57 protein-coding genes are annotated in these 57,671 nt (G+C 43.5%); 28 read left to right on the forward strand and 29 right to left on the reverse strand.

Going from position 1 to position 57,671, the window contains the following annotated elements:
* The first annotated feature begins 462 nt into the window (after window positions 1-462).
* Window positions 463-873, forward strand: coding sequence for a hypothetical protein (locus tag IE164_RS17650; protein ID WP_189631603.1), 411 nt, complete (start codon window positions 463-465; stop codon window positions 871-873).
* 79 nt (window positions 874-952) lie between these two features.
* On the opposite strand, the gene IE164_RS17655 is transcribed toward IE164_RS17650, so the two are convergent.
* The 7 genes from IE164_RS17655 to queA all read right to left on the reverse strand — a co-directional run bounded on the left by IE164_RS17655 (window position 953) and on the right by queA (window position 7,831).
* Complete coding sequence (locus tag IE164_RS17655) at window positions 953-1,717, reverse strand: 3-keto-disaccharide hydrolase (RefSeq protein ID WP_189631604.1); 765 nt, start codon at window positions 1,715-1,717, stop codon at window positions 953-955.
* A gap of 1 nt (window position 1,718) precedes the next feature.
* A complete protein-coding gene (locus IE164_RS17660) occupies window positions 1,719-2,768 on the reverse strand; it encodes a sugar phosphate isomerase/epimerase family protein (protein WP_189631605.1) in 1,050 nt (349 codons plus the stop codon).
* A gap of 4 nt (window positions 2,769-2,772) precedes the next feature.
* The gene (locus tag IE164_RS17665) at window positions 2,773-3,918 is read right to left on the reverse strand and encodes a Gfo/Idh/MocA family protein (protein ID WP_189631606.1); all 1,146 of its coding nucleotides are present in this window, start codon (window positions 3,916-3,918) and stop codon (window positions 2,773-2,775) included.
* 19 nt (window positions 3,919-3,937) lie between these two features.
* Window positions 3,938-5,173, reverse strand: coding sequence for a nucleoside permease (locus IE164_RS17670; protein WP_189631607.1), 1,236 nt, complete (start codon window positions 5,171-5,173; stop codon window positions 3,938-3,940).
* Between the two features lie 33 nt (window positions 5,174-5,206).
* Window positions 5,207-5,992 (reverse strand): 3-keto-disaccharide hydrolase, encoded by a 786-nt coding sequence (locus IE164_RS17675; RefSeq protein ID WP_189631608.1) that lies wholly within the window; start codon window positions 5,990-5,992, stop codon window positions 5,207-5,209.
* A gap of 53 nt (window positions 5,993-6,045) precedes the next feature.
* Entirely contained in the window at window positions 6,046-6,708 is a 663-nt protein-coding gene (locus IE164_RS17680; RefSeq protein ID WP_189631609.1) for a 2-C-methyl-D-erythritol 4-phosphate cytidylyltransferase, read from the reverse strand.
* 76 nt (window positions 6,709-6,784) lie between these two features.
* Window positions 6,785-7,831: a tRNA preQ1(34) S-adenosylmethionine ribosyltransferase-isomerase QueA gene (gene queA / locus IE164_RS17685; RefSeq protein ID WP_189631610.1), complete on the reverse strand. Its 1,047-nt coding sequence runs from the start codon at window positions 7,829-7,831 to the stop codon at window positions 6,785-6,787.
* A 253-nt stretch (window positions 7,832-8,084) separates the two neighbouring features.
* Here queA and IE164_RS17690 point away from each other — a divergent pair, with 253 nt between their 5' ends.
* Window positions 8,085-9,341, forward strand: a complete 1,257-nt coding sequence (locus IE164_RS17690) for an ABC transporter permease (RefSeq protein ID WP_189631611.1) — start codon at window positions 8,085-8,087, stop codon at window positions 9,339-9,341.
* Between the two features lie 120 nt (window positions 9,342-9,461).
* On the opposite strand, the gene recA is transcribed toward IE164_RS17690, so the two are convergent.
* Entirely contained in the window at window positions 9,462-10,478 is a 1,017-nt protein-coding gene (recA, locus tag IE164_RS17695; protein WP_189631612.1) for a recombinase RecA, read from the reverse strand.
* A 96-nt stretch (window positions 10,479-10,574) separates the two neighbouring features.
* On the opposite strand from recA, the gene IE164_RS17700 reads away from it, so the two are divergent.
* From IE164_RS17700 to tsf, 9 genes are all read left to right on the forward strand, one after another.
* Window positions 10,575-11,615 (forward strand): aminopeptidase, encoded by a 1,041-nt coding sequence (locus IE164_RS17700; protein WP_189631613.1) that lies wholly within the window; start codon window positions 10,575-10,577, stop codon window positions 11,613-11,615.
* 45 nt (window positions 11,616-11,660) lie between these two features.
* Window positions 11,661-12,467 (forward strand): DUF3108 domain-containing protein, encoded by an 807-nt coding sequence (locus IE164_RS17705; RefSeq protein ID WP_189631614.1) that lies wholly within the window; start codon window positions 11,661-11,663, stop codon window positions 12,465-12,467.
* Window positions 12,468-12,533: 66 nt separating this feature from the next.
* Window positions 12,534-13,220: a response regulator transcription factor gene (locus tag IE164_RS17710; protein ID WP_189631615.1), complete on the forward strand. Its 687-nt coding sequence runs from the start codon at window positions 12,534-12,536 to the stop codon at window positions 13,218-13,220.
* 3 nt (window positions 13,221-13,223) lie between these two features.
* Entirely contained in the window at window positions 13,224-14,324 is a 1,101-nt protein-coding gene (locus IE164_RS17715) for a sensor histidine kinase (RefSeq protein WP_189631616.1), read from the forward strand.
* Window positions 14,324-15,034: an RluA family pseudouridine synthase gene (locus IE164_RS17720; protein WP_189631617.1), complete on the forward strand. Its 711-nt coding sequence runs from the start codon at window positions 14,324-14,326 to the stop codon at window positions 15,032-15,034. The genes IE164_RS17715 and IE164_RS17720 overlap by 1 nt, the downstream gene beginning before the upstream one ends.
* A 160-nt stretch (window positions 15,035-15,194) precedes the next feature.
* Window positions 15,195-15,638 carry a 50S ribosomal protein L13 gene (rplM, locus tag IE164_RS17725; protein WP_189631618.1) on the forward strand — a complete coding sequence of 148 codons (444 nt, stop codon included), beginning with the start codon at window positions 15,195-15,197 and terminating at the stop codon, window positions 15,636-15,638.
* A gap of 10 nt (window positions 15,639-15,648) precedes the next feature.
* Window positions 15,649-16,035 carry a 30S ribosomal protein S9 gene (gene rpsI / locus IE164_RS17730; protein WP_189631619.1) on the forward strand — a complete coding sequence of 129 codons (387 nt, stop codon included), beginning with the start codon at window positions 15,649-15,651 and terminating at the stop codon, window positions 16,033-16,035.
* Between the two features lie 24 nt (window positions 16,036-16,059).
* Window positions 16,060-16,818 (forward strand): 30S ribosomal protein S2, encoded by a 759-nt coding sequence (gene rpsB, locus IE164_RS17735; RefSeq protein WP_189631620.1) that lies wholly within the window; start codon window positions 16,060-16,062, stop codon window positions 16,816-16,818.
* Window positions 16,819-16,916: 98 nt separating this feature from the next.
* Window positions 16,917-17,747 (forward strand): translation elongation factor Ts, encoded by an 831-nt coding sequence (gene tsf, locus IE164_RS17740; protein WP_189631621.1) that lies wholly within the window; start codon window positions 16,917-16,919, stop codon window positions 17,745-17,747.
* 274 nt (window positions 17,748-18,021) lie between these two features.
* Here the strand turns inward: tsf and IE164_RS17745 are convergent, their stop codons facing one another.
* Entirely contained in the window at window positions 18,022-19,002 is a 981-nt protein-coding gene (locus IE164_RS17745) for an MBL fold metallo-hydrolase (RefSeq protein WP_189631622.1), read from the reverse strand.
* A gap of 1 nt (window position 19,003) precedes the next feature.
* On the reverse strand, window positions 19,004-19,177 hold the full coding sequence (locus IE164_RS17750) for a hypothetical protein (protein WP_189631623.1): 174 nt from the start codon (window positions 19,175-19,177) through the stop codon (window positions 19,004-19,006).
* Between the two features lie 558 nt (window positions 19,178-19,735).
* Here IE164_RS17750 and IE164_RS17755 point away from each other — a divergent pair.
* The 7 genes from IE164_RS17755 (at window position 19,736) to IE164_RS17785 (ending at window position 25,772) form a co-directional block, all read left to right on the forward strand.
* Entirely contained in the window at window positions 19,736-20,275 is a 540-nt protein-coding gene (locus IE164_RS17755; RefSeq protein WP_189631624.1) for an RNA polymerase sigma factor, read from the forward strand.
* A 6-nt stretch (window positions 20,276-20,281) separates the two neighbouring features.
* Window positions 20,282-21,151, forward strand: coding sequence for a DUF4097 family beta strand repeat-containing protein (locus IE164_RS17760; protein WP_189631625.1), 870 nt, complete (start codon window positions 20,282-20,284; stop codon window positions 21,149-21,151).
* A gap of 5 nt (window positions 21,152-21,156) precedes the next feature.
* On the forward strand, window positions 21,157-21,954 hold the full coding sequence (locus IE164_RS17765) for a HEAT repeat domain-containing protein (RefSeq protein ID WP_189631626.1): 798 nt from the start codon (window positions 21,157-21,159) through the stop codon (window positions 21,952-21,954).
* 23 nt (window positions 21,955-21,977) lie between these two features.
* Window positions 21,978-22,943, forward strand: a complete 966-nt coding sequence (locus IE164_RS17770; protein WP_189631627.1) for a DUF4097 family beta strand repeat-containing protein — start codon at window positions 21,978-21,980, stop codon at window positions 22,941-22,943.
* 141 nt (window positions 22,944-23,084) lie between these two features.
* The gene (locus IE164_RS17775; protein WP_189631628.1) at window positions 23,085-23,696 is read left to right on the forward strand and encodes a LolA family protein; all 612 of its coding nucleotides are present in this window, start codon (window positions 23,085-23,087) and stop codon (window positions 23,694-23,696) included.
* A 200-nt stretch (window positions 23,697-23,896) separates the two neighbouring features.
* Entirely contained in the window at window positions 23,897-24,739 is an 843-nt protein-coding gene (locus IE164_RS17780; protein ID WP_189631629.1) for a LytR/AlgR family response regulator transcription factor, read from the forward strand.
* 85 nt (window positions 24,740-24,824) lie between these two features.
* The gene (locus IE164_RS17785; protein WP_189631630.1) at window positions 24,825-25,772 is read left to right on the forward strand and encodes a cupin domain-containing protein; all 948 of its coding nucleotides are present in this window, start codon (window positions 24,825-24,827) and stop codon (window positions 25,770-25,772) included.
* Window positions 25,773-25,815: 43 nt separating this feature from the next.
* On the opposite strand, the gene IE164_RS17790 is transcribed toward IE164_RS17785, so the two are convergent.
* The 15 genes from IE164_RS17790 to IE164_RS17860 all read right to left on the reverse strand — a co-directional run bounded on the left by IE164_RS17790 (window position 25,816) and on the right by IE164_RS17860 (window position 43,994).
* The gene (locus IE164_RS17790) at window positions 25,816-26,751 is read right to left on the reverse strand and encodes a carbon-nitrogen hydrolase family protein (protein WP_189631631.1); all 936 of its coding nucleotides are present in this window, start codon (window positions 26,749-26,751) and stop codon (window positions 25,816-25,818) included.
* 5 nt (window positions 26,752-26,756) lie between these two features.
* Window positions 26,757-27,515, reverse strand: coding sequence for a DUF6503 family protein (locus IE164_RS17795; protein ID WP_189631632.1), 759 nt, complete (start codon window positions 27,513-27,515; stop codon window positions 26,757-26,759).
* Between the two features lie 325 nt (window positions 27,516-27,840).
* Window positions 27,841-29,838 carry a copper-translocating P-type ATPase gene (locus IE164_RS17800; protein ID WP_189631633.1) on the reverse strand — a complete coding sequence of 666 codons (1,998 nt, stop codon included), beginning with the start codon at window positions 29,836-29,838 and terminating at the stop codon, window positions 27,841-27,843.
* A gap of 21 nt (window positions 29,839-29,859) precedes the next feature.
* Complete coding sequence (locus IE164_RS17805; protein ID WP_189631634.1) at window positions 29,860-30,594, reverse strand: heavy-metal-associated domain-containing protein; 735 nt, start codon at window positions 30,592-30,594, stop codon at window positions 29,860-29,862.
* Window positions 30,595-30,684: 90 nt separating this feature from the next.
* Complete coding sequence (locus tag IE164_RS17810; RefSeq protein ID WP_189631635.1) at window positions 30,685-31,248, reverse strand: helix-turn-helix domain-containing protein; 564 nt, start codon at window positions 31,246-31,248, stop codon at window positions 30,685-30,687.
* Window positions 31,249-31,333: 85 nt separating this feature from the next.
* A complete protein-coding gene (locus tag IE164_RS17815) occupies window positions 31,334-31,807 on the reverse strand; it encodes a DUF3347 domain-containing protein (RefSeq protein ID WP_189631636.1) in 474 nt (157 codons plus the stop codon).
* Between the two features lie 18 nt (window positions 31,808-31,825).
* Window positions 31,826-33,592 carry an efflux RND transporter periplasmic adaptor subunit gene (locus tag IE164_RS17820; RefSeq protein ID WP_189631637.1) on the reverse strand — a complete coding sequence of 589 codons (1,767 nt, stop codon included), beginning with the start codon at window positions 33,590-33,592 and terminating at the stop codon, window positions 31,826-31,828.
* Window positions 33,592-34,809: an exo-alpha-sialidase gene (locus IE164_RS17825; RefSeq protein WP_189631638.1), complete on the reverse strand. Its 1,218-nt coding sequence runs from the start codon at window positions 34,807-34,809 to the stop codon at window positions 33,592-33,594. Before IE164_RS17825 ends, IE164_RS17820 begins: the two co-directional genes overlap by 1 nt.
* Window positions 34,810-34,811: 2 nt before the next feature.
* A complete protein-coding gene (locus tag IE164_RS17830; RefSeq protein ID WP_189631639.1) occupies window positions 34,812-35,402 on the reverse strand; it encodes a DUF2911 domain-containing protein in 591 nt (196 codons plus the stop codon).
* Window positions 35,399-36,631 (reverse strand): TolC family protein, encoded by a 1,233-nt coding sequence (locus IE164_RS17835; RefSeq protein WP_189631640.1) that lies wholly within the window; start codon window positions 36,629-36,631, stop codon window positions 35,399-35,401. Before IE164_RS17835 ends, IE164_RS17830 begins: the two co-directional genes overlap by 4 nt.
* Window positions 36,628-37,338, reverse strand: a complete 711-nt coding sequence (locus IE164_RS17840) for an acetolactate decarboxylase (RefSeq protein WP_189631641.1) — start codon at window positions 37,336-37,338, stop codon at window positions 36,628-36,630. Before IE164_RS17840 ends, IE164_RS17835 begins: the two co-directional genes overlap by 4 nt.
* Window positions 37,335-41,084, reverse strand: a complete 3,750-nt coding sequence (locus IE164_RS17845) for an efflux RND transporter permease subunit (RefSeq protein ID WP_189631642.1) — start codon at window positions 41,082-41,084, stop codon at window positions 37,335-37,337. Before IE164_RS17845 ends, IE164_RS17840 begins: the two co-directional genes overlap by 4 nt.
* A 175-nt stretch (window positions 41,085-41,259) precedes the next feature.
* The gene (locus IE164_RS17850; RefSeq protein WP_189631643.1) at window positions 41,260-41,670 is read right to left on the reverse strand and encodes an HYC_CC_PP family protein; all 411 of its coding nucleotides are present in this window, start codon (window positions 41,668-41,670) and stop codon (window positions 41,260-41,262) included.
* A 142-nt stretch (window positions 41,671-41,812) separates the two neighbouring features.
* The gene (locus IE164_RS17855) at window positions 41,813-42,304 is read right to left on the reverse strand and encodes a nuclear transport factor 2 family protein (RefSeq protein WP_189631644.1); all 492 of its coding nucleotides are present in this window, start codon (window positions 42,302-42,304) and stop codon (window positions 41,813-41,815) included.
* A 40-nt stretch (window positions 42,305-42,344) separates the two neighbouring features.
* The gene (locus IE164_RS17860) at window positions 42,345-43,994 is read right to left on the reverse strand and encodes a S41 family peptidase (protein WP_189631645.1); all 1,650 of its coding nucleotides are present in this window, start codon (window positions 43,992-43,994) and stop codon (window positions 42,345-42,347) included.
* 164 nt (window positions 43,995-44,158) lie between these two features.
* On the opposite strand from IE164_RS17860, the gene IE164_RS17865 reads away from it, so the two are divergent.
* The 5 genes from IE164_RS17865 to IE164_RS17885 all read left to right on the forward strand — a co-directional run bounded on the left by IE164_RS17865 (window position 44,159) and on the right by IE164_RS17885 (window position 48,180).
* Window positions 44,159-44,911 (forward strand): hemerythrin domain-containing protein, encoded by a 753-nt coding sequence (locus IE164_RS17865; protein ID WP_189631646.1) that lies wholly within the window; start codon window positions 44,159-44,161, stop codon window positions 44,909-44,911.
* Window positions 44,911-45,327, forward strand: coding sequence for a Holliday junction resolvase RuvX (ruvX, locus tag IE164_RS17870; RefSeq protein ID WP_189631647.1), 417 nt, complete (start codon window positions 44,911-44,913; stop codon window positions 45,325-45,327). The genes IE164_RS17865 and ruvX overlap by 1 nt, the downstream gene beginning before the upstream one ends.
* Window positions 45,324-45,881, forward strand: a complete 558-nt coding sequence (gene def, locus IE164_RS17875) for a peptide deformylase (protein ID WP_189631648.1) — start codon at window positions 45,324-45,326, stop codon at window positions 45,879-45,881. The genes ruvX and def overlap by 4 nt, the downstream gene beginning before the upstream one ends.
* Window positions 45,882-45,917: 36 nt before the next feature.
* Entirely contained in the window at window positions 45,918-46,313 is a 396-nt protein-coding gene (locus tag IE164_RS17880; protein WP_189631649.1) for a Dabb family protein, read from the forward strand.
* Window positions 46,314-46,473: 160 nt separating this feature from the next.
* Entirely contained in the window at window positions 46,474-48,180 is a 1,707-nt protein-coding gene (locus tag IE164_RS17885) for an alanine/glycine:cation symporter family protein (protein ID WP_189631650.1), read from the forward strand.
* 99 nt (window positions 48,181-48,279) lie between these two features.
* Here IE164_RS17885 and IE164_RS17890 read toward each other — a convergent pair whose 3' ends face one another.
* The 4 genes from IE164_RS17890 to IE164_RS17905 form a co-directional block, all read right to left on the reverse strand.
* Window positions 48,280-48,561 carry a DUF427 domain-containing protein gene (locus IE164_RS17890; RefSeq protein ID WP_189631651.1) on the reverse strand — a complete coding sequence of 94 codons (282 nt, stop codon included), beginning with the start codon at window positions 48,559-48,561 and terminating at the stop codon, window positions 48,280-48,282.
* Between the two features lie 52 nt (window positions 48,562-48,613).
* The gene (locus tag IE164_RS17895; protein WP_189631652.1) at window positions 48,614-49,843 is read right to left on the reverse strand and encodes an NAD(P)-dependent malic enzyme; all 1,230 of its coding nucleotides are present in this window, start codon (window positions 49,841-49,843) and stop codon (window positions 48,614-48,616) included.
* 75 nt (window positions 49,844-49,918) lie between these two features.
* Complete coding sequence (locus IE164_RS17900) at window positions 49,919-50,620, reverse strand: ceramidase domain-containing protein (RefSeq protein WP_189631653.1); 702 nt, start codon at window positions 50,618-50,620, stop codon at window positions 49,919-49,921.
* Between the two features lie 455 nt (window positions 50,621-51,075).
* Window positions 51,076-52,215 (reverse strand): methionine aminotransferase, encoded by a 1,140-nt coding sequence (locus IE164_RS17905; RefSeq protein ID WP_189631654.1) that lies wholly within the window; start codon window positions 52,213-52,215, stop codon window positions 51,076-51,078.
* Window positions 52,216-52,301: 86 nt separating this feature from the next.
* Between IE164_RS17905 and IE164_RS17910 the strand changes: the two genes are divergently transcribed.
* From IE164_RS17910 to IE164_RS17930, 5 genes are all read left to right on the forward strand, one after another.
* Window positions 52,302-53,021, forward strand: a complete 720-nt coding sequence (locus IE164_RS17910; protein ID WP_189631655.1) for a hypothetical protein — start codon at window positions 52,302-52,304, stop codon at window positions 53,019-53,021.
* 41 nt (window positions 53,022-53,062) lie between these two features.
* Entirely contained in the window at window positions 53,063-54,532 is a 1,470-nt protein-coding gene (locus tag IE164_RS17915) for a cryptochrome/deoxyribodipyrimidine photo-lyase family protein (protein WP_189631656.1), read from the forward strand.
* Window positions 54,533-54,652: 120 nt separating this feature from the next.
* Window positions 54,653-54,817 (forward strand): DUF2256 domain-containing protein, encoded by a 165-nt coding sequence (locus IE164_RS17920; protein WP_189631657.1) that lies wholly within the window; start codon window positions 54,653-54,655, stop codon window positions 54,815-54,817.
* A 47-nt stretch (window positions 54,818-54,864) separates the two neighbouring features.
* Window positions 54,865-56,394, forward strand: a complete 1,530-nt coding sequence (locus IE164_RS17925; RefSeq protein ID WP_189631658.1) for a cryptochrome/photolyase family protein — start codon at window positions 54,865-54,867, stop codon at window positions 56,392-56,394.
* Window positions 56,391-57,662, forward strand: a complete 1,272-nt coding sequence (locus IE164_RS17930; RefSeq protein WP_189631659.1) for a DASH family cryptochrome — start codon at window positions 56,391-56,393, stop codon at window positions 57,660-57,662. The genes IE164_RS17925 and IE164_RS17930 overlap by 4 nt, the downstream gene beginning before the upstream one ends.
* Window positions 57,663-57,671 lie beyond the last annotated feature (9 nt).

The following is a 57,671-nucleotide window of genomic DNA, read 5'->3' on the forward strand; positions in this document are numbered from 1 at the left end:
ACGATGGCAAGCAAGTCACCATTCAAAGCCTGACCACCACCAAGTTTGTGTTTGGCTTTACCAAAGCCACCGGCCCCACCCGCGCAGGACTGGCCGGTGAATACATCATTACTGTAGAGAAATAGACAATTGACTCAACTGGTTAAAACCCCTTCGATAATCCATGGTTAGAGAAGGGGTTTTCTGCTTATAGCTGGTTCAATGATACCTTTTTATCTCATGCTCTGCACTATGAGATTGTGGTAAGATGAGTTTTTAGTTGAGCTAATGGTAGGGGAATGACTTGTAACCTTCTGTTTTTTAGTGGATTAGATCTTTTGCGTATAAAAGACAGTGGTTTGCGCTATTGGAAGGTTAATTCGCGCACATTCTCAAAATCACCTTTATAATATGGACTACATTGATTAAAAATAGGGGATGCCGAAAACCTTATCGAGTAGGCAATATTAAACACATACGATTATGTCATTATCATCAGGATTACCCAGAATTATTTACAAAAGGGTGTCATTCAAATGTTTTGTAGGCTTTGTGAAGGGAACCATTGAGTTTTCAGTATACGACAATGGGAGTACTACCTTTCCTGCTCTTGCTACCATAGAAACCAATCTGGGTAGCGGAAGTGTTAGTCTGGATCTTTCCGGAAACCAAACTATTAAGAAATCGGCTGCGGGTGTCGATGTTACCGTGGAGATTTCGAAGTGGACTGTTTCTAACGAATCGCTCAGTTTTCATGTGAAAGCTTCCGGTAAGAAGGGGATTTTCAGCTGTACGGTATTCGATGAAACCTTGAAGGGAGACCGTCACAGTGCATCGGAACAAGAAGCCCAAATGAATGAGGTATTTGCCAAAATGGAAGCGGCCAAAGCCTAGTTTCAGCCCAAAAAAAATACCCCCAAACATTGCAGCGTTTGGGGGTAAATGTATAATCCGGGTTTAAGAATTCATCGGTCTACAGTTCCCTCACCCAAATGTTTCTAAACCTCACAGGATTACCATGATCTTGCAGAATGATAGACCCATTGCCGTGGGCAGGGTTTTTAGGTAGGCCTATGTATTCGGTAGTTCCTCTTAAGGCCACATTGTTCTGTACCACAATACCATTATGAATTACTGTAATTGTGCCATCGGCTACTTTAATACCATCTTCATTGAACCGTGGAGCTTTATATATGATGTCATATACGTTCCATTCGCCCGGGGCAACTGTGGCATTCACTAAAGGAATAGACTGCTTGTAAATAGAGGCGGCCTGTCCGTTGGAATATGTTCTGGACTCGTAGCTATCAAGAATTTGAATTTCGTACCTTTCTTGAAGGAAAACTCCCGAATTTCCTCTTCCCTGGCCTTCTCCCACAATTTCTGTGGGCGCACTCCACTCAATATGCAGCTGTATGTCTCCAAACTTTTTGTGAGTCATAATATCACCGGTGCCACGAACTACTTCCATATATCCGTTGGTCACCTTCCAGGCTGCTGCCGAACCATCTTTGCGGCTTTTCCACTCATTTAAGTTGGTGCCGTCAAAAAGCACCACGGCATCAGACGGAGCAGCTCCGTTTTTACCCGGGGTTACTTTTCGGGGTACAGGCTCCCACACCTCTGTGGCTTTTGGGTCGGTAATTTGTGCCGAAAGGCTGACTCCCGTTAAAAGGAGCGTAGCAGCCAACAAACCGGCCTTTTGAAAAATGGTATATCCTGCTTTTGTGTTTTTCATATCAATCAATTCCTAAAAGTTTTCTGAATTCCTCATCGCTAATTCCCGCATCGGCAAAGTCATCGAAGTTCTTTTGCGTAGCTTCAATAATAAATTGGCTAATGTACTCGGCTCCCTCACGGGCTCCTTGCTCAGGAGATTTTATGCAGCACTCCCATTCCAGAACAGCCCAACCATCGTATCCATATTGAGTCATTTTGGAGAAAATGGCTTGAAAATCGACCTGTCCATCACCAATAGAACGGAATCGGCCCGGTCGCTCTCTCCAGTCCTGATAGCCTCCATACACACCAGATTTTCCGGTAGGGTTGTACTCGGCATCTTTAACATGGAACATACCAAAGAACTCGTGGTAGTGGTCTATATAGGCCAGGTAATCGAGTTGTTGTAGAATAAAGTGTGATGGGTCATAGAGAAGCTTTACTCGTTTGTGTTTTCCGGTAGCTTCGTAGAACATTTCGAAAGAGGTTCCATCGTGTAGGTCTTCTCCTGCATGCACTTCATAGCAAAGATCTACTCCATGCTCATCGAAGTGGTTGAGAATGGGTAACCACCGGTTAGCGAGTTCTTTAAACCCTTTTTCGATCAGTCCGGCCGGTCGCTGAGGCCAGTTGTAGAAATAAGGCCAAACCAATGCACCGGAGAAGGTAGCATGTACGTTGAGGCCCAGGTTTTGGCTCGCTTGCGCAGCTTTTTTTACTTGGTCTATGGCCCAGATGTTTCTTTGTTTGGCGTTCATTCCTTTAGGAGCGAACCCTTTAAAAAGCTCCTCATAGGCCGGATGAACGGCCACCAGTTGCCCTTGAAGGTGGGTAGAAAGCTCGCTGACCTCCAAGCCATGTTCGGCCAGGGTGCCTTTGAGTTCGTCACAGTAGGTTTTGCTTTCTGCAGCCTTGTCTAAGTCTATAAGGCGGGTATCCCAAGTGGGTATTTGCACAGCCTTGTACCCTAACTCAGCAGCCCACTGGGCAATGTTCGAGAGGTTGTTGAAGGGGGGCTTGTCGTCTGCAAATTGCGCCAAAAAAATGGCTGGTCCTTTAATCGTTTTCATCATCTCAATCTACAATTTCAGTCCAAACATTGCCATTTCCGGCCGAGGCCAGAACGGCTTCAATAAACTTCATTCCTCTTACTCCATCTCTAATGGTTGGGAAGGCGCCTTCCAGATATGCTTCGCCCCGTATGGCGCGAGCTGTACCGAGGTAGATGTTGGCCATGGAATCGAATATGCCTTCCGGGTGACCGGGAGCCATTTTGGTGCTTATTTTGGCCAGATCTCCGTTGTATTCGTGACCGGGTTTAAGCACCTGTAGGGGTTGCCCTTCTTGTAGAAAATAGAGATAGTTGGGGTTTTCCTGCTCCCATTTTAGCGAGGCTTTGGTGCCATAAACGGCTATGCGTAAATTGTTTTCTTCGGCAGTGGCAATTTGGCTGGCCCGTACCAGACCTTTTGCTCCATTGTCGAATTTACACATGGCCGTTCCATCAATGTCTAGCGGATTATCTTCATAAAGAGTGTCTACATCGGCAAGAACCTTCAGGGTTTTTAGACCTGTGGTATACTCAATCATATTGAAAGCGTGTACTCCAATGTCGCCCATACAACAGCTTTGCCCTGCTTTAGCAGGATCTAGTCTCCACACGGTGGCTCGTTTGTCCTTGTCGTGTATAACAGGGTTAATCCATCCCTGATAGTACTGGGCATCTACCTTCTGAATTTTTCCCAGCGCTCCTTGGGCTATCATGGTTTTCATTTGTCGCACCATAGGGTAGCCGGTGTAGGTGTGAGTCAGGGTAAACACAACTTTGTGTTTGTGAACCAGTTCTTCTAACTCAATGGCTTCTGCCGCAGTGTTGGTAACAGGTTTTTCACAAATTACGTGAAAGCCTGCTTGAATGAGTTGCTTGGCCATGGGATAGTGCAGGAAGTTTGGGGTAACCACTACCACGGCTTCAATGCGTTCGTTTTCCGGCAAGGCCAGCTCTTTTTCTATAAAAGTATCGATGTTGGGATAGGTACGTGCAGGGTCTAGCTCCAGCTTATTGGCAAATTCGAGAGCACTCTCATAATTGGAGTCAAATGCTCCACCAATGAGTGTGTACTCTTCGCCCATGTAGGCAGCTATTCTGTGCACAATACCGATGAAGGAGTTAAGTCCTCCACCAATCATACCCAATCTTATTTTTCTGTGTTTTGACATGTATTAATCGCGTTTCAGTTTATGCTTTTTTATACTCTATAGTTTCGTTTTTAAATACCAGGGCGAATAAAATGAATACCAGGGCAGAGAAGGCTGCCGGAAGAATCCAGATGCTTTCCCAGGTATGGTCGCCTGTTGCCGTGGTGTAATACTCGGAAATTTGACCGGCTGCCCAAAAACCAATGAGCATACCTACACCGTAGGTAGCCAGTGTAATAAGACCCTGGGCAGAACTCTTATACTTGTTGCCAGCCTTGGAATCGGTATAGATTTGACCCGACACAAAGAAAAAGTCATAACATATACCATGAAGGGCTATTCCCAACAGGAGCATCCATACGCCACTGTCGGCATTGCCATAGGCAAAAAGTACGTAGCGTAGAGCCCAGGCCAGCATACCGAACAACAGAGTTTTCTTAATGCCATACCGGGTAAGAAATACCGGTAGAAGTAACATAAATACTACTTCAGAGATTTGTCCGAGAGTCATTTTTCCGGTGGCATTGGCAACTCCTATCTCAGTAAGGAAGGGGTTGGCATTTTGATAGTAGAAAGCCAGCGGAATGCAAATTAGAATTGATGAAAAGAAGAAAACCGCAAAATTTCTATTGTTAATGAGCTTTAGGGCGTCTAGTCCGAGTATTTCACAAATAGAGGCCTTTTTAGATTTATCTACTACTGGAGGTGTTTTAGGAAGAGTGAAACTGAATAGCCCAAGTGCTCCAGAGGCTATGGCTGTCATATAAAAGGTGTTCTTTAATAACCCTTCTGAGATTGAGGCTTCAGAATCCCATGAGAATACATAACTAATTACCAAGCCGGCTACAATCCATCCAATAGTGCCGAATACTCTGATTTTCGAAAACTGTTTAGAGGGGTCTTGCATAGTTCTGAATGCCACAGAATTTACAAGAGCCAGAGTGGGCATATATAAAATCATGTAGCCCAATACATAGGGATAGAATGTGGTAAAGTCATTGGTTTCAGCCATCTGATACATCAGGAATGCCCCAATGAGGTGTAAAACTCCAAGAATCCGCTCAGCATTGAAATATCGATCGGCAATAAGACCAATAATAAATGGAGCGATAATAGCTCCCCAAGATTGAGTTGAGAAGGCTTGAGCGATTTGGCCATCAGTGGCATTAATGTTATTGCCTAAAAAAGTCCCTAGGGTTACAAACCACCCTCCCCAAATAAAAAATTGGAGGAACATCATGACGCTCAGTCGTATAGTGATTCCTGTCTGATTCATAGTTGTAGGTTTAGCGTATTGTTTTTAGTCGGATTAATTTTCAAGTTCTTTAATCATCACCTTTCTGAATTGAATGGGGTGACTTTCGCTTTGTAGAGCTATGTAACCACTTTTAAGCGGTTGTCCATCCGGTTTTGCTTCCGGTAAAAAATTGGCTACCATACTGCCCCCAATGGTTGGGTTTTGGTAGCGTATAATGGTGTCTCCATTTATAATATGGGCAATTTCTTTGTCTTCCCTCACCAAAATATCCATGGTTACCCATTGGTCGCCATCGAAGGTTGGAGCATTGGCGTTTATGCAATGATTTTCAATTAATTGTCCGTCCATTTCTACATGTGTTCCCGGAGTACACAGGTTTCCTGTAGGCCTTGGCCCCTCACCTAATCCGCCCAAAAACTGGGCTTCTAGTGAGATGGGAAAATCTTGCTGTTCTTGCATGGTGTAAGGGTCTTGTGAGTGAAGCATCACTCCACTATTACGCAATGCCCATGCGGCTCCACCTTCCACTTGTTCACCAACAAAGCGATACTCTACCCTGAGCAGGTAGTTAGAAAAAGGTTTTTCATAAAAGAGATGACCAAAACGATTATCGAAGCGGTAGTAGTTTTCATATGAAACGGTCAGTAGGCCATCTTCTACCCGAAAGGTTTCTCCGTAGTTTTCACCGGTCGGGTAGCCGGTAATTTTAGGTATCCACCCTTCCAAGTCCTTGCCATTGAATAGGTTAACCCATTCATTCTCTTTTGTTGAGGTACAGTTTAGGGTGATAAAGGTTAGGGCCACCCAGAGTATTGAGGTAGATTTAGCGCGTTTCATGTCCAATTTGAAGGCAATAAGTTAGCTAAAATCTGCTTCTTATCAAGCCAACTTTATACGTTGAGGAACGATTGAGCTATAAGTAAATCTTCCGGAGTGGTGATTTTAATGTTTTTGTAGTTCCCCTCTATTAAATGAACGGCATGGCCTGCTGCTTCCAATACGGAAGCATCGTCTGTAAATGATGTGTTGTATGGCTGCTCAAATGCTTTTTTGATTAGCCGTAGCTGAAAGGTTTGCGGAGTTTGAATAAGCCTGAATTGGTTTCGATCTTCTTGTTGGTTGCCGGAATGATCAACACTTCGAATGGAGTCTTTCAGCGGTATAGAGGCTACAGCAGAGCCTTTGGCATAAGCAATTTCATAGCTTTTCCTTATAATGTTCCGGTCAACTAAAGGCCTCACACCGTCATGGATGGCCACAAGACCGTCACTTTCTGCAATGGTGTTTAACCCATTTTGTACAGAGTGGAATCTTTCTTTACCACCTTTTACCAGTTGATGAGGAACGTCAAACCTGTGGGTGGCAACCAGCTGATTCCAATGGTCTGTCTGATGGTCGGGGAGAACTAACAGTATTTTAATATCATCGAAATGAAAAGCTTTAAGGGTGTGCATGAGTATGGGTAGCCCCTGAAGTGCTATAAATTGTTTGGGGAGTTCTGCCCCCATCCTTTTTCCACTACCGCCTGCGACTATTACTGCAAACTTTTGCATAGAGCAATTATAAAGAAAAAAGCCTTCTCCTCCGGCTATTGGGAAGAGAAGGCTTAGAATTATAAGGTCTTGATGATTAAATAATCAGCATAGCATCGCCATAGCTAAAGAACCTGTATTTTTCTTTAATAGCCACCTGATAGGCGTTCATGATATTTTCGTAGCCACCAAAAGCTGCTGCTTGCATAAGCAGGGTAGATTCGGGCAGGTGGAAGTTCGTTACCAGTGCATTACAAATCTTAAACTCGTAAGGAGGGAAGATGAATTTATCTGTCCAGGCCGAGTTAGGCTTAAGTCTTCCTCCGGCTGAAACGGACGATTCCAATGCTCTCATGGAAGTGGTTCCAATGGAGCAAACCCTTTTCTTTTCGTCCAGAGCTCTGTTCACCAAATTGGCTGTTTTTTCTCCTATGGTGTAATTCTCAGAGTCCATTTTATGCTTTGTGAGGTCTTCCACATCAACGGGACGGAAAGTTCCTAAACCAATGTGCAGCGTAATAGGGGTTACGTCAATTCCTTTAATTTCCAGTCTTTTTAATACCTGCATGGTAAAGTGCAAGCCGGCTACAGGAGCTGCCACAGCACCCACATGCTTAGCATAAATGGTCTGAAAGCGTTCTCTGTCTTCCGGTTCTGTTTCTCTGGGAATAACGCGGGGCAACGGAGTTTCACCCAAGGTGTCTATGGTTTTGTAGAACTCCTCATCACTACCGTCAAACAGGAAACGGATAGTTCTTCCTCGGGAGGTGGTATTGTCTATAACTTCTGCCACTAGTTCTCCTTCACCAAAATAGAGCTTGTTGCCTACTCTGATTTTTCTGGCTGGGTCAACCAATACATCCCAAAGGTGCATTTCCTGATTGAGCTCCCTCAAGAGGAAAACTTCAATTTGAGCACCGGTTTTCTCTTTTTGGCCATAAAGCCTAGCAGGGAAAACCTTGGTGTCATTGTTCACCATAACGTCACCTTCATCGAAATACTCCACAATGTCTTTAAAAACCTTGTGTTCAATTTCTCCTGTGTCGCGGTGCAACACCATTAACCTGGATTCGTCTCTGTTTTCTGCTGGGTATTTGGCAATTCGGTCTTGAGGTAACTCAAACTTGAATGCCGATAATTTCATTTTCTCGATACTCAATTCTCCTGTCTTTTGAAATAGCTGGCAAAGATAAAAATAAATGATTGAGCTTCATAAGGTAAGCCCTGTTAATGCGAATATATGGCATAGAAATTAATTTTCATGCGCCTCCCACTTAACCGTGATAACTTCCATTCGCTGGCTCTTTTCCTTTTTTTAACCATTAATGGTTTGAGCGTGTTTACTTTTTCAAATTCTTTACGTTGCATAAGTAACCACAAAAACCAATTTCAGGCCAATGCGCATCGGTATATTTTTGAAGTTAATGGGTGAAAGTATTCGCTTTGCCCTTCAGGTCTTAACCACCAATCTGCTTAGAACAACACTTTCGCTATTGGGAGTAACTATTGGGATAATGCTCATTATCTCTGTGTTTACTATGGTGGACTCCCTGGAAAAGAACATTAAGGATAGCTTCAATTTTCTTGGCTCTAATGTGGTTACCGTTAATAAATTTTCATTTGTAAATGCTGATCCTAACATCCCATGGTATGTTTATTTCAGAAGGCCAAACAATACTTATGCAGAGTATGAATACCTTAACTCTAACCTGAGAAATGCATCTCACGTAACCGTTTTTGCCAATAGATCTACAACAGTTAAGTTCAGGAGTAGTAGCATGTCTCAGATAGATATAATGGGTGTTGGAGAGGCTTATGAGAATGTTTACGCGCTGAATATTGAGCTCGGAAGATATTTTAGTCTCAGGGAGATAGAATCGGGAAGAAACGTGGCTCTGATAGGGCACGAAGTAGCTCAAACTCTATTTCAAAACATAGATCCTATTGGAAAGGAGATTAAAGTAATGGGGCAGAAGTTGGTTGTGGTAGGAGTTCTGGAAAAAGAGGGTAAGAGTTTGTTGGGGACACCGAGTAGTGATGAAAGAGTATATATTCCCTTCAAGATGTTTACCAAAATGTATTATGTAGGAAGGCAAGGAACCAACCCTACCATAGCAGTTAAAGGTACCGAGGACGACATAGGTTTGGTGAATTTACAGAATGAAATGGAGGGAATGCTACGTAAGATTCGGGGGCTGAAGCCCAAAGACGAGGCCAACTTTGAACTGAATCGGCCTGAAGCTATCGCTGATGCAATTAGTGGCGTTTTTGATATTGTTGGTTATGCAGGATGGATTATTGGGGGCTTTTCCATATTAGTAGGGGGCTTCGGTATTATGAACATTATGTTCGTATCTGTGCAAGAGCGCACTAAGATTATAGGTATTCAAAAATCATTGGGGGCCAAAAACTACTTTATACTATTTCAGTTTTTGTTCGAGTCTATTTTCCTCTGTTTAATTGGAGGGGCCATAGGTGTGTTTATTGTTTATTTACTCACATTTATTCCTTTTGGAGCACTAGAAGTTCAGTTAACATTAAAGAACATTCTTCTGGGTGTGGTTGTCTCATCTATTATAGGTGTAGCTTCGGGAATAATTCCTTCGGCCAAGGCTGCCAGACTCGATCCGGTAGATGCCATGAGGGCTGCTTAAACCAAAATTGGTTTAAAACAGTAGAGGTTGCTTTAAAGTCTTTCATTTGTGCCTGTAGATTTTACGGTACAGAAAGCTCTAAGGCAACCTCTAATTCTTTTAGTAAAAACTTGGAGGTGGTTACTCCTTTTCTACAGCCACTTCGCCATTAATGTGGGCCTTTATTTTACCTTCTAACTCTTCGGCTAGTTCCGGGTTGTCTTCAATCAGCGATTTCACAGAGTCGCGTCCCTGACCCAGCTTTTCATTCTCATAAGAGAACCAACTTCCCGATTTTTTTATAATGCCCAGTTCTACACCAATGTCCAGGATTTCTCCCGATTTGGAAATGCCCTGACCATACATAATATCGAACTCAACCACTTTAAAAGGAGGTGCAACTTTGTTTTTTACCACTTTTACCCGGGTTCGGTTGCCCATTACATTGTCAGCACTTTCTTTAATCTGGCCTATTCTTCGAATATCTAGTCTTACTGAAGAATAAAACTTGAGTGCGTTACCTCCGGTAGTGGTTTCAGGGTTACCAAACATTACCCCAATTTTCTCTCTTAATTGGTTAATGAAAATACAGGCGCACCCTGTTTTGTTAATTGTTCCAGTAAGCTTTCTCAGGGCTTGAGACATCAGACGTGCCTGGAGCCCCATTTTGCTGTCGCCCATTTCTCCTTCCAGCTCACCTTTAGGTACCAGAGCAGCCACTGAGTCAATAACAATAATGTCTATGGCTCCGGAGCGAATCAGGTGCTCGGCAATTTCTAAGGCCTGTTCGCCATTGTCGGGCTGGGCTATCAGTAGGTTTTCGGTATCAATGCCCAGTTTTTCAGCATAGGTTTTGTCAAAAGCATGCTCAGCATCGATAAAGGCAGCCAAACCACCTTTCTTCTGTGCTTCGGCAATACAGTGCATGGTGAGTGTCGTTTTTCCGGAAGATTCGGGGCCGTAAATCTCAATAATCCGGCCTCTTGGAATACCTCCAATGCCCAAGGCAATATCGAGCCCTAAAGAGCCTGTTGGTATAGAAGGTAGGTCCACTACTTTATCATCACTTAATTTCATTACTGCTCCCTTGCCATAGGTCTTTTCTAGTTTGTCTATGGTGAGCTGCAGTGCTTTTAGTTTTTCCGATTTATCACTCATGTTAATTACTGGGGTATGTCTTTTAGGAATAGTCTGTGAAGATAGCAGTAAAGCCCGCAATACACAACCATATAATCTTTGTAATTTCGCAAGCCCATGAAGGTCAAAAAAATATTGAAGTGGATAGGCCTGAGTCTTATAGCGGCTCTGGTGGTTTTAGCCATATTATACTGGCAGCTGATTGGCTATGGATGGCTTCAATTAAAAGGTCAGTTGCGTGTCATTCAACAGGCCATACCGTTGGAAGAGTTTATGGCTTTGCCAACCACTACCGATGCTGAGCGGGAAAAGGTGCAAATAATTTTGGAGGCCAAAGCTTTTGCCTTTGAGCAACTGGGTATCAATTATTCAGAGAATTACTCCACTATATACGATCAGCAGGGAAAGCCATCTATGTATGTAGTAACCGCCTGCGATCCGTACTTTTTTAAGCCGCGGATGTGGCATTTCCCGGTGGTGGGTAGTGTGCCGTACAAAGGGTTTTTCGATTTGGAAAAAGCTAGGGCCGAAGCCACAAAGATCAAAGAAAATGAAAACCTGGAAGTCGATATTCGAACAGCCGGAGGCTGGTCTACTTTAGGCTGGTTCAAAGACCCCGTGTTATCCAATATGCTCAGGCGCTCCGAAGGAGACCTGGCCAGTCTTATAATTCATGAGCTTACCCATGGCACCTTGTTCGTTAAAGATTCCGTTACCTTCAACGAAAACCTGGCTTCTTTCATAGGAGATAAAGGAGCTATACTTTTTCTGGAACAGAAGTATGGCAAAAATGCCCGGCAGGTAGAAGAGTTCAAACAAAGTTTGAATGATGAACTGATTTTTAAAGACTACATGCTTCGTGCTGCCCAACACCTGGACTCGGTTTACAGGGCTATAAAAAATGAACCTATCGAGACTAAAGAACAGCTCAAAAGAGAGGCTTTAACCAAAATCAGGGGTAATTATGACACGCTCACTTTCCAATCAGATCGTTATGCGGGTTACTTCAATGACTTTGTGCCGAAAAACACATTTTTTATGTCTATGTTGAGATACAATAGCCAGCAAGAGCTTTTAGAACAGCAATTGCAACAAGAATTTAACGGAGATTTACTGGCCTATTTGACTTATCTGAAAAAACGCTTTCCTTCGTTGTAGCAAAAAATGGTATGGCATTTGACAAGTAGAGGGTAAAATTCAGTAATGAAGAAGACTTACATAATTGGTTGCTTGTTTTTTCTATTGACCTCTGCTTATGGTCAGGGATACCAGCTTTCTAAAGAGACGCCATTTCAACCCGGAGAAAAAATAGAGCTCAAAGCCTCTGTTGGGTTTATTAGAGCTGCTGAAGCTACTTTCTCGGTTAGTGATGTTATTTATACCATAAATAATAAGCCCACCTGGAAAATCGATATCAATGCTAAAACGGTAGGCGTTTTTGATTTCTTCTCTTCGGTGAGAGATAATTGGGGAACATATTACGATACCACTCAGCTTGTGCCTCAACAGTTCTACCGGTACATAAAAGAAGGGCGATTCAGAAAAAATGAGATCCTTTATTTCGACCATAAAAATGATAAAGTAACAGTTGCCAAACTGCACAAAGAAACCCGAAGGTTGGAAAAAACCTTTGAGCACAACATTCCCCATAATGTGCAGGATATGGTGAGTGGGTATTACTATCTCAGGGCTATAGATTTTTCCAAGATTAAGGAAGGAGAAGTGATCACCATTAATACTTTCTTTGACGACAAGGAGAAACCATTTAAAGTGAAGTTTGTAGGCAGAGAAGTAATCGACACCAAGTATGGTAATATTAAAGCAATTGTGTTGGTGCCAATGATGAAAAAAGATAGCCTTTTCGTAGAAGATAATACGCTTAAGGTGTGGCTTTCAGATGATTTGAATAAGATTCCTTTAAAGTTTCAGGCCAAAATTTATGTGGGCTACTTGAGTGTGGAGCTTCTTAATATTGAAAACCTCAAACACCCTCTGGCCATTGTCGAGTAAACAATCAGATTCAACTTGATTAAAAGCTTGTAAATAGTATATCTTTGAACAATCAAAAAACAACCCATGGCAAACAAGCAAAGCCCCAAAGTTTTGGTGGTAGATGACGACCCGGATATTCTGGAGCTTCTCAAATACAACCTCAAAAAAGAAGGCTACGATGTTGAAACTGCCGAAGACGGTATAAAAGGGGTTTCACTAGCCAAAAGATTTTCTCCTGAACTTATTTTGTTAGACATAATGATGCCTCAGCAAGATGGCGTTGAAACCTGTCGGCAAATCAGGGAAATTCCGGAAATGTCCGATACGCACATCATTTTCCTCACGGCCAGAGCAGAGGAGTATTCTGAGGTGGCAGCGTTTGAGGCCGGGGCCGATGATTACATTACCAAGCCCATAAAGCCGCGGGCACTGATGAGCCGCATTAGCGCATTGTTTAGAAAGGACAGTAAGAACAAGTCAAAGCCTCAGGTTGTGGCCGGAAAATTAACTATCGATCGGTCTAGCTACACCGTTACAGCCGATGGCAACCAGTTTACCCTGCCTAAAAAAGAGTTTGAACTGCTTTATTTTCTTGCGCAAAACCCCAACAAGGTGTATAGCAGAGACGAACTGCTACAGAACATTTGGGGAACAGATGTGTATGTATTGGCCAGAACGGTAGATGTACACATTAGAAAAGTGCGCGAAAAGATTGGAGATGGCTACATCTCAACCGTCAAAGGAGTTGGCTATAAGTTCGAAGTCAATTAAGCCATGTATTTCAAGTCAAGGGTAGTGGCGTTGGTGCTGGCCATTATGGTGGCCATAGTCACTGTAGCCTTCTTATCCTTGTTGCCGGAAATTAACGAAACCATTATGCTGGTAGCAGGGCTGCTGTCTTTTGCTTCCACGTACCTGCTGGTTTATGTAACATTCGAATTTCTGGTAATACGCGAGATAAGCGAAATATACAATGTGCTCAATAGAATGCGCAAAAAAGACTTCTCCTTTATAGAAGACTTTGAAAGCACCAATTCCAACCACCCTCTAAAGCGTATTAACAGAGAGATTTACAAATACGGGGTAAACAAGCACAAAGAAATAGAAGACCTGAAAAGACTAGAGGCCTTCAGGCGGGAGTTTCTGGCCGATGTGAGTCACGAACTCAAAACCCCAGTGTTTGCGGCACAGGGTTTTGTGCATACGCTGCTCGATGGCGCCATTGACGATAAAAAAGTAAGACGCAAATTTCTCAAGAGAGCCGCCAAAAGTCTCGATAACCTCGATAAACTCATCCAGGATCTTTTAACTCTCTCGCAGATAGAGACCGGAGAAATTAAAATGCACTTTGAGCACTTTAATATTGTGCCATTAGCTTCAGAGGTCATCGATCAGCTAGAAAATAAAGCAGAGCGAAAGGATCTCACCATTCGCTTCGACCAGCCCTACAATAGTCCGATTTTTGTCCATGCCGATGCAGACCGCATTTACCGGGTAATCACCAATCTGGTGTCTAATGCGATTAAGTACACAGAGTCGGGCGAGATTTTGGTGGGCTTTGAGGTAGAAGGACAAAAAGTACAGGTGTACGTTAAGGATACCGGAGTAGGGATACCTCCGGAGCATTTAAGTCGGATTTTCGAACGCTTCTTTAGAGTAGAAAAGTCCAGGTCTAAGGAAATGGGAGGTACGGGCTTAGGTTTAGCTATTGTTAAGCATATTCTTGAAGCACACAATACCAAAGTGAGTGTGATAAGTACCGTTGGCAAAGGCTCTACATTTAGCTTTAAACTACCCATAGGCCAGGGAGCAGATGGGCTGGAAGACGGCACTGTAGACACCGAAGAGTTTGAGGAATTGGAGGAGGAGAATTAATGAAAGTCAATTTTAAATCGCTAATCTTATTCGAAAACGATGACTTTTTGGTGGCCAATAAGCCTCCATTTATGGCTTCGCTAGACGATCGAAACAGTGAGTTAAACCTTCAGGCTCTGGCTAAGGGTTACGATGAGTCGCTTTCGGCTTGTCATCGATTAGATAAAGAAACCTCCGGCTGTCTTTTACTAGCCAAAACCAAAGAAGCCTACCGGCACGCTAGTATTCAATTCGAGAAAAGAACGGTGGGTAAGGTGTATCATGCTTTTGTAAATGGTATACATGAATTTAACCATGAGAAAGTACAACTGCCCATACTTTCGCTCAATAAAGGGAGTGTGGTAATAGACTTTAAAGGCAAGCCTGCCACCACCGTTTTCAATACCTTAGATATATATAAGAAGCATAGCCTCATTGAGTGCCTTCCGGAAACAGGAAGAATGCACCAGATAAGAATCCATCTAAGTAAAAAAGACGCGCCACTTATTGGTGATGAACTCTATGGAGGAAGCCCCCTATACCTGTCGCAAATAAAACGAAAGTACAAGCTGAGCCGAGACGAGGAGGAGCAACCCCTCATTAAGCGCTTTGCCCTGCACGCGCATTCACTAACGTTTAAAGGAATGGATGGAAACAAAATAGCTGTAGAGGCACCCTACCCTAAAGATTTGAAGGTACTACTAAAGCAACTAGTCGCCAACAGGCTTTAGTGCTGTCAGTTACCTTGAGGTTGTATTGGGGGAGCTTACTCACTAAGAGTCAATTAATTTGTGGGGCTATGTTGGATTTGAAAAACCAAACTTCTATCTTTGTGTCCCTTTTTACGGGAAGGTCTGAATAAAGTATTTAAAGTCAATAAATTATACTGAAGTGGATACACTAAGTTATAAGACGGTTTCGGCAAATAAAGCGACAGTAGACAAGCAGTGGGTGTTGGTCGATGCCGAGTCTAAAACATTGGGAAGATTGGCCAGCGAAGTAGCCAAGATAATTAGAGGTAAGAACAAGCCCAGCTACTCTCCACATGTAGATTGTGGTGACAATGTCATTGTTATTAATGCCGATAAAGTAAGACTAACAGGTAAAAAGTGGACAGACAGAGTATATCTGACTTACACTGGTTATCCTGGAGGTCAGAAAAAAACTACTCCAAGAGAATTGAAGGCTAAGTCTTCAACACTTCTTGTAGAAAGAGCCGTAAGAGGTATGTTGCCAAAGAACAGATTGGGAAGAAGCATTTTCCATAATCTGCATGTATATGAAGGCGCTGAGCATCCGCATGAGGCACAAAAACCAAAAGTTGTAGAATTATAAGAAGCTTTCAATGGAAGTAATCAATACTATAGGAAGAAGAAAAACATCAGTTGCCAGACTTTACATGGAGCCGGGCAAAGGTGAAATTACCATCAATGGCAGACCGCTCGACAACTATTTTCAGTCTGATGTAATGCAGATTGTAGTGAAGCAGCCTTTGGTGAAAGTAAAACAAGATACCAACTTCGACATCAAAGTAAACGTTGATGGTGGAGGACTGAAGGGTCAGGCGGAAGCCATCCGATTGGCCATTTCTAGAGCTTTGTGCGAAGCCGATGCTGAATTCAGACCTGCTTTGAAAACCGAAGGATTCTTGACCAGAGATCCTAGAATGGTTGAGCGTAAGAAGTACGGTAAGAGAAAGGCGAGAAGATCGTTCCAGTTCTCGAAACGTTAATCTGAACAAACTTTAAAGTATATAATGTCTAATCTAACTCACAAAGACTTACTTGATGCTGGTGTTCATTTCGGACACTTAACGAGAAAGTGGGATCCGAGAATGGCTCCGTACATCTTCATGGAGAAGAACGGAATCCATATCATCGATCTAAACCAAACCCTTGACAGCCTCGAAGAAGCATCAAATGCTGTTAAGAACATCGTAAGATCAGGAAGAAAAGTAATGTTCGTGGCTACTAAGAAACAAGCCAGAGCTTTGGTTTCTGAGGAAGCCAAGAGATTGAACATGCCTTACGTTACTGAGAGATGGTTGGGTGGTATGCTTACCAACTTTGCCACCATCAGAAAATCTTTGAAAAAACTTGCCGGTATAGACAAGTTGATGAAAGACGAAGCCTACAAAGCCCTGGCTAAGAAAGAGCGTCTCATGAAAACTCGTGAGAAAGCTAAGCTGGAGAAGTTGTTAGGTGGTATTACCGATCTTACCCGATTGCCTGCTGCATTGTTCGTAATCGATGTAAAGAGAGAGCATATTGCTGTTTCTGAAGCCAAGAAGTTGGGTATACCTGTATTCGCGCTTTGCGATACAAACTCTAACCCTAACTCGGTAGATTTCCCGATTCCTGGTAACGATGATGCCTTTAAGTCTATAGAAATTATTACCAAAGCATTTGGTAAGGCTATCGAAGAAGGTTTGTCGGCTCGCAAGCAAGACAAAGAGGAGAGAGAAAGAGAAAAGGCAGAGCAGGAGAAGATCGAAACAGATTCTCAAGAAGCTTAATTCATTAGTGATAAAATCTTGATACAAATTGAACATTGAATTCGCTTCGATGTTCAATTTTTGTTTTAACCGAAATAAGAATCATAAAAATTCATAAAATGGCTATTACAGCAACAGATGTTAACAAACTAAGACAAATGACCGGTGCCGGAATGATGGACTGCAAAAAGGCATTGGTAGAAGCAGATGGCGATTTTGACAAAGCCATTGAAATCCTTCGTAAAAAAGGTCAGAAGCTTTCTGAGAAGAGAGCCGACAGAGAAACCAAAGAAGGTAGCGTATTTGTAAGAGTAAGCGAAGATAAGTCTTCAGCTATCTTAATTTCATTTACTTGTGAGACCGATTTCGTGGCTAAGAACGATGATTTCCAGTCTTTGGGTAATGAGATCGCTGATGCTGCTATGGCCAATAAGCCTGCTGATATTGCTGCGCTTAACGCTCTTAGCCTTGGTGAGTTGACCGTACAGGAAAAAGTGACTGAGTACATTGGCAAGATTGGTGAGAAGCTGGAAGTTTCGGCTTATGAAACCATTACTGGTGAGCAAGTGGCTTCTTACATTCACTCTAATGGTAAATTAGGTGTTTTGGTAGCACTTTCTGGCACAGGAGGTAACGATGTAAGTGATGCTGGTAAAGACGTTGGAATGCAAATTGCCGCTATGAACCCCGTTGCTTTGAACAAAGACGGTGTTGACCAGTCGATTATTGACAAAGAAATTGAGATTGGAAAAGAGCAAGCTCGTCAGGAAGGCAAGCCGGAAAACATCATCGAGAAAATTGCTATGGGTAAACTGAACAAGTTCTTCCAGGAGAACACTTTGTTGAGCCAGTCTTTTGTGAAAGATCCTAAGCAAACTGTTCAGCAGTACTTAGACTCTGTGAACAAAGGCATGACAGTAACTGCTTTCAAAAGAGTAGCGATCGGATAATTCATCCTTTAAGCATAAAATCAGTAAAGAAGCGACTTTGAAAGAGGTCGCTTTTTTATTTAGAAATCACTAGCTAGAGCATCTACTAGCTCTATATACCTTAAAATTATCGGGACTCATCACCATCAGTGTCTCCAGAATGGGACTCTGATGAAGAGCTTTATTTTCTTAGCTATTGAGATAAAGTTGATGGAATTGCCTTGCCATTAGTCTCAGCTTTGTTCACCGCCTGCGCAGCCGTCCGACCGCTCAAAGCGGTCGGACGGCTAAACTATCAAAACCGAAATATCTGCCCTTGCTTAGCTACATGAAAACCTGCCTGTATAACCTCTTTATACTCCCTGCTATTGACATCAAGAATAGGGTTGGTATGGTTGGCATGGATAAAGTACACCTTAGCCTTATCAGCATCTGATAGGTTCTTAAAAAGCTCCATGCTTTCTGTGGTAAAAGGGTGAGGAATCAGGCTCATGTCTCTACCTTTAAGTTCTCCATCTTTATAGAAGCTGGCATCAATAAGTATATAATCGTGGGCCTTAACCACTTCTCGAATGTCTACATCCCATCGGTTCCATTTGTCTATGTCAGGAATAAAAACAAGGCTCTTGCGACTAACTTTTATTTGATAGCCTACAGTTTCGCTGTATTCATCTCTGTGGGGAACAGTGAAAGGCATTACAGAAATACTGTTGCTCAATGAGATTGCTGTGGAGTCTGACAGGGGTTTTAGAGCTATGTTCTCTAAACTAATCAATTGACTCCAGGGTCCGTTTTCTTGAAGAAAGGCAGTCATTTTAGGCATGGCGTAAACCGGAATGGTTCGTGTACCCATTACTTCTCTACCCAAATGCATGAGCCCGGTGTAGTGGCCAATATGTGCATGAGTTAAAAATATACCATCGAAAGGATATTGTGTAGGCTTCGAAACCTTATCGGCCATTTCTAACTGTTCCCGAAAATCAGGAGTGGCTTCGAAAAGGTAGCGTTTGTTATGCTGTGGGTCTACCAGGCAAAGCGATACAGCATACTGTTTTGCTCTTAGCCCTTCTTCAATCAGCTTAAATTCTTGTCTCGATCCGGCCTGCGGATAGCCCGCATCTTGTGCCACACCGAGCACCATTAGGTAAGGGGCGTCCTGAGATGGAATATTGGTGTCAATACCTTGGGTTTCCGGGCTGCTACAGCTTAGGAAAACGAATAAAAAAAGAGCCCATAGAGGCTCTAAAGTTAAGGTTGAAGATGGTGTGTCGTTCATATTAACTACCACAACCTACGCAATCTATTTTAGAATCCATAGGCTTCACACCGTTCAATTTCATTTTTAGATTGTGAATTTGGTCTTTAATGTCCATATCGGCAAACATGTCGCCAGTGAGTTGAGCGTTCAGTTGGTCGATCTGCTTTTGTAGTTGTTCTTTAGTTTCTTCCATGGGGGTGTTATTTGGGTGATCAAAAATGAATTTAAAGTTTCTCAACATTAAATCAAATAGGAGAAGTTCAATGTTCGTGGTTTAACCTTTAAGATTCATAGTTTATAGTCGACTCAAGTCAGAGATGGACGGTTGGTGGTTGATGACTGTGGTTTAACCTGAGTTTGATGTAAGAAAAGAACGTCATGCAAAAAAAACAGGCCTTAAACTCTCAAAAAAAGGCCTGTTTTATCTGGTATCTCAACAGAGTCTAAATGAGATTGCGGATATTTTCCTTTGCGTATGTGAAGTTTTCAGAGGAAAATTCCGCAATGACATCCTAAGAGGGGATATTTTACTACTTCTTTACATCGAACCCGGGTTGGTTTAGGTAATTGGCTATAACAGCGCCCGGCCCGCCAGAGCAGGCCTGGGCGCAAGGATTTTGTGCGGTGGGGCGTCCTTCAAAATCTTCTTAAAAGAAAATCTTAAATTGTATGTAACCATTTCAATCGAGTTGAGTTTCCCCCACTGAATTCTTAAGACGAAGCATTGGATTCAATCTCAGACAACACATTAATGCTTAAGGTTAAGGCTGGCCAGCTAGATCAGCTGGGTCTATTATTCGAACGCTACAACAGGCCTTTGTATGGTTTCTTCTATAGGCTGACTTCTGATGGCAACGCCAGCGAGGATCTTGTGCAGAATGTGTTTGTGAGAATCATCAAATACCGTCATACCTATAAGGGTGACGGTAAGTTTTCTACCTGGATATTTCATATGGCGCGGAATTTATTTGCCGACTACTATAAGAAGGAGAAGCGTCTGGGATATAAGGAAGATGTGAGCGTAACGGACAAATATTATGCTGACAACGACAATGCAGAGACTTTTAAGATTGCCAGTGAGGAGCGTCATTTACTGGAAAAAGCCATGAGAAGGCTTTCTGCAGAGAAACGCGAAATATTGGTATTGAGTAAGTATCAGGGAATGAAGTACAGCGACATTGCTGAACTTCTGGATTGCTCTGAAAGTGCTGTGAAGGTGAGGATTTTTAGAGCACTGAAAGAGTTGAAGGCCAACTATGAGAAACTTGAATGTGAGGTTGTAAAACCATAAGAAGAAATGAAAAGGAATTATTGGATGGTACTGGTGGCTTTGCTGGTTGGTGCCAATGTGTGGGCTCAGGGTAAGTCCGAAACCATTACGAAACAATTTGCGGTGAACAATGCTAGTGCTGAGTTCTGGTTTTGCGTGTGCAATATAAATGGCAGCGTTGAAGTAGAAGCTTACGATGGAGAAGCGGTGCAGGTGGTAGTGAAAAAACAAGTGAACGGAAAGACCAACGAAGACCTTGCTCTTGGTATGGAAGAAGTGAGTTTGGGTGTGCTGGAGGGGGCGGAGTTTGTGAAACTCTTCTTGTCTTCTCCTAATCATATAATGGAAGATAAGGCCGACCCTCTGCAATGTAGCTGGGAGTGGAACAGAAAGAGCGAGCATAAAAACTACTGGTATACGCTCGATTTTACGGTGAAGGTGCCGAAGGGAATAAGTGTGAAGCTTTCTACAGTGAACAAGGGCAGTGTGTTGGTGAAAAACGTGGAAGGCAATGTGTATGCTTCTAATGTAAATGGCGATGTGACTTTGCAGAATCTGGCTAGCGACACCAAAGCATCGACCGTGAATGGAAAGTTGGAAGTAAACTACAAAAGCTTACCAAAAGAGTTTGGCAGCTTTAATACAGTAAATGGCGACATAGAAATTAGAGTGCCTGAAAATGCCAGTGCAATATTTAGCTTTCAAAGTCAGTGGGGAGAGGTTTACAGTGACCTGGAATTTACGGCCAAACTGGCCCCCAAAGTAACCAAGGCTCCTGATGGTAATGGAGTAAAGTACAAAATAGCCAATAGTAACAGCTACCAGTATGGAAAATCCGGAGGGCCTACTTTTGAGTTTGAAACGCTAAATGGTGATGTATACTTAAGAAAACAATGACGGAGATGGAAGAGAAATATATGTCTCTGATAACAGAATATATGGACGGAACCCTGACTGATGAACGCAGGCGTGAGTTTGAAGAATATGTGGAGCAGGGGTTCATAGATATGCAGGAGGTGAACGAGCTCAGGACTATGGGCCAACAAATGGCAACAACTCCTAAGCCTGAGCCCACAGATGCTCTGCGCTCTAACTTTTACCAAATGTTGGCAGCCGAGCAAAGAAGGGTAGAAGGTAAAGAAGACTTTCGGCATGTATGGAGTGTCTTGGGAAGGTTTTTCTTTGCCACGTCCAAGGGGCGGTTTGCTTTTGGGTTTTGTGTGCTGTTGGTGGGCCTTGTTTTAGGCAGGCTTTTTACAGGCAGTGTGTACAACAGCCAACTGAATAGGCTGAGCGATCAGATGGCTGGTATGCAGGAGGTAATGATGAAAACCATGCTGGAAGACCAGTCGGTGACTCAACGGCTGAAAGGCGTGCAGATGAGCAACGGGCTTGTGTCTAAAAACCGAGAAGTAACCGATGCTCTGTTTTTAACACTCAATAACGATGAGAGTACCAATGTGAGGCTGGCGGCCTTAGCTTCATTGGCCAACTATGCCAAAGATTCGGCTATTCGTGAACGATTGATAAAAAGTATTAACCAGCAGCAATCTCCATTGGTATTGGTAGCGATGGCCGAATTGATGGTGGATATGCAGGAAACTCAGGCAGTAAAGGCCTTTGAACCTATTCTAAATGCTGAAAATACACCCGATGATGTGAAATCAGCGCTTCGTGAGAATTTGGATAAAATCATGTAAAGAGAAAAAGAAAAAAACAGATCATGAGAAACGTGAGAAAAATGTTATCTGCGGCAATGGTAATGAGTTTGGGAGTTGCAGCCTGGGCTCAGGATGTGCAGGTAAAGACCAGTAAAAACTGGGAGGTGAAGGTAGATCCTCAAGTGTTAGCAGAAGTAGAAGCCATAGCCGAAAGGGCGGTTCATAGTGTTGTATCTGACTTTGAGTTTGATATGGACTTTGATCATAATGGTAAAAAAATAGAGTACCAGCAGAATACACAAGAGATAGAAATACCACTTTCGAAACCCGGTGAAAGAGGAAAGCTGGATTTAGACAACCGAAATGGCAAAGTGAAAGTAACAGGCTATGACGGCCCCACTGTAAAAGTGAAAATGATTAAGTATGAAAAGAAGGTGGAGCGAGGAGAGTCTAAAAATGGGATGAGGCTGGTGAGTAGCGGGGGCTTTAATGTGGAGGCTTCCGAAAACAATAACACCGTGAGGCTGGAAAGTGAAGGCTGGAACAACCGGGTAGATTTTGAAGTAATGGTACCTAAAAACTTCAACATTAAAGCAGAAACCTATAACAACGGCCACATTGTAATTGAAGGCGTAAACGGGGAGGTTAATGTGGAGAGCTACAACGGATCTATTACGCTGACCAATATTAGCGGTTCTGCCAGCGCTTCGACTTACAATGGAGCTATCGAAGTTACTTTTGCCAAAGTGACTCCTGAAACCCCTATGGCTTTTAGCACCTACAATGGAAATGTAGATATAAGTGTGCCTACCGGTACTAAGTTCACAGCAAAAATGAGAACGAATAGAGACATATTCACAGACTTTGAATCGTTTAGTATTAAGCAGGCCCAACCGGTTAGCAATAAAAATAACAAAGGCGGATTTAGCATGAAGTACGAGAGTTGGGTTGAAGGCGACCTCAATGGAGGAGGTGCCGAAGTAATGATGAAAACTACCAACGGGAATATTTATATCCGTAAGAAGTAGATAGAGGTAAACCACAAATTTGATCCTGTGAATGGCTATTCACAGGATTTTTTTATTTTTGATCTATCTCAGCCGATGAAAGTAGCCAACCACTCAACTTTTATCATTCCTTTTAATCTTTTTTTTTAGAAACACAGATTTATGAAAACTCTACTGAAAACATTACTGCTCGCTGTGCTAATGGTGGGCTCGGTACAAGCTCAAGATGCTTCTTCTAAGATCAACGAGTTGTACAACAAGTATGGCAACATACCCAACTATAAGGTAAACGTGGTATACGAGGCCATTAACGATAACATGGGTTTTAAGAATGTGCAGGAAGGCGTGTTGGTGGTTGAAGGCGCAAAATACATTTTGAAATATGGCCCCAACGAAACCTGGCTCAACGATGGTAAAACAGAGTATGTAGGAACCAAGGAGCCAGACCACTCCCAGATATTGTTCTTTTGTCCCGGCCAAAACACTGAAGCCATAGTAGACTTTGGTTCAATGATGACCTTCTTTGGTTCAGGCCATAGCGGAACCATGGAAGGCTCTGTATTAAAGCTTAAGCCATCTTCAGAAGCAGCTTACAAAGAAGTTCATGTGGCGTTTAGTGGCAATAACATTACGTCAATTACTGCTGTAGACGATTTCGGTACTTCTCACAAATATTCTTTTTCTAACTTTTCTACCAATACTTCAGGCACCAGTTTTAGTATAAACCCTGCCGAGTATTACGAGAAGATAGACGAAAGAAGAGGTTGCAAGTAACAAGGGTTGACCAATACCGTTGTATGTCGATCTAAAGATTATGGCCTGATACTCTCTGAGTATCAGGCTTTTTTAAAAAAGATAACTTCTAAAAGTTCAGGTGCATTTTTTTGCTCATTCTTGGCAAGTTGGTGTAGGGCTTTAGTAATTTAGATGTAAACCCGGAGGCTTGGATTCTCTGGCTATTGACTCCAAACCTTATGAAAAAGGTTAACCTCGATTTTTTTCTTTCAAAGCCCTACCGGTTGGCGGTTTGTATTGCTACACCACTTTTTTTGTACATATTCCTGGTGGCCTTTCTTCCATTTGGCATACATAACTACAATCCCCGCTTTACTTATACGGCCCACTTCCTTGTAGAAATGGCAAAGTTTGGCACAAGCACTTTTTTCTTGTGTGTGCTCATGGAGTTTTGGGTCAAAAGGCATTGTATTAAGAGAGTGAGCACTGCCGCTGTTGTATACTGGTATTTGGCGCTTCTGTTGGTGTTGGGGCTGTCAAACTTTGTACTGTATAATCTAATAGGAGGCTGGCACGACTGGAAATTTATTAGCGGTTTGCGCTTTGTTCTTCAAATCTCTTCGGTGCTCATCTTTCCGCTGGCTGGTGTGCTTGGCTACTTTCGATTTAGAAATCTCAAGTCGGACTACGAGCAGATGCTAACCAACAGAGAAGAAGGGCCTAAAGAAGAGTTTATTTCTGTAAAAGGCAGCGGAAACAACGAATCGGTTGCCGTAAGGTTGGTAGATTTACTTTGCCTCAAAGCACATGACAATTATGTGGAGCTTTCCTTTCTGGAGCAAAATGAGGTTAAGAAGAAGCTTGTAAGAGGTACTCTAACAAATATCTTTCGGCAGATCAGTCATCCAGAAGTAGTGAGGTGTCATAGGTCCTATGTGGTCAACCTCCATAACGTCCACTCGGTTGTTGGTCACTCGTCCATAGAGCTGCGACTGGTTTGTGTCTCTCATCCGATTCCTGTTTCCAGATCGTACCGAGAGGTGGTACTTCAGGCCATAAGGAGGTTCAAAATAGTCCACTAGCTCTCACTCACCACAAATAGCAGAATTTCGCCACAATCGTTGTTTTTTAGGCATCCCTTTGTGCTTTGGGGCGGTTTTTTTAAGCATGAAAAAACGAATACAACTTCCCCTAAAAGCTAAGGCAATGGTTGCATTGGCTTTTATTATGCTACACGGTGTTATGGTAACTGCTCCGGTTTTTGGGCAGTCGGCCGATGCCATGATTAGAGATTACGTTCAGGCCTATGCCGATGATCCCATGGCCATGAATGCCTATTTTGGAATTAAGGTTGAAGAGGATTGGTGGACGGTGAAAGTAGAGAGGAATGAGAGAGGGTACCTGGTAGGCAAAAGTCAAAAATACACGTTTCATGAAATGGGGCCACACAACGTTTCGGTTGAAAAAGGCAAACCCAGCCGGCCCACGTGGTACTTTCATTGCCCAGATATGTCTACCCTTAGAAGTCTCTACACCAATGAGCTAACTGCCGGAACGGCCAGCATGCGTACCCGTGAGTCAGATCCACAGCCTCTATTTGGTGTAGCCGATATGGAAGGTTTTAGTTCCGGGCAGGGCGAAACGGCCCTGGCCTATTTAACCATGGAGCATTTTTGGAAGAAAGGGAATGGTGAGGTAACTCCCTTTGGCCGTGATAAGTCTATGGAAACCCATGGAGCTATGATGGTATCGCTATACACCATGAAAGACAAGCGCATTGGCTGGTTTAGTTTGGGGCAAATGAAAGTGGCCAACGCTGAAGAGGACATCCAATCGAGCCAGGTACCCAACCTTTTTATTATTACCAGCGGCAAGGGCAAAGCAGTGGTGAATGGAGAGGAAATGGATATTGATAAAGGGATGAGCTTTTTTGTGCCCCCATACATTCAACATAAACTGTATAACCCTTATGAAGAGCCGCTTGAGGGAGTGTTAGTGCTTTTTGGAGACAACATAGATTATGTTTGGGGGCAATCTTACATTGGCTTTTTAGAGCAGGAATACGCCTTTTACCAAGAGAATGAAACCCGGGTAAAACAAGGCGACAAAAATTAAACATTGGCCTAAGGGCGGCCTCCGGACTCAAGGCGGAGGCTGCTCACTGTCTTTTGGTGTTTGTCTTTAGCTCGAATACATCATTTCTTTGGTAGTGGCCTGTTACATCCAGAGCCATGCGTTCTTCATAGCACCGTGTAAGATTTACTTCCTGAACAAAAACACCTTCTTTGTCCCAAATCGGTTCCATTACATAATGACCATCCGGGCCTACAATGCAGCTGCCACCATTGAGCAGCATATGGTCGGGTTTGTTCTGCAATTCTAAAGGTAAGGTGAGCTCGGCCGGAATATCTTTAACTCGCATAATTTGCCCCACACCAACGGCAAAACATCTACCCTCAAAGGCATAAGATCTGGTGGCAATCTGAAGCATTTCATGAACTTTGGGCCATACCGCCACATGAATGTGTTCGCCAGAATTGTGCATGGTTTGTCGCGTTAGAGGCATCCAATGCTCCCAGCAAATTAAACCACCAATCCTTCCTACTTGTGTTTCTACAGCCTTAAGCCCATGGCCATCGCCATGACCATAAATGAGTCTTTCGGTGTAGGTAGGCATTAATTTTCGATGATGGTTCACTAGCTCTCCATGTTCATTCCAAGTAAGTAAACTGTTGTAAATAGTGCCGTTGCCAGGTCCACTAGTCACTTTCTCGTTTATGCCCATTACAATCACCAGCCCAAGTTCTTTAGCCCATTGGCCAATGGTGGCTACTTCTTTGCCCTTCACGTCAAGGCTGTTTTCATATGTTTTGGCAAAAACCTCTTTAGTAGGTTTAAAGTCCCACTTGGCGTATTCATCGCAGTAATCTATCCAAGCAGGATAGCCCGTAAACCACGTTTCACCAAAGGTGACCAATTGCGCACCCTTTTCGGAGGCTTCGCGCAAAAGCTTCTCTACTTTTCGCATAGACTCCTCTACATTCAGGTAGCTTGGAGCCGATTGCACAATGCCTATTCGTACGGACTTTTTCATGCCTGTTAGGGGTTGAAGCGGATTTGTACCTGCTCATTGATGATTCGCGAAAGCTCTTCCAGCTCTCCCGCCTCGAACAATTCATCAATTGTATTGATGTCTATCGACTCATCGGCCGGTTTGTAATTGATGTAGTCTTGCACAAGCACACCTTCTACTCTTCGTTGGTTAATGGCTTCTCTAAATCTCAAACCGCCTCCATCGGTATGATACAGATAGGCCATGTAGTCCATTCGATAGTCTTCCGTATCGAACCAATACAAAAACACATCGTCAAAGTCTTCGCCACCGCCTTCTTGCTTAAAGGTAATGCGCACTTCATGGTAGGTTTTTCCTTTAATGTCCGTAGTTCCCTGGTATGACTTAATTACAGCATCATCATTAAGCCCAAAGGGTAGTCTGAAAAAGTAAATCACCGAATTGACTGAGCGAGAATAGGCGGCACTCTTTTCTTCAGTAACTTCTGTCGTGTCGCCATTGGTGAGCCTCAAGTGTCCTTCATTGGTCAAAATATCTACTACTTCTCTGCCGAGAGAATCGGTTTGGGTGCGTGTATATTTGTATCGCCCGTCTCTCATTGTATAGGTGTAATCCATTTCTCTGAAGGTGAGCGAAAAAGAAGAATTGTTTAGTTGTTCCATGCCATGAAAAGCAATGGCCTTGTCCACCACCTGCTGTTCCATTGGCCCTTGGTTCTGGCTGTTCTTCTGGCAGGCCAACACAGCAAAAAAGAATAAAAGAAGAATAATCAGGTATTTTTTCATGAATTATCTTTTGCGGATTTACGCCTCAATTTAACGATAAGTTCAATGATGAACTTTAAAAACTCTGGGAATGGTAGGGGAAAGACATTGGTGTGCCAGTGGGTATAAAAAAACCATCCCGATCTCTCGGGATGGCCAATAAACACACACAATACCAGAGGATTGGAACCTCCAGGTGTCTTAAATTTCTTAGACAATTCGAAGTAATAGCAAAAAATTAACTTCACCAAATCATTCGTAGAATAAACTATAAACTTTACGTTTTGGTTTTACTATCTATTAGAAAAATTCAATTTTTATAAAAAATTTAGAATTGTTAGAGCAATTATTTTTTTATCGACCATTTTAAGCTTTGAGCGTTCAGTGCACATATTACTGTAGAGAGACTCATTAAGGCTGCTCCGAGTGCCGGAGAAATCATTATCCCTTGATTGTACAATATGCCTGCGGCCAGAGGAATGGCGAACACATTGTAGCCGGTGGCCCAAACCAGATTTTGTATCATTTTTTGATAGGTGGCTTTTCCAAAGGTGATTAAACGTACCACATCGCTGGGTCTGCTTTCGGTCAAAATAATGTCGGCTGTTTCTGCCGCAATATCAGTTCCCGAGCCAATGGCAATTCCCACATTGGCCTTGGCCAAGGCCGGAGCATCGTTTACTCCATCGCCTGTCATGGCTACAAACTTGCCATCTTTTTGCAATCGCTCTATAATCTCTGATTTTTCATGGGGGAGTACTCCACTGTGGTAACCGTCCAACCCTATGGCTTCGGCCACTTGTTTTGCGGTATTTTCATTGTCGCCAGTAGCCATTAGTACTTCTATGTCTTTGCTTTTGAGTTCTTCAATAGCCTGATAGCTTTCCTCTCTAATGGTATCATCGAGTGCCACGTAGCCCAAAAGGCTGTTTTCCCGAATCACAAATACAATGGTGCCTTTTTGTTCAGTGGCCTCATTGGGCATATCAATATTATTTTCTTTTAGGTAGCCGGGGCTTACAATGGCATGTTTTATCCCCTCAATCCTGGCTTCTACACCTTTTCCTTTTTGAGCCGAAAAGTCTGTGACTTTTACGGCTTTAACTGACTGTTTTTTTGCTTCCTTAACAATGCCGCGTGCTATGGGGTGTTCCGATTCTTGCTCCAGAGCATAGGCTATGGCCAATAGCTCTTCATTGCTTAGCGAATTGTCGGTTACTTTTAGGGTTTGTACTTCAAACTCACCTTTGGTTAAAGTACCTGTTTTGTCGAACACCACGGTGTCTATTTTTCGGGCAGACTCGAAAGCCGATTTATTCCTAATGAGTAGTCCGTTTTTGGCCGAAATAGCTGTGGAGATGGCTGAAACTAATGGTACGGCTAGCCCCAGTGCATGAGGGCATGTGATAATCATTACGGTAACCATGCGTTCCAGTGCAAAACTAAAATCTTTGTCGGAGAGCTGCCACCAAACCAGCAAGGTGATGGCTCCGGCTATGATGGCCACGTAGGCCAGAATACCTGCGGCTTTGTTTGCCAAAGTCTGAGTTTTTGATTTCACCTGTTGCGCGTCACCAACCAGTTTTATTACCCTATTGAGATAGCTCTCTTCTCCGGTAGAAAGAACCTCTATTCTTAAGGAACCATCCAGATTAACGGCTCCTCCTTTTACCTCCTGACCCGGGCCAATAGTTATTGGCTTGCTTTCTCCGGTTAGTGCACTCTCATCCAGTTCGCTTTCACCCTCTTTGACCGTTCCATCGGCCGGTATTTTTTCACCGGGTTTTACTAAAATGAGGTCTCCTTTCTGCAGTTGTGTTGTTTTTACATCTTCAATATCATCGTCAGTAATTCTATGAGCATGGTCGGGCATTAACTCTGCAAGTTTTTGCAGGGCCTTTGAAGCACCCATTACAGATTTCATTTCCAGCCAGTGGCCCAGGAGCATAATGGCAATGAGAGAGACCAACTCCCAGTAGAATATTTTGCCTTCTAAACCGAAAACCACAGCAGTGCTGTAGGCCCAGGCAGTGGTAATGGCTATGGCAATAAGGGTCATCATACCCGGTTGTTTTTCTTTGAGTTCGCTAACCAAACCCGTTAAAAATGGCCAGCCACCGTAGAAAAATATAAAACTGGAGAGTCCTGCAGAAAGGTATGTGCTCCCTTCGAAACTCAGAGAATAACCCAGTATCTCCTGAATCATGGGCGATAACACAATTACCGGCAGGCCCAGAATCAGGCAAACAAAGAATCTGCGTTTAAAATCATTGATCATTGCTGAATGATCGTGATGCTGTTCATGCTCATGATGTTTGTGTTCTTCTTGTCGGTGATCTTTCATAACTCAATAGAATAGGTTGAATCAGGCCAACATGATGGCTGCCATACCTACCATGGTGAGGTCTTCTATAATGGTGACTTTGCTCATGGGGAGGTTGAAAACATCTCCAAGGCAGGCACATTTAATCTTTCGTTTGTCCAGATTGCTTTTTATTACTCCAATAGAGCTTACTCCCAATACTATAACTGTGGTAAGGTTGGTAATTGTTGGGTTAAAATGAATGAGGTAAGCAATTCCTAAGGCCAGTTCTACAAATGGGTATATGTATCCCCAGCCCTTCCAGCGAGCAGCTACAATATCGTACATGCGGTAGCTGTTAGCAAAACCTTCCAGATTCAGGAGTTTAAAGAATGAGAAAACAATAAAGAATCCGGCCATAAAGTGGCGCATCCAAAGACTCCAGTCAATGCTACCGTGTTGCCCAGCCTGAGCCAGCACACTTACCCCGGCAATAAATACCACTATGAGCAACAGAGGTTTGTAGGTGGCAAAGAATCCTTTGGTTGCTGTAGTTGACTGAGGGGCTGATGAAGAACGCAGGTTGGTTTCTTGTCTTACAATCTGGTATTTTGAATCTTTTCCGATAGCTTCCTGAATCTCGTCTTCACTGTATATGAGATTGGCATCAACAATGGTTTGGCCATTGCTCAGGTTTATCGATACGGTTTGAACACCGGGTAATTTTTTAATATTTCGGGTTACTGTGGCTTTGCAGCCTTCGCATGTCATTCCCGTAATAGTCAGTTGCTTTTTCATGAGTTGCTCATTTTGTGTTACAAAGGTGTGGCCTTTGCTCCAACCAAGCCTTACACTATTTGGGTGCCGATATATAACTTTTCCTGATACCTATACTTTGTCTATAGGTCTGCGTTGGCCAAAAGACTTGAATCGGGAAGGAGTAAGGCCTGTTGTTTTTTTAAACTGGGCCGACAGGTATTGGGCGCTGTTGTATTCCAGTTGATCGGCAATTTGTGCCAGGCTCATCTCTCCATAAACAAGGAGCTCTTTGGCCTTTTCAATCTTTTGGAGAGTAACGTACTGGCCTATGGTTTTACCCTCAATACTGGAAAACAGGTCGTTTAGGTAGGAATAGTCGTGACCGATTGTTTTACTGATAAACTCTGAGAAGTTGACCCCGGTTGGCTTTTGTGCGGCCTGGTGGTGTACCTCATTTATGATCAGTTGTTTAATCCATTCTACTTTTCTGCTTTTTTCATCTTCTACCAACTCAAAGCCGTGCTTGCTGAGCAGTTTGTCTATAGTTTCGAGGTCTTCCGGGTTGAGAGCAGTTTTCCACTCTATTTGCCCCAGACGAACCCGATAGCTAGAAGAGTCCCACTTTTGACCGAGGGCCTCTTCAACCGCTTTTATACAGCGGTTACACACCATATGCTTTACGGTAATAATCATGAAAAAGCAGCTGTGCCGATGCTACAAGGTAATGGCAATATGGTGATTGCATACCTTGATTTCGCCCGGCACAGCCTGGGTTTATCTATTGGTTAATGGTTTCCTCAACGCGGCCGCAGTGTAGCATTACATCACCAAAGTAGGGGTTGTTTACTTCCGATTCTGCTGCCAGCCAATAGGCTCCCTTGTTGTTGAAGGCCATTGGGCAGTACTGCTTATACAAGACGGTTTCTGAGTTTCCTGCTTTTACGATTTCATACATGGCCATGGAGAGAGTCTCAAAGGCTTTTCTCTGATCTTCTACCTCTGAGGTAGCGGCAATCTGCTTTAAGGGAGATACTAGCCTTTCATCTTTTGTAACTGCCATAAAAGCCTTTGCTGCTTCTGCCGCTTCTTCACTGTTGGTAGCCACCAAAGCATCTTTTAAGCTTAGGTAGGCTTCTACAGGTGCTTTCTTTTGCTCGGCTTTTGGAGTCGAAGTAGAGGAATTTTGTTCGGTTTTGCCTCCACAGGCACTCATAAGACCAATGATGGTAAGTGTTACGATTAACTTTTTCATTAAATGTATAGTTTGAAATTAATTTGGATTGTTTTCTATAGTGTATTCAACATTGCCACAACGGAGCATCATGTCTCCGAAGTAGGGGTTTATGATTTCTTCCTGAGCCGATACCCAGGTGGCGCCTTTGTCGTTATTGGCCATGGGGCAAAACTGAACGTACAAAGGGCTTTCCATGGTTGTTCCAAACGATTCTATGGCATTGATAAGGGCTTTAGAAAGATTTATAAACTGTAAGCGTTGCTGGTCTCTGTTGTCGGAACTGTTTATGTCTGATAAGCTCTGCTGCATGGGTTCCAATAAGGTCATCCAGTGCATGTGGGCATCGCCTTTCAACAGGCTCATATCTGTTTTTTTGAGTGCTTCGGAAACCTTCTGACTTTGTACCTGAATGGAGCTTGGCAAGCCTTCTACCATGGCGTCTTTCAGGGTTAAGTAGGCCTTGGTCAGGCTTTGAAGCTGATTTTTGAAGCTTCTTGGGGTAGACTCTATGTAATTTATAGTGCCTGGAAGTTCAATTTCCTGAAAACCGTTTTTGTGGTCAGAGGCACTCGACTCTGAAGGAGCCATCATGCTTATTTTTCCTTTTAGCTGGGCTTCTGCATCGAGCGTAAATGTGCCATTAACCACTACTTCTTCTCCGGCTTTCAGCCCCTCAATTACCTGATAGTGATTATCTATTGCATTGCCTAGTTCTACCTCGCGTAGTTCGAAACCTTCATTATTGGCCAGCTTTACATAGACAACCGAACGTTTGCCCGTCCATAGCACAGCCGAACGTGGAATGCTCAGCTCATTCGATGCAACTGCCTTTATTTGTGCTTTAATGAACATATCGGGTTTAAGACGTCCATTGCCATTGGGTACATCGGCTCTAACCTCTATGATGCGGCTGTTGCTTTCTACTGATGGTGCAATAAAGTTGATGGTGGCCTCAAAGTTTTGATTAATGCCGTTGGGGCTAAAAGTTACTTTGTCGCCTAGCTTTACTTTACCCAGGTCTTTTTCATATACCTCAAAAATAGCCCATACGGTGGTGAGGTCGGCTATTTGGTAAAGCGCTCCACCTTCCATAAGGTGATCTCCATTGTTAACTAGTTTTTTGAGGATAATGCCCTCGTAGTTGGATAACAGGTCGATGTTGCGCATGGCTTCTCCGGAAGCTTCAATAGCCGCTATTTGTTCATCGGTGATCTTCCAGTACTTGAGTTTCTTTCGGGCGGCTTCAAGAAGGGCCGGGTTGGTAGAGGCCAGCTTTTTGGCTTCGAGCAGTTCATTCTGAGCTGCTACCAGTTGTGGTGAATAAATGGATGCCACCTTCTCACCCTTCTTCACGTATTCCCCCTCAAAGTTTTTATAGAGCTTTTCTATTCTTCCGCCAAAGTGAGTGGTTTGGGTCTGAACCCTACGTTCATCGGCCTTTATTCGCCCGTTTATACTCAGGGAGGCCGAGGCTACTGAACTGCCTACCACTTCTGTACGAATGTCGGCTAGTGCCTGAGCGGCATTGGACATTTTGAGAACTCTGGGGTTGTCATCATTTCCGCCTTCGCTTACCGGAATAAGGTCCATTCCGCAGAAAGGGCAGGAGCCTGGTTCGGACTGTCGAACCTGGGGGTGCATAGAACATGTCCACAGGCCTGATTCAGGATGGGAGTGTTCTTCAGTGGCCAATTCCGGAGAAGAGGCACTATGGCCACCTCCTCCAAAGAATAGTGCCCCCAAAAGCAACCCTACAACGAGGGTGCCAAGGGCTATAAATACGGTTTTTCTGTCTGTTTTCATTATTCGAAATTGACTTTGGCTGTCTTAATGCTTGTCTGTTCATCGGCCTGGGTCCAGGCCATGTATATGTCTTCTCCATTGCTGGTGAGTACCGGGAATCCACTGGCTCTGGCAGCCGAAGTTTCTGCGATGGTCATGCGTTTGAGTAGTGTGCCGGTTTTATCGTATTTGGCTAACATTATCTTAGCGGTATCGTCAGCGGTTTCCAGCCAGCTTACCAGTACGTTGCCATTGTTGAGGGTGGTTGTGCCCACTCTGCCGTTGGTAGTACCATGACTCACCACCACAGCTTCGCCAAAAGTGGCCCCACCGTCTTGTGAGAAGGCCAGCTTAACCTCGGGGTATCCGCCTTTTGCCATAAACCACGCCACAGCGAGCTGATTTCCTTGGGCTGTTATGGAAGGGCCATTTACCGGGCATGCAGGCATTTCCCACATTTCTACTTTTAGGGGTTGAGGTTTGGTCCATTCGCCATTTACATAGCGTACTACCGACATGTCGCGGATTTCTCCTTCTGACCTGTCACGGTAAACCACCACAAGTCCATCCTTGGTTTGTGCGGCTGCTGTTTGACAACAATCGCAAACCCGGTCGTCTAGCTCCCATTCTTCCAGAGTCTCTCCTTCGCTATCAAAGATGGCTGCGCGAAGTGTCATAGCTCCTGCTCCTCCATGGCCACCGTCTTTAGCATGGTCTCCTTTAGTATTTCTACCATCGAGCCAGGTCACAAAGGTTTTTTGGTCTTCCAGAGGCAGCATGGTTACAAAACCATGTTCGGCAGAAATACCATCCTTATGTGGTGTAATGGGCGCTTGCCAGTTGTTGCCACTGTTGTTGGAGAAGGCTACCTGTATGTCATAGTCATAGGTGCCTTTCTCGCTCTTTTGTAGCCAATGGGCGGCCATTAGCTCATTGTTTTCTATAACTGATGGGAAGTCGGCCCAGTTAATAAACCAATTGCTTCCTTCGGCAATGAGCCGGGGGCTTTGCCATTGGCCATCTTTCAACTTAGAAAAGTAGAGCTTTGCAACTTTTTCAGGATTGCGCTCTACCCAAGACAAAAAGGTTTCTCCCTTTGCATTGGTAAACAGCCGTGGCAGGCTAGAGCTGTTTTGAGTGGGGAGGGCAAGCGGCTCTACCAAGGGTGTTTCCTGTGGGTTAGAACAACTAGCCAGAATTGCTGTGCATGCGATGAGTACTACGATTAGATTTTTCATTGTTACTGCTCTTTTGCGATGGTTTGAATGGGCAGGCTCACTTTTACGTTGGCCCAGCTAATGATGATGCTTCCCTCATGGTCTCCTTCCTGAACCTGGTATAAAAGCTCTTCTTGAGTGTGAGTAATGGTTTCGGCCTGAGTTACATAGCGGAGCACGTCAAGCTCGGGGTCATATTCATCGGCCAGGTGCTGATCGTAATTTTTGTTTAACAGAATGGTCCATTGTTCCTGACCGGGAATGGTAAACAGGGCGTACTTTCCACTTTCAATAAGGGAGTCTCCGATACGTACATTGGTAGAGAAGTCTACAGTGGTAGCTTTATGTGCTCCGGTTACCCATACTTCTCCGTAGGCTACTAAACCTCCAAAAATATTTCGCCCTCTCACTCGTGGTGAGTGGTAGGAAATGTGCACATGCGTTTCTCCAATATTGCCCATGGCTGTGACCGGAGGGCTTTTGGTGTTGGGTGTGGAGGTTTCCGGTTGCTGATGCTCCGCATGGTTTTCTGTGTTTTGTGTTTCTGCGCTTTTCTTGCAGGACACTATGGCCATTATGCAGATTATTAAAAACGTTAGTGTTGTTCTTTTCATGGGTTTAAGGGTAAAAAATTGCCTGATAAATACTGTTTTATTAATTGCGATCTCTGTTGCCTGGTTTGTGACCTGGCCTCAGCAATTTGTAATTGCAGAAGTCGCTGTTGTGTCATAAGCAACTCTTCAAAGTTGCTGCTGTTGTTGCTATACTCGCTTGTGAGAACATTCAGCAATGCTTTGGTATTGCCGATTTCGCTGGCATAGAGCTGTAGTTCCTTTTCGGCCGATTGTTCAAGGTATGTGGCTTTTGTCCATTCATTTTTAAGCGTGTTTTTTATGCCAACAGCTTCATGTTGAAGGCTTTCCTGCATTAGCTCGGCTTCTTTAATTTGAGCTTTGTTCTTTTTGCCGAATATGGGTAGACTCATGCTCACCATGGGCATAATAATGTTCTTACCATTGTCGGCAACCGCCATGTCGGTGCGTTCACTCACGAATACATAGTCTAAACCTACTCCAAGCGATGGCTTTCGCTTGAGTTGGCTCAACTTGAGTTGGCTCTGTGCGGCTTGCTGTAAGTATTGGTTTTGAATAACCTTGGGGTTTTTAACTAAAACCGAATCAACAGAAGCTTCTGAGTTGACCGGCAGGGTTTCCGTAAGGATAACCGGGGTGTCCACGGGCCGATTCAAATAGGTGTTAAAGTCGCTAATGAGCGGAGTCTTCCGTAGCTCGAGAAGTGTGAGCTGCGTACTCGCTTCTTCAATGCGAATTTGAACCCTTATGAGGTCGGCTAGTGAAGTCAGGTTGGCTTCATACTTGGTTTTAACAATGGGTTCATAACTTCTGAGAAGCTTTAGGTTTTCCTTGGAAAGCGCTATTTCTTTTTCCAGCTCAAGGAGTTGAAGCCAGGTTTCTGAAACTTTTAGGAATAATGCATTTCTGGCCTCTTCGAACTCCGCAAAACTGGCTTCGGCTAACCGCACGGCCATGGTTTTGCGCTCTTCCAAAGTGCCCATCCACGGGAACATCTGGCTGACAGACATGCGGAGTCTCTGCGCACCCACACGGGTTTCTACCGGAGAAATGAAAACACCGAAGCTCAGGTTTGGATCGGGCAGGCTTCCTTGCTGGTCTACTCTTTCAAGAGCAGCAAGGTATTTATTAAAGCTGGCTTTTAGGCTTGGGTTGTTTTCCGCAGCCATTTTCCAATAACCTTCCAGACTCTGACCGGAAAGAACTAAAGTGCTGAGCAATAAATAAAGTGTTAGTATTGGCCTGATCATGGGATTGGATTTTTAGGTAAATAGATAGTTACAGGGAGCTTGGTGCTCAATGCATCCACATGGCCCATGGCCTCATCTGCCTTTATAAAATGCATATGCAGAAAACTGCCGTGGTGAGTAAATATGCCTTCATGGTTGCGCGAATAAAAGCCCAAAATCTTTACAGTCTGGTTGTCGGTGGTTCCTGAAAAACCAGCTTCCCGATAGGCATCGTGACCAGAACCTGTAGCTTCTTTGGCATTTATTACATGCCAGTCCATGTGGGCTATTTCGCCCTCAATCCGAAAAGGAACAATGCGCTCTGTGGCTTGTCTTTCTTCAATTAGTTGGGCCAGTTGTTGTTCCAGTTCTTTCATGGAGCTAAGCGGTTTGGAGATTTGTACTTCTTCCCAATCATTCACCTGGCTTTTTACCAGAAGGGCTGCCTCAAAATGATGTGGCTTAGTGAGCAGCACGGAGTCGTGTTGTGCTACCGAGCTCCAAACTTCTCCTTCATAAATCATGAGTTCGCCCTCCAGATCTGCCATGGCTCCCAGGGCATAGCTGTTTTCATTGATGGTTAAATCGTTGCTCTTAACCCTTGCCTGCAACTGATTTTGCTGCATGATTTGCCTAAGGTTGCCATAAACTTCCGCGTCATTGATCAGAGGCTGGCTACAGGCCGCAAACCCAAGGCTAATGATTACAATTCTTGCTGCTGTATTCATAGCTCGGTGTTTTTGGGTTGAAACTTGATCTGAACCTCTTTGTAGTAGGAGTAGAGCACTGGAACTACAAAGAGAGTTATTAGAGCAATGAGCATTCCTCCAAATGAAGGTATGGCCATGGGTACCATTACATCTGACCCGCGGCCGGTGCTCGTTAAAATTGGGAGCAGTGCCAATAGTGTGGTGGCGGTGGTCATCAGGCAAGGGCGCACTCTTTTCATACCTGCTTCAATAACCCGCTTTCTGATCTGTTCCTTAGAAAGTGGTTTTTCGGTGTCGAAAGACTGATCGAGGTATGTGGCCATAAGCACACCATCGTCTGTAGCAATACCAAAAAGGGCGATAAACCCTACCCAAACGGCTACGCTTAGGTTTACCGGATGAATCTGAAACAGATCGCGCATATTTGTACCCCACAGACTAAAGTTGAGGAAGCTTTCCTGGCCGTAGAGCCAAAGCATGAGAAAGCCTCCGCCAAAGGCAACCGCTACTCCACTAAAGACCATAAGCGATACCGGTACTGATTTGAACTGAAAGTACAGAATGAGAAAAATGACAACCAGCACAATGGGAATCACTATACTCAGTCTGGCCTCAGCTCTTATCTGGTTTTGGTAACTGCCTGCAAATTCATACGATACTCCGGCAGGAAGTACGAGTTCTCCGCTGGCCAGTTTCTGGTCTATAAGGTTGCGAACATCTTGTACAACTTGTACTTCGGCCTGTCCGGGTTGCCGGTCGAAAATTACGTAACCCACCAGAAATGTGTCCTCACTTTTTATCATTTGAGGGCCTCGGGTATAGTCTATTTCGGCCAGTTCTCCCAATGGTATACTTTGCCCGTTGCGTAAGGGAATGAGTATATTTTGTAAAGCTTCAGGGTTGTTGCGCAGCTCTCTCGGATAACGAACCCGAATGGGGTAGCGCTCACGCCCTTCTACAGTTGTTGAGAGCTTCATGCCCCCAACGGCCACTTGCAGGTGATCTTGCACTTCGCTAATTGTTAGCCCATAGCGAGCCAGGTTTTCGCGTTTCAAGTCAATAAGCATATATGGTTTTCCTACTATGCGCTCTGCAAAAACAGCTTCAGACTTTACAGAAGGCACTTGCTTGAGAACGTCTTCCAGTTGTAAACCAAACTGCTCAATGGTTTCCAGGTCAGGCCCCTTTACTTTTATGCCCATTGGTGCACGCATACCGGTCTGTAGCATTACCAAGCGTGTTTCTATAGGTTGTAGTTTAGGTGCCGATGTAACTCCGGGAAGTTCAGTGGCTTTCACAATTTCTTTCCAGATATCGTCTGGCGACTGAATTTCATCTCTCCACTGCCGGTAATATTCTCCGTTAGCATCGGGAATCAGTTCACCGGCTGCATCTCTTACAAACTCTCCATTCTCAGTTTTAAAGCGTAATCTTCGGCCATTCGCATCGGTCTTATACTCACTCTTATAGTTGATTACGTTTTCATACATGGAAATGGGAGCAGGATCGAGGGCACTTTCACTACGCCCCAACTTACCCACCACAGATTCTACCTCGGGAATAGCCGTGACAGCCATGTCTAAAAGTTTGAGCACTTCCTTGTTTTGTTCCAGGCCCGCATGGGGCATTGAAGTAGGCATTAGAAGAAAAGCCCCTTCATCGAGAGCTGGCATAAACTCCTTGCCTATACCCGGCAGGCTATGATTAAGCTTTACATAGACGGAGTTGGTTCTTATTTCCGCACCAAATAGTTTGGGTACAAACCCAAATACTCTATCGAAGCCCAGCCATACGGTTACTCCAAACAACACGATTGCTGTGGGAAGCACTAGGAAAACGCGTCTGTGGCGTAAGGTCCAGTTGAGAATTGTTGGATAGAGTTTAATAAATAGGCTAAAGCTGCCCAGAGTGATACCTATTATGAGAGCCACGAAAATAAAATTGGCTATTCCTCCACCTTTAACTCCCAGCGGTAGCCATTCCTCGCTCAACAGGAGGGTGACTGCAATAAGGAAAATAATCAATGTAGCGTGTTTCAGATAGTTTCGGCTGGCTGGCCAGATCTGTCTTGCTATGTTGCAGCCTCCAACACCAATGAGTACAAAGCCGGAGAGCCACATGCTTTTGAAAAGTGCCACACTACCCACTATAACAATCATGGTGTTGATGAGCAGTTTTATTTTCTCATTTCGGGGTTTGAAGCCAAAAAACCAATAGGCAAGTGTGGGAAGAATGAGTAAGGCTACCAAAATAGCAGCGACCAGGGCAAATGTTTTGGTATAGGCCAGAGGTCTGAACAGTTTGCCTTCTGCTGCTTCTAGTGTAAATACCGGGATAAAGCTAATGACCGTGGTCATTACGGCCGTAATAATAGCCGGAGCCACTTCTTTACTGGCTTCGAAGATTAGGTCTACAAGCCGCTGTTTTTTGTCCATATCCAGATGGCGGCTAATGTTTTCAGTGAGAACAATGCCTACGTCTACCATAGTGCCAATGGCAATGGCTATGCCCGATAGGGCAACAATATTGGCGTCTACCCCCAAATAGCGCATGGCAATAAAGCACATGAGTACGGCTATTGGCAGTAAGGAAGATATAAGTACCGATGCTCTTAGGTTGAGAAGCATAACCAAAACCACTACGATGGTGATTATGATTTCCAGTGTCAAGGCTTCTTCCAGCGTACCAATGGTTTCTTTGATTAGCTGAGTGCGATCATAAAACGGTACAATAGTGAGTTTAGATTCAGTGCCATCGGCCAATACCCTGCTGGGAAGACCGGGGCTTATTTCTTCAATCTTTTTCTTCACATTTTTAATGACCTCCATGGGGTTAGAACCATAGCGGGCCACCACAACACCGCCAACGGCTTCTGCTCCCGATTTGTCTAAAGCTCCTCTTCTGGAGGCCGGCCCTATAGAAATAAAGGCTACATCCCTTACTCGAATCGGAGTGTTGTTAACCGATTTTACTACCGCATTTTCCAGGTCTTCTAGTTTCTTTACATAACCCAGCCCGCGTACAAGGTATTCAGCCTGGTTTATTTCCATGGTTTTGGCACCAATATCCTGGTTACTTTCTTTAATAGCGCGAGCAATTTCAGCAAGAGTCACCCCAAAACCTTTCATGGCAATTGGGTCTATGTCTACCTGATATTCTTTCACAAAACCACCGACAGAGGCCACCTCAGAAACTCCGGTGGCTGAGTTAAGGGCATACTTTACAGTATAGTCCTGCACGGTGCGAATTTCGTGAGGATCCCAGCCGCCTACCGGCCGGCCATTCTTGTCTCTTCCCTCTATGGTATACCAAAATATCTGTCCTAAAGCCGTAGCGTCTGGCCCTAAGGCGGGTTGGGCTCCTTCAGGAAGCAACCCTTTGGGAAGAGCGTTTAGTTTTTCTAAAATGCGGCTCCTGCTCCAATAAAATTCCACACCATCTTCGAAGATCACGTAGATAGAGGAAAAGCCAAACATGCTGGTGCTTCGAATGGTTTTTACACCGGGAAGTCCCAGTAGGGTAGAGGTGAGGGGGTAGGTGATCTGATCTTCAATATCTTGAGGCGATCGGCCGGGCCATTCGGTGAAAATGATTTGTTGGTTTTCACCGATATCCGGAATAGCATCAACAGGCACAGGGTCTTTGGGGAGTCCTATTGTCCAATCGAACGGAGCGGTTACTACCCCCCAGGCCAGGAGAACCACGAGTAACAGAAAAGTTACCAGTCGGTTATACAAGAAAAATTTAATTAGGTTATTGATCATTTTGTTGGTGTTACAATCCGTAGTTGAATTTTGCATTTAGCAATGAGGATTGGCGAACCCATTCAATGATCATTCAGCACAAATTGCTCAACGGCAGGGAACAAACAGCACAATAGTGAATAGAACCTCTAACAGATTGTTGTTTCCCTTTCTGAATGACGAACAGGGTTTCGCCTTAGGATTGTAAACCAGAAGGGATTTTGAGATTGTGGTAGAAAAGGTACAGGTCGGGGTGTATTACCTCTGGAGGGCCTGTGTCAAAAATAGTCTGTTCGTTCAAGTGAATTCCCGCAGAAAGTAGAGGGTCTGAGAAGCCGGTTTCGAATAGTAAATGATAGCTGGCCAGCGGAGCCTTTTGGAAGGCTGTAACTTGTTGCTCGTCATCAACAATTTCAAGGGTCCACTCATCGTCACAACAGTCTTCCATTCCTTTGTGCATTTCCATGCTCATGCCGCATCGAAACTCCACCTTTTTGAAGATGGCTTTTTCCTGCACACGTCCCATGCATAGGTGTTGGCCAAATAACAACCCAACGGATGTTATCAGGTATAGCATGGTAAGTCCTATGGTAACCGTTTTTTTCACGAACTGTGCAAATATACGGATGTTTTGAAAAAGTGTTTGGATTGGGAGGCTCGGATGTGTTGAAGTGGGGGGGGCAGAGCCGTACAACAATTGTATCCGTATTATTAAGATTGGTCTATCAGGATTGCTGTCGAAAGGGGTATTACCTCAAGATATCGCCTTTTTGAAAATCTGATTCACCAACCTTACCTCCTTCGTTGGTATCAGAGTCCATGTAGATTTTCCAGCGATCACCTACTTTTTTGAGCATTACCTGAAACTTACCATAATATGATTGAGATCCTGAATCTGTAAAACGGGTAAGCTTATAAATGCCTGTTTCGTGTGCCCAGAGACCCGATTGGATTCTGCTGATAAAACTAAACTCTATTTTTTGTTTCACCCGGGTTTGATTCCAACGGTTAAAATTTTCAAGATTCTGATCTTTATACTGTTGGCCAACAAGCAATAGGTTTCCGTCTATTGCCACACGAATCACGTCATTGGTGTGAATCTGATTAAAAAGGCTGGCATCTAAATCCTGATAGGCCTGCATGAAGTTGTACCACACATCTCGATTGATGGAGTCTGTTTCGGTTTGAGCCCACAGCGGTGAAGAGCAAAGAAGTAATGTGCAGAGTAAAAATCTTTTCATGCCTGTTTTTTATCGACAACGATGGAAGTCCGGTGTTCTTTTACATTTTCTGCAAAAGAACACCGCTCGACTTTTCTTTGAGCTTTTCAGGATTTTTAAAAAGGTCTATAGCTTCGCGATAAATTTCATTGGTTTGGTTAAAGACCTTGTAGAATGCGTTGTCATCGCCATAGATCTCGCGGGCAATGCGAGCCTTAATCAGGTATTTCATCAAATCTTTGGACTTGTTGAATTGCCTTTGGTTAAAACGAGTTCCATTTTTTTCTCCAAGGGCAACCACTTCTTTGAGCATGCTTTCTGTAACGTCAAATGTAGCTAGAAACTCCTCTGCTGATTGGTTTTTTAGCTCAGGGTGGTTGTCGCGGAAGTCCAGCGTATACTCTCTTATCGTATTGTTGGCCACCAGGCGGTTCACATAAGCGCTGTTATCGGTAGTGTCCAGCCCCACAAAGTAGTCTGGCATTATTCCACCTCCACCATAAACGGTACGGCCTCCGGTGGTTTCATAAGCCAGGTTTTCATCGAAGTGCACACTGTCTTGAGAGAACAATTCTCCCGAAACATAGCGGTCGTAGTAGTCATTGTTGTAGGTTTCTTCACCGTCTTCGTAAGGTTTTTGAATGGAGCGGCCGCTTGGGGTGTAATACCGGGCGATGGTCATGCGTAATTCGGAACCATCGTTAAGGTCGAAGGGTAATTGAACAAGGCCCTTGCCGAACGATCTTCTACCAACAATAAGTGCTCTGTCATTGTCTTGTAAAGCTCCCGCTACAATTTCTGAGGCTGAGGCCGAACCTTCGTTAATGAGTACCATAAGGGCTCCTTCCTGAAAAGCTCCGTCTTTGGTGGCTCGAGCTTCACTATCATACTTTGCGCTTTGTCCTTTTTGGCTTACAATGAGTGCATTCTCTCCGAGAAATTCATCGGAAATACCTATGGCAGCACTCATATAGCCTCCCGAGTTATTTTGAAGGTCCAAAATAAGTTGAGTCATACCCTTGGTTTTGAGTTCAGTGAGTGCGGCTTTAAACTCCCTGTAGGTGCTTTCTGCAAAACGATTTACTTTGATATACCCAATTTTATCATCAATCATGTAGCTGGCATCGAGTGATGTTTGGGCAATTGCTCCTCTGGTGAGCTCAAACTCGAGAATTTCATCTTCATTTTTTCGTACTACCCCAACGGTTACCTGAGAACCTCTAGGCCCCCGGAGCATATCGAAAACCATGCGGTTATTGAGCCCTATACCGGCAATATTTTCACCATCTACCGTTACAATTTTATCTCCCGCCTGAATACCGGCTTTCTCAGAGGGTCCTCCGGAAAGAGGTGTCACCACATAGAGGGTATCGCGCAGTAAATTAAATTCAACCCCAATACCGTCATAAGTGGCTCTGAGCTGCGACTGGGCCAGTTCGGCATCTTTTGGCGGAATGTACACCGTGTGAGGGTCGAGCTTATCGAGTATGGTTTCTATGGTTTCTTCCAGCAGGCTTGCCGTATTCACAGAGTCTACATAGTCATTTTCGATGTACTCCATCAGCTGGGTAAACTTCTGAATAGAAGCCTGATACTTTCTATTAGCCTTTGGTTCGGCAAAATTGGCTCCAATGAGAACTCCGGCCAGCACAGCCACGGTGAGTAAAATAGGAAGCCTGATATGATATGAAGAGTTTTTGTAATCGCTCACAATAAAGAATTTAATCGGCAAAAATAGATAAACCTGTCAAAAACATGGGCAAATGTCATGGTATGATAGTAACGACTTGTGTTGTTTTGTGTTTAACCAAAAATGTAAGTTCTACATTCCAAGTCTGAATCAAAATTGTTAGTTTCGTTAAACACGCTGAGCAAATGGAAAATCTTTTAAAACGAACTATAAACGACCTTGTTACAGAGAGCCACATCAGAGCCTCTGTGCTTTACTATTTTGGCGTAAAGTTTTACGATTACAAGACGGAAACGTTGGAAGATGTTTGCTCAAGGCATGGACTCAGGGCCGAGTCGGTAATGAAGGCCATGGAGCTGGTATCGGATAATAATGGTACAACCAAAAAACAATTGCAGTCTTTTCCTGTAGAACTGATGGTTGAATACCTTAAGCATGCCCATTATCTTTTTGTAAAAAAGCGTATTCCTTATATCGCTCAGCTTATTGATGGACTTCAGATAGTGAACTTTAGGTATCAGTCGCTTTCTGCAGACCTAAAGTCTGTTTTTCCTCTCTTTGTTGAAGATTTTATAGAACATATTTATGAAGAAGAAGACACCTTCTTTTCTTATGTAAGCCAGCTCTCTCGCTTTCTAAAAGATGATGTGCCCAGTTCGGAGGTCTTTTACTTAATGGAGAAGTACTCGGTCAAAGAATTTGCTTTAGACCACGAGGTTCACGACAATGAAATGGAGGGGTTTAGAAAGTTTACGAATAATTACACCTACTGTGAAGAAGCCGACCTTCAGATTAAAGTGCTTTACAGTGAGTTGGAAAGGCTGGAAAAAGACCTCATCTTGCACGCGAAAATTGAAAACGAGATTTTATTTCCGAAAGCGCTCCAGTTGGAACGTTTGGTGAAGCTTAAATTTTACGACCTCGCGAAACACAATTAATGGGTAGAATATTAGCCATAGATTATGGCAGTAAAAGGGTAGGACTGGCCGTAACAGACCCTCTTCAGATTATTGCATCGCCACTGGAAACGGTGCATTCCAAAGATGTTATTGCTTTTTTAAAGGCCTATGATGCTGCAGAAGGTATTGAGTCTTTTGTATTGGGAATGCCCAAAAAACTGAATGGAGAAGATACGAATGCCACACCCCTGGTAAAGCAATTTCGTAACCTTCTTAAAAAGCAGTTTCCCGAAAAACCCGTTTATTTGCATGACGAAAGATTTACCTCCAAAATGGCACTTGATGCCATGATTGCCGGAGGAATGAAGAAGAAAGATAGAAGAGAGAAGGGGAACGTAGATAAAATTAGTGCATCTATTATTCTACAATCCTACCTCGAAAGTAAAGGCATATGATTTATCCGATTCTAGCATACGGAGACAATATTTTAAGAAAAGAAGCAGAAGATTACCCACGCGATTCGGAAGACCTCACCCAGTTGGTAGAAAACATGTACGAGACCATGTACAATGCCAATGGAGTAGGGTTGGCCGCTCCGCAAATTGGTTTGTCGTACAGAATATTTGTTATCGACTCTACTCAAATGGGCGATGAAGAAGAGGGTACGGGGATCAAGAGGGCCTTCATTAACCCCGAAATATTGGACGAATATGGCAATGAATGGGCCTTTGAAGAAGGTTGCCTGAGCATACCCGATGTGCATGCCGATATATTAAGGCCCGAGAAACTTACCATTCGCTATTTTGACGAACTGTGGACTCCCCACGAAGAAGAGTTCGATAGCCTGACAGCCAGAGTGATTCAGCATGAATATGATCATCTGGATGGGGTGCTGTTTACGGATTATATTAAAGGACTCAAAAAACAAATGTTGAGAGCCAAGCTCGTGAATATTTCTAAAGGAAATGTAGATATTAAATATCGCATGAAGTTTCCGCTCAAGAAATAAGCTGCATTTTCTATCTTCATAGCAAATACACTTGTTATGAATCGAATCTTTTTAATAGGCTTACTTGTGCTTGTGTTTGGCTGTGAGCCCAACAGCAGTATACAAAATACTGATGAGAAAGCGCTGGAACACCCTTTTATACATACGGCCTACTTCTGGCTCAAAGAAGGTGTTTCTGAACAGGAGGTGGAAGCGTTTAAGGCCGATTGTGAAAAGTTGGCCGATATAGAAACGGTTCGAGCTTTTTATACCGGCAAACCGGCCAATACTACCAGAGAAGTAATAGAGAATACTTATGATTATGCTGTGGTCTTCCATTTTAAAAACCTGGAAGACCAAGAGTATTATCAGAAGCACCCATTACATCTGGAAATGATTGAGAGGCATCAACACTTGTGGCAACGGGTAATGGTTACCGATATTGAACATTGATTCAGTTGTTCTTAAAAGTGAGCCCGTACCAGTACCGTGTTCTATGGACTGGCCTATTGGTGCCAATTATATAAACAGACCCGCTTAAACCCAATTCGCCTTTGTTGGCAAGGGATAATCCCTATTTTTGCAGCATCCAAAAAACTAAACCTACCCATTTATGCAGCGATTAAACGAAATTCTGACCACTGTCGACAGTTGGATCGGAAGTTCAGACTGGTTTCCTTTTGTGTTACTGGGGACCGGACTTTTTTTCACAATCTACCTCAAATTTCCTCAGATCAGGTATTTCAGATTTGCCTTCAATGTTGTAAGAGGTAAATATGATAAAGAAGGCGATGAAGGCGATACTTCTCACTTTCAGGCCTTAACCACCGCACTCTCCGGAACGGTAGGTACCGGAAACATTGCCGGGGTGGCCTTAGCTCTTCACCTTGGGGGGCCGGCAGCACTCTTTTGGATGGTCATGACTGCCGCAATTGGTATGTGCACCAAGTTTGTGGAGGTTACTCTCTCTCATAAGTATAGAGAGAAGACTGCCGATGGTTCTATGGCCGGTGGTCCAATGTATTACATGAAGAATGCCCAATTTAAAATTGGCAATAAGTCGTTTAAGCTAGGTTGGTTGGCTGCCATATTTGCGGGAGCCACTGTGTTGTCCTCTTTCGGAACGGGCAATATGCCTCAGATCAACAGTATTGCCGGGGCCGTAAAGTCTACTTTTCAGATTGAACCATGGATAACCGGAGCTGTATTGTCTGTAATTCTGGCCGTGGTAATTATTGGTGGAATCAAAAGAATTGCCGCTGTAACGGAACGATTGGTGCCCGCTATGGCCGTAGTTTATTTTATTGGCTGTTTCTCGGTGATTTTTGCCAATGCCGGCAACATAATACCCGCAATTAGCTCGGTATTTACCAGCTTGTTTACCACCACAGCAGCTACAGGTGGTTTTTTGGGAGCAACCATTGCCTATGCCTTCAATGTGGGGGTAGGTAGAGGTTTGTTTTCTAATGAAGCGGGTCAGGGTTCAGCTCCTATCGCACACGCCTCTGCAAAGGCTCATGAGCCTGTTTCGGAAGGTATGGTAGCCATTCTTGAGCCTTTTATCGATACCATAATTATTTGTTCTATTACCGGGCTTACCCTGCTTTCTTCCGGTGCATGGCAAGAAAAACATTACAACGACTTCGCTGTAACGGATATGTCTATTATAGCGGGTGCTGATTATTCGGACGATGTAAAAGAGGACAGAAAAGCATTGAAGGAGCACCTTTCCGGAGAAAACCCTTTGCCGGTATTCGATGGTATGCTACAGGTGGAGAATGGTAAAATTGTGAGTGATGTTACGGTTATTCATGCGCGATCGGTTGCGGAAGATGTAACTGTGAATGAGTACTTTGGAGGGCCTCCATTGACTGGTGAAGTAGAGATAAAGAACGGTGTTTTGCAAGATGCCAGTATTTCGTTCTACGGAAAATCATTGGTTCATAGCTCGCCACTAACGGCTATAGCTTTCACAAAAGGTTGGTTTGGCGATTATGGTCAGTACATAGTTTCTATAGGGCTTTTGCTTTTTGCTTTTAGCACGGCCATTTCATGGTCTTATTATGGAGATAGAGCTATGACGTTTCTGGCAGGGTCTGGTTCCGTAAAGTACTATAGGGTATTATATGTGGCTGGTTTCTTTGTGGCGTCAATTGCCGATACCACCATTATCTGGACTATTGCTGCTATTGCTATAGCTCTAATGACCTTACCCAACCTCTTGGGCATTTTACTCTTGAGAAAAGAAATGAAGCTAACCATTAAAGAGTATTGGGATGGCTTCAAGAAGGAATATCCTCAAGAGAAAACGCCAGAGTAGCGCGTAAAAGAACTCCAACAAAACATAACAGAAGTCAGGCCGGAACGCCTGGCTTTTTTTATAACAAAGGGAGCAATTTTTTGCTTAGGCCTATGGGAATTAGGGGATTACCTCGACTCCTTTCCAAAAGGCAATATAACCTTCAATGGGTTTAGCAGCTTCTTTGGTTACAGGGTAGTACCAAGCTGCGTCCTGGTTTATCTTTCCGTTTACTTCCAGGTTATAATAGCTGGCCTCGCCTTTCCACGGACAGTGGGTATGAGTATTACTCGGCTTAAAGAATGTTTTGTTGATGGATTGAGGCGGAAAGTAATGGTTTCCTTCTATAACAATGGTGTCATTACTTTCCGCTAAAATCTGATTGTTCCAAATTGCCTTCATAGTTCTATGTTTACAAAGTGAACAAGATAAGGCCTTTTGGGTTCAGCAGGGGCTACTGATCTTCGTCAAATTGTGCTTCAGCTTCGGCTATCTGACGTTCGAGCTCTTTTTCTGAATGTGCAGCTTTTTCTACCGCATCGGCTACTACCTGGGCCAGAGAAGAATCCAGAGCAGAAGGAATCACCATTTCAGCAGTAGGATTTTCCAGTGAATTGGCAATGGCATAAGCTGCAGCCAGCTTCATTTCGGTGCTAATGGTGCTTGCCCGAGCTTTTAGGGCTCCTTTAAATATGCCCGGAAAAGCCAGTACATTGTTAATCTGGTTAGGGAAGTCACTTCTTCCGGTACCTACAATAGCCGCTCCGGCCTCATAGGCATCCTTTGGCATAATTTCAGGTGTAGGATTGGCCATGGCGAAAATAATAGGGTTTTCGGCCATGTGTTGAATGTCTTCCTTAGTGAGAATATTTCCCTTACTTACCCCAATAAATACATCGGCACCCTTAATAACTTCATGAATGTCTCCTTCCACATCGTTGAAGTTGGAGTATTTAAGTAATTCTGTTTTGGCCTTATTAAGGTCGTTTCTAAAACGGTGAATGGCTCCCTGAGAATCGCACACAATAAGTGTTTTTACCGATTGACATAGTGGGGAGTCGATATGAAAACAGCGGAGCAATTTGGCAATGGCTATACCGGCCGCACCGGCTCCATTGATCACTACCTTTAGCTCGGTGAGTTTCTTGTTGGTTACTTTACAGGCATTGATGAGTGCTGCCAGAGTAACAATGGCTGTTCCATGCTGGTCGTCATGAAACACCGGAATGCCAATGTCTTGCAGTTTTTCCTCAATCTCAAAGCTTTCCGGAGCGGCAATATCTTCCAGGTTAATGCCTCCAAAAGCGGGTGAAATTCTTCGGATGGTTTCAATGATATGACGGGTGTTTTTACTGTCAATACAAATAGGAACAGCATTGATTCCGGCAAACTTCTTGAACAACATGGCCTTGCCTTCCATTACCGGAAGAGAGGCCAAGGGGCCAATATCACCAAGTCCTAAAACAGCAGTGCCATTTGTCACTACCGCTATGGTATTGCCTTTTATGGTAAGGTCGTAAGCTCTTTCTGGGTTCTTCTCAATTTCTAGACAAGGTTGGGCCACGCCCGGTGAGTAAACGAGCGAAAGTTTTTCTTTGCTGTCTACTGCAATCTTGTTCACCATTTCAATCTTACCCTGCATCTCTTCATGCAGTTCTACAGACTTCTTGTATACTTCTTCCATACAAATTTAAATCAAGGGGTCAAAGTTAAGGGATTAGCCTCTTAAAAAGGCAGAAGACCATTCTATTGTTTGTTTTTAAGAGCCTTCAGGCAGTTTATTGGCTGCTTTGAGTTCTTGGGTTCTCATAAAATAGAGGTAGTCTGCCAGAAGAAATGCGCCAATGCCTGAAAATATGTGCCACAGAAAGTGAGTCCCAAAGGGGATAATATCTGTAAACTGTTTATCTACTTGCCTGAAGTAAATGGCCAGAACAAAGCAAATGGCACTAATTATTATCTGAGCAGTTTTTTTAAAATGATATTTTCTTAGAATAAGGAAAACAGGGAGGAGAAAGGCAATTCCGCTGATCATGTAGGAGGTGTTTATCCCCCTTTGTCCCGGAACAAGATCAATTACTCCCAGGCGCATAAGGAAAACCGGGGTAACAGCGATTATGCCCATCCACCATTTTGGTAAAGCTTTAATCCAGAAGTAAATGCTTATGACTAAGGTTAGGGCAAGAGCGGGCATAAAGTCCATGAGGAGAAAAATGCGTGAACTTCTTAATCCGTGAAAAAGCGTACTGCCCAAACCATTAAGAAAGAGCAATGGAATACAGGCTAATAAAAAACCATACTGAAGCGGGTTTTTACGAATTTTCCATAGATAATAGACCGCAGGGGCTGCGATGGCCAGCGATGAAAAGGCATTCCAGGGTTCTACAATTAAGCTGTCTGTGATATGAGTTTCGGCATACCATGGGCCTCCATCGGTTATTTGTTCCGGACCTAAATACATAACTGTGCTTAGAACTTGTTTAGTCGACTGAAAGTTGCGAAAAAGTTTGAGTTTTCTTTTCGTTTCGACAGACAGCCGGCAGAATAGTTTAACACTTTCTCAGACTCAATACATCCTCTTCTAACTTTGAGCCCACTTTCGTTTCTCCTATTCCTAACAAGTCTCTTCTCCTCAGAGTCTCTCCCTCCCCCCACAGAGTCTCTTGAAGAGGACTCTGAGGATTTATAACGATGAGAGCGAGTCCGAGAGGTAAGGTTTGTAACTGATGTGCCTGATGTTTTGAACATCAAAGTCCCTTGCAGGAGACTTTGATGGTGGGGTGGATAACAGTTTAACACTTTCTCAGACTCAATACATCCTCTTCTAACTTTCAGCCCACCCTTTCGTTTCTCCTATTTTCAAGCAGGCTGGTACTGATGTGGTGTGGGAGTGGTTCAGTAGGGCAGGTATGAAGTTTATAGATCCTTTAGCTTTTCTGCAGCGGCTTTTAAGGTTGTCTCGTTTTTTGCAAAGCAAAACCTAAGCACATTGCGATCTTCTCCGCTCTGATAAAACACGGAAGTAGGAATGGCCGCAACTCCAACTTCTTTTGTTAGCCACTCGGCCATTTCTATGTCGGGCTTGTCGTTAATTTGGCTATAGTCTAATAGCTGGAAGTATGTTCCGTTCGATTGAATAGCCTTGAACTTGCTGTCTTTGAGGGCTTCCAGAAAAAAGTCTCTCTTTTGTTGATACATGGAGCTTATGCTCAGATAGTTGTCGGGTATGGCCAGATAGTCGGCCACGGCATATTGACTTGGTGCATGTATGGTAAAGGTATTGTACTGATGGATTTTTACGATTTCGGCCATTAGAGATTCAGGAGCAACAAGACAGCCAAGGCGCCAACCGGTAGCATGAAAAGTTTTGCCAAAGGAGAAGGTAGCCACCGACCGCTTTCTCAGTTTTTCCGACCTGAGTACGGAGTGATGCTCCTGACCATCGAATACAATGTGTTCATACACCTCATCGGACAGAACGAGTATTTCGGTGCCTTCCGTTATTTTTTCCAGCGCAATTAAATCGTCTTCTGTCAAAATGGCTCCGCTAGGGTTGTGTGGAGAGTTGATAATGATCATTCTGGTTTTGGCAGTGACAGACTGTTCTACCGCTTCCCAATCGATGCTGTAATCTTCAGGCCGCAAATTCACCCCCACGGCTTTTGCTCCCTGCAAGTTGATAATGACTTCATAGGCATCATAGGCAGGGTTCATGATAATCACCTCATCTCCCGAATGCACCAGAGCTCCAATGCTATTAAAAATGGCTTCTATAGCACCACAAGTCACTAATACCTCTGTATCCTTAATGGTCACATCATAGCACCTTTGCACTTTGTCGGCAATGGCGGTTCGCAATGAGGCTACTCCGGCCATAGGTGGATATTGGTTCATTCCTTTTTTCATGTAGTAATGCACCCGGTCTATCAGCTCAGGCGCAACGTCAAAATCAGGAAATCCCTGAGAAAGATTGATGGCTCCGTAATCCTGAGCCATTTTAGACATCTTGGTGAATATGGTGATCCCAACGTTGGGTAGTTTCGATTCAATTTGCATGGTTGGAATATAGGCATGCGAAGAACCTTTGACAAACTTCAATTGAAAAGAAAGGACTAGATTAGGGATTGTTTAAGTGTAGGCCGATGAAAAGAAAGCTAAATTTTAAATTCAATTGGAAATATGCCCTTGGTGAAATTGTGCTCATTTTCATAGGTATCAGCTTGGCCATGGGTTTTGATAATTGGAGTCAGAATAAAAGAGAAAGGGAACAGTTGGAAGGATACTTGGAAACCATTAGGAAGAATGTGGTTAGTGATACGGCAAGTATTGCAGAAACGGATAGTCGTTACAAGAGCTTTCATGAACTAGCCTTGAATCACCTGAATATGGCCATTCACGATGAATATTCTGAAGAAACCCTTCTAGGGTCGTTACAGATTTTGGCCGAACAATATGTTGTGATAGACCAATCGGGGTTTGAGGCCTTAAAGAGTTCAGGCTTTATAAAAGACTTGCAAGGTACTACCTTAGAAGATGCACTTTTTGCCTATTACACCTCTTATTCAAAAACACTATTGGAAGAAAATAGCCTCAATAATTTCATTGAAAATATGGAGGTTGAACTTTATAATTCATCGAGTAAAGAGGTGGTACACGTCCTTAAATGGACTTCGGCCAAACAATTAGGTCTAGAGTTAGAAGAAAGAGCTCAGATGAATTCCGCATTGAGATGGTTTTTCGCAGAACCTCACCTTTTAGGAATTATTCAACGCTATGCCGATGAAGATAGCCCGCGTTACGAGTTAATGCTCTCCAATGCTAAAGAATTGATTAGCCAAATAGATTTAGAGTTGAAAAACTGATTAAGTCCTAAACATTTTCCTTCAACCTGCTTTATAGCTTTATGCCAAAGCAGGAAGTTACCATTGTCTGGTTTAAGCGAGATCTTCGACTCACGGATCACTTGCCTCTGAAAAGAGCGATTGAGTCTGGAGATAAGCTGCTTCTGCTTTACTGTTTCGATCCAGAGCTGATTGCAGACCCACATTATGATGTGCGACATTGGCGATTTATCTGGGAATCTATTGAGGATATGAATGAAATTCTCAAGCCTTTAGGTCATCAGGTTGAGGTGTTTTATACTGGCTTTCGAAAATCGTTAACCTACTTCTCTAATATCTATCATCTAAAGTCAATATACTCCCATGAAGAAAGCGGACTAAAGGTTACTTATGATCTGGACAAGTGGGTGAAGAAATTCTGCGGTCAAAATGGGGTGCAATGGAATGAGTATTTGCATAATGGTGTGTTACGCGGGGCTAAAAACCGGAAAGATTGGTTGAAAGAGTTTCATGGTTACATGAAGTCTGCTTTGGATCGACCAGATTTAGAAAAACTCCAAACAATTGAACTCGCTGAGTCTGTAAGGCAGAAGTTCGGCAAGCCGGTTCCTAAAGAGTTTCAATCGAACAATGCCAACTTCCAAAAAGGAGGAGCATCAATTGGGAAGAAGTATATGAAAAGCTTCTTGACCGACAGAGTACAGCTTTATTCAAAGTCTATCTCGAAACCGGAGGAAAGCAGAAAAGGCTGCAGCCGCTTATCTCCTTATATAGCTTGGGGGAATTTGAGTCTCAGAGAAGTTTATCAAGCCAGACTAACTGCCAAAGATCAATTTGGCTTTAAAAAACAGTCGGCCAACTTTGGTTCTAGACTCCAATGGCATTCACACTTTGTGCAAAAGTTCGAAATGGAAGACCGTTACGAGTTTGAGAACATCAACCGGGGTTATGATTTCTTAGAGAAGGAAGAAAAACCGGAGCTAATTCAAGCTTGGAAAGATGGCAAAACTGGTGTGCCATTGGTAGATGCTTGTATGAGGTGTTTGAAGGAGACTGGCTATATTAATTTCAGAATGCGAGCCATGCTTGTAAGTTTTCTTACGCACCATTTATGGCAGCATTGGAAGGAAGGTGCCCAGTATTTGGCTTCACAATTTTTAGATTTTGTGCCTGGTATTCACTATCCACAGTTTCAGATGCAAGCTGGGATGACTGGCATAAATACCATCAGAATTTACAATCCCATCAAGCAAAGCCAAGACCATGACCCTGACGGTAAGTTTATCAAGAAATGGGTTCCAGAGCTATCAGATGTGCCTTCTGAGTACATTCATGAGCCTTGGCTGATGCCTCCATTAGAGGCGCGTATGCTAAATATAAATCCTGAAGGCCTTAAGCCGGTGGTAGATGTTAAAGCCGCTGCTGAAAGAGCTAGAAAAGCACTGTGGTCACATCGCAATCATGCTGAAGTGAGAAAAGAAAACTACCGCATCCTAAAAAAGCATACCATTCCAGGTAGGCGAATGCAATAACTGTTCATGGACTGCGTCATGCCGAACTTGCTTCGGTATCTATTTGAAGTAACCTAAGATGAATTCAGGGTGATGAGTTGATTTATTAAACTATTCTATTGGGATGTAGTTATCCCATCAATGAAAAAAGGACAGTTGCCAACCAAGATTTGCCCCGTTTGCAATCGCCCCTTTGAGTGGCGCAAGAAATGGAGAAACTGCTGGCAAGAAGTGGTTTACTGTTCAGAAAAATGTAGAAGAAACAGAAACCGTCATGCTGAACTTGTTTCAGCATCTAAACTTTAAAGTCCCTGAAATAATCCCGAACTATCGGGACAGGGTGACGCAAGTAAATGAGGAGACTAAGACTAATACTAGGCGATCAGCTTAATCACCAACATTCGTGGTATCAAGAAAAAGATGAAAACACGCTTTATGTAATGATGGAGATGGGGCAGGAGCTAACCTACACCACACATCATATTCAAAAGGTTATTGCATTCTTTCTAGCCATGCGAGCCTTTGCTGAGCATTTGGAAAAGCAAGGACACCAAGTGCTTTACTTAAAGCTAGATGATGAAAAGAATAAGCAGTCATTAACAGATAATCTTTCTTGGATAATAGAGGAGTACAAAATTGAAAAGTTCGAATACCAGATGCCTGATGAATACAGGCTAGATAAGCAACTTCAGGGGTATTGCGGAGCAATTGAAGCAGACTTTGAAGTCTTCGACACCGAGCATTTTATGACTTCCAGAACTGACCTTGCTGACTTTTTTAAAGGCAAAAAGCAGTTGCTCATGGAGTCATTCTACAGAAACATGCGCAAAAAACATAAAGTGCTAATGGACGAGGGCGAGCCTGTTGGTGGCAAATGGAATTACGACCATGACAACAGGAACAAAATGCCAGAAGATACCTTTGTTCCAGAGCCAAAGTCATTTCAAAGAGATGTAACAGACTTGGTTGAGCTGTTAGAGGAAAGAGGTGTTAAAACAATAGGAAATGTAGATTCTAAAGATTTTCTGTGGTCCGTAACAAGGGAAGAAGGGTTAGAACTCTTCGACTTCTTTCTGAATGATTGTATGCCATTTTTTGGCAAGTATCAAGATGCCATGACCACCAAAGGTTGGTCTTTATTCCACTCGAGAATATCTTTCTTACTGAATTCGAAAATCCTTTCTCCAGAAGAGGTTATTCGAAAGACAGAAGAGTATGGTCAGAACAATCAAGACGTGCCACTCTCAGCAATTGAGGGCTTTATTAGGCAAATACTAGGTTGGCGAGAGTACATGCGAGGCATCTATTGGAAATATATGCCGGATTATGCCAAAGAAAACTTCTTCAACCATAAGAGAAAACTACCAGACTGGTTTTGGACAGGTGAAACCAAAATGAAGTGCCTTTCTCACACCATCGGACAATCTCTAGATTATGCTTATGCACACCATATTCAACGATTGATGGTAACGGGGAATTTTGCGCTGTTGGCGGGTATAGATCCCGATGAAGTAGATCAATGGTATCTCGGTATTTACATCGATGCAATTGAGTGGGTGGAAATTACCAATACTAGAGGAATGAGTCAGTTTGCCGATGGTGGTGTGGTGGCTACTAAGCCCTACGTTTCTTCGGCTAATTACATGCATAAAATGAGTCATTACTGTGGTTCATGTCATTACAAGTACAAGGAGAAATTAGGTGAGAAGGCCTGTCCGTTCAATAGCCTCTACTGGGATTTTCTCGACAGAAATAGAGAGAAGCTCGAGAAGAATCATAGAATGGGCATGATTTACCGGGTTTGGGATAAAAATTCTACTGAAAAGAAAAACCAAATCATTGAACAAGCGGCTAAGTACCTGAATAAGATGGAGGAAATATGAGCAGGGCGATTTACTGGTTTCGGAACGATTTGAGGTTGGAGGATAATGAAGTCTTAAACAAGGCTGTTGAGGAGAACCCAGAAATCTTGCCCGTTTATGTTTTTGATGAGAGCCTATTGAGGGGAGAGCAGTGGGGTATTGAAAGAATGGGCTCTCATCGTCTTAAATTTCTCTTGGAATCGCTGGAGGATCTTAAAGCTCATTTACAACAACTAGGCTCAGACTTATTGATTAAAGTTGGAGATACAGTTACTGTTCTTAACGATATCAGGAAAACCTATAATTGCGATGTGCTTTATGCTCAAAAGGCTTCTGCTTATGATGAAGTACAGTTGGAGGAAAAGCTCTCAGAAACCATAAACACTAAGTTCATTTGGGGTGAAACGCTCTATCACCTGAACGATTTGCCTTATCATTTAGATGAACTTCCAGATATATTCACGCAGTTCAGAAAGTCGGTTGAGAAAAAGGCAGATGTAAGAAAAATACTAGAAGCACCTTTGCAAATTCATTCGTCCCAAGGTTTCGATTCTGAAGTGCCTTCTATGGAAGACTTAGGCTTTGAGCCCGTTGAAGAAGATGATAGGTCAGTTATTCAGTTTCGTGGAGGAGCTAAAGCAGCCAATGATAGGTTGAATTATTATTTATGGGATAAGGAGTTGCTAGGTAACTATAAGCAAACGCGTAATGGCCTTATCGGAGGTGATTACAGCAGCAAGTTCTCTCCTTGGTTGGCTCATGGTTGTATCTCACCACGACAAATCTATTGGCAAGTAAAGAAATTCGAGAAGTACGTAAAGAAAAACAGCTCAACCTATTGGTTGGTTTTCGAACTGGTTTGGCGGGATTATTTCCACTTTGTGGCCAAGAAATACAGCAATCAGATTTATCAGAGAAAAGGAATTTTGGGTGAAGATAAAATCGACTGGGGATCTGATAAACTTTTTCACTTATGGCGAGATGGAAAAACAGGTGAACCTTTTGTTGATGCCAATATGCGGGAAATGAATGCCACGGGGTTTATGAGCAACAGAGGAAGGCAAAATGTAGCCTCATACCTAATGCACCAAATGAAGATTGATTGGAGGCTAGGAGCTGCCTATTTCGAGAAAATGCTGATAGACTACGACCCATGTTCAAACTACGGTAATTGGATTTACATTGCCGGAGTTGGAAACGACCCAAGAGGAGGTAGAGAGTTCAACATTGAACGTCAAAAACAGATGTACGATCCCAAAGGAGAGTACCAGGAGTTGTGGGCTAATTAAGCCTAATTC

Origin of the sequence: Roseivirga thermotolerans (assembly GCF_014653175.1) — a bacterium.
Lineage (GTDB): Bacteria > Bacteroidota > Bacteroidia > Cytophagales > Cyclobacteriaceae > Roseivirga > Roseivirga thermotolerans.

Bases quoted from the DNA above. Each gene is read 5' to 3' on its own strand.
- IE164_RS17650 (WP_189631603.1), top strand. From the start codon at position 463: ATGTCATTATCATCAGGATTACCCAGAATTATTTACAAAAGGGTGTCA.
- IE164_RS17655 (WP_189631604.1), bottom strand. From the start codon at position 1,717: ATGAAAAACACAAAAGCAGGATATACCATTTTTCAAAAGGCCGGTTTG.
- IE164_RS17660 (WP_189631605.1), bottom strand. From the start codon at position 2,768: ATGAAAACGATTAAAGGACCAGCCATTTTTTTGGCGCAATTTGCAGAC.
- IE164_RS17665 (WP_189631606.1), bottom strand. From the start codon at position 3,918: ATGTCAAAACACAGAAAAATAAGATTGGGTATGATTGGTGGAGGACTT.
- IE164_RS17670 (WP_189631607.1), bottom strand. From the start codon at position 5,173: ATGAATCAGACAGGAATCACTATACGACTGAGCGTCATGATGTTCCTC.
- IE164_RS17675 (WP_189631608.1), bottom strand. From the start codon at position 5,992: ATGAAACGCGCTAAATCTACCTCAATACTCTGGGTGGCCCTAACCTTT.
- IE164_RS17680 (WP_189631609.1), bottom strand. From the start codon at position 6,708: ATGCAAAAGTTTGCAGTAATAGTCGCAGGCGGTAGTGGAAAAAGGATG.
- queA (WP_189631610.1), bottom strand. From the start codon at position 7,831: ATGAAATTATCGGCATTCAAGTTTGAGTTACCTCAAGACCGAATTGCC.
- IE164_RS17690 (WP_189631611.1), top strand. From the start codon at position 8,085: ATGCGCATCGGTATATTTTTGAAGTTAATGGGTGAAAGTATTCGCTTT.
- recA (WP_189631612.1), bottom strand. From the start codon at position 10,478: ATGAGTGATAAATCGGAAAAACTAAAAGCACTGCAGCTCACCATAGAC.
- IE164_RS17700 (WP_189631613.1), top strand. From the start codon at position 10,575: ATGAAGGTCAAAAAAATATTGAAGTGGATAGGCCTGAGTCTTATAGCG.
- IE164_RS17705 (WP_189631614.1), top strand. From the start codon at position 11,661: ATGAAGAAGACTTACATAATTGGTTGCTTGTTTTTTCTATTGACCTCT.
- IE164_RS17710 (WP_189631615.1), top strand. From the start codon at position 12,534: ATGGCAAACAAGCAAAGCCCCAAAGTTTTGGTGGTAGATGACGACCCG.
- IE164_RS17715 (WP_189631616.1), top strand. From the start codon at position 13,224: ATGTATTTCAAGTCAAGGGTAGTGGCGTTGGTGCTGGCCATTATGGTG.
- IE164_RS17720 (WP_189631617.1), top strand. From the start codon at position 14,324: ATGAAAGTCAATTTTAAATCGCTAATCTTATTCGAAAACGATGACTTT.
- rpsI (WP_189631619.1), top strand. From the start codon at position 15,649: ATGGAAGTAATCAATACTATAGGAAGAAGAAAAACATCAGTTGCCAGA.
- rpsB (WP_189631620.1), top strand. From the start codon at position 16,060: ATGTCTAATCTAACTCACAAAGACTTACTTGATGCTGGTGTTCATTTC.
- tsf (WP_189631621.1), top strand. From the start codon at position 16,917: ATGGCTATTACAGCAACAGATGTTAACAAACTAAGACAAATGACCGGT.
- IE164_RS17745 (WP_189631622.1), bottom strand. From the start codon at position 19,002: ATGAACGACACACCATCTTCAACCTTAACTTTAGAGCCTCTATGGGCT.
- IE164_RS17750 (WP_189631623.1), bottom strand. From the start codon at position 19,177: ATGGAAGAAACTAAAGAACAACTACAAAAGCAGATCGACCAACTGAAC.
- IE164_RS17755 (WP_189631624.1), top strand. From the start codon at position 19,736: ATGCTTAAGGTTAAGGCTGGCCAGCTAGATCAGCTGGGTCTATTATTC.
- IE164_RS17760 (WP_189631625.1), top strand. From the start codon at position 20,282: ATGAAAAGGAATTATTGGATGGTACTGGTGGCTTTGCTGGTTGGTGCC.
- IE164_RS17765 (WP_189631626.1), top strand. From the start codon at position 21,157: ATGGAAGAGAAATATATGTCTCTGATAACAGAATATATGGACGGAACC.
- IE164_RS17770 (WP_189631627.1), top strand. From the start codon at position 21,978: ATGAGAAACGTGAGAAAAATGTTATCTGCGGCAATGGTAATGAGTTTG.
- IE164_RS17775 (WP_189631628.1), top strand. From the start codon at position 23,085: ATGAAAACTCTACTGAAAACATTACTGCTCGCTGTGCTAATGGTGGGC.
- IE164_RS17780 (WP_189631629.1), top strand. From the start codon at position 23,897: ATGAAAAAGGTTAACCTCGATTTTTTTCTTTCAAAGCCCTACCGGTTG.
- IE164_RS17785 (WP_189631630.1), top strand. From the start codon at position 24,825: ATGAAAAAACGAATACAACTTCCCCTAAAAGCTAAGGCAATGGTTGCA.
- IE164_RS17790 (WP_189631631.1), bottom strand. From the start codon at position 26,751: ATGAAAAAGTCCGTACGAATAGGCATTGTGCAATCGGCTCCAAGCTAC.
- IE164_RS17795 (WP_189631632.1), bottom strand. From the start codon at position 27,515: ATGAAAAAATACCTGATTATTCTTCTTTTATTCTTTTTTGCTGTGTTG.
- IE164_RS17800 (WP_189631633.1), bottom strand. From the start codon at position 29,838: ATGAAAGATCACCGACAAGAAGAACACAAACATCATGAGCATGAACAG.
- IE164_RS17805 (WP_189631634.1), bottom strand. From the start codon at position 30,594: ATGAAAAAGCAACTGACTATTACGGGAATGACATGCGAAGGCTGCAAA.
- IE164_RS17810 (WP_189631635.1), bottom strand. From the start codon at position 31,248: ATGATTATTACCGTAAAGCATATGGTGTGTAACCGCTGTATAAAAGCG.
- IE164_RS17815 (WP_189631636.1), bottom strand. From the start codon at position 31,807: ATGAAAAAGTTAATCGTAACACTTACCATCATTGGTCTTATGAGTGCC.
- IE164_RS17820 (WP_189631637.1), bottom strand. From the start codon at position 33,592: ATGAAAACAGACAGAAAAACCGTATTTATAGCCCTTGGCACCCTCGTT.
- IE164_RS17825 (WP_189631638.1), bottom strand. From the start codon at position 34,809: ATGAAAAATCTAATCGTAGTACTCATCGCATGCACAGCAATTCTGGCT.
- IE164_RS17830 (WP_189631639.1), bottom strand. From the start codon at position 35,402: ATGAAAAGAACAACACTAACGTTTTTAATAATCTGCATAATGGCCATA.
- IE164_RS17835 (WP_189631640.1), bottom strand. From the start codon at position 36,631: ATGATCAGGCCAATACTAACACTTTATTTATTGCTCAGCACTTTAGTT.
- IE164_RS17840 (WP_189631641.1), bottom strand. From the start codon at position 37,338: ATGAATACAGCAGCAAGAATTGTAATCATTAGCCTTGGGTTTGCGGCC.
- IE164_RS17845 (WP_189631642.1), bottom strand. From the start codon at position 41,084: ATGATCAATAACCTAATTAAATTTTTCTTGTATAACCGACTGGTAACT.
- IE164_RS17855 (WP_189631644.1), bottom strand. From the start codon at position 42,304: ATGAAAAGATTTTTACTCTGCACATTACTTCTTTGCTCTTCACCGCTG.
- IE164_RS17865 (WP_189631646.1), top strand. From the start codon at position 44,159: ATGGAAAATCTTTTAAAACGAACTATAAACGACCTTGTTACAGAGAGC.
- ruvX (WP_189631647.1), top strand. From the start codon at position 44,911: ATGGGTAGAATATTAGCCATAGATTATGGCAGTAAAAGGGTAGGACTG.
- def (WP_189631648.1), top strand. From the start codon at position 45,324: ATGATTTATCCGATTCTAGCATACGGAGACAATATTTTAAGAAAAGAA.
- IE164_RS17880 (WP_189631649.1), top strand. From the start codon at position 45,918: ATGAATCGAATCTTTTTAATAGGCTTACTTGTGCTTGTGTTTGGCTGT.
- IE164_RS17885 (WP_189631650.1), top strand. From the start codon at position 46,474: ATGCAGCGATTAAACGAAATTCTGACCACTGTCGACAGTTGGATCGGA.
- IE164_RS17890 (WP_189631651.1), bottom strand. From the start codon at position 48,561: ATGAAGGCAATTTGGAACAATCAGATTTTAGCGGAAAGTAATGACACC.
- IE164_RS17895 (WP_189631652.1), bottom strand. From the start codon at position 49,843: ATGGAAGAAGTATACAAGAAGTCTGTAGAACTGCATGAAGAGATGCAG.
- IE164_RS17900 (WP_189631653.1), bottom strand. From the start codon at position 50,620: ATGTATTTAGGTCCGGAACAAATAACCGATGGAGGCCCATGGTATGCC.
- IE164_RS17905 (WP_189631654.1), bottom strand. From the start codon at position 52,215: ATGCAAATTGAATCGAAACTACCCAACGTTGGGATCACCATATTCACC.
- IE164_RS17910 (WP_189631655.1), top strand. From the start codon at position 52,302: ATGAAAAGAAAGCTAAATTTTAAATTCAATTGGAAATATGCCCTTGGT.
- IE164_RS17915 (WP_189631656.1), top strand. From the start codon at position 53,063: ATGCCAAAGCAGGAAGTTACCATTGTCTGGTTTAAGCGAGATCTTCGA.
- IE164_RS17920 (WP_189631657.1), top strand. From the start codon at position 54,653: ATGAAAAAAGGACAGTTGCCAACCAAGATTTGCCCCGTTTGCAATCGC.
- IE164_RS17925 (WP_189631658.1), top strand. From the start codon at position 54,865: ATGAGGAGACTAAGACTAATACTAGGCGATCAGCTTAATCACCAACAT.
- IE164_RS17930 (WP_189631659.1), top strand. From the start codon at position 56,391: ATGAGCAGGGCGATTTACTGGTTTCGGAACGATTTGAGGTTGGAGGAT.